Origin of the sequence: Enterococcus gilvus ATCC BAA-350, assembly GCF_000407545.1 — a bacterium.
Classification (GTDB): domain Bacteria; phylum Bacillota; class Bacilli; order Lactobacillales; family Enterococcaceae; genus Enterococcus_A; species Enterococcus_A gilvus.
The window spans coordinates 1,466,908-1,524,578 of sequence record NZ_ASWH01000001.1 but is presented as its reverse complement, the minus strand read 5'-3'; the positions used below and the strand labels follow the sequence as shown (position 1 = coordinate 1,524,578).

Here is a 57,671-nt window from a genome sequence, read left to right as displayed (position 1 = left end):
ATTTTCATCACTTGGTCCATATAAAGTGATCGCTGTTCCAGACATGCCGTTTCTTCCAGTCCGGCCAACACGATGGATGAAGAAATCTAAATCTTGTGGAATCTCCGCATTAATGACATGAGATACTCCTTCAATATCTATCCCGCGCGCAGCTAAATCTGTCGCTACAACATACTGATACTCAAGATTTTGTACTTGGCGCATGACACGTTTTCGTTCCCGAGGCGAAATATCTCCATGAATCTTAGCAACTTTCAACCCTTGTGCTTTTAAGTAATCGCTGATTTCGTCTACATGTTGCTTCGTATTCGCGAAAACAATTGCTAAGTATGGATGGCCAATCGTTAACAATTGATAAATCAATCGATTTCTATCTTGACCTTTCGTAGAAATCAGCCAATTTTCGATCGTGTCCGAAATTACTGCTTTGGATTTAATCTCTTCAATGACTGGATTCTCCATATATTTCAATAGGAAAGGACGCAATTTTTCTGGAATAGTCGCTGAAAAGACAAGCATTTGAAGATGTTTAGGCAAACGTCCAGCAATTTGATCAACCTCTGCCAGAAAGCCCATATCAAGAGTCATATCTGCTTCGTCGACGACAAAATATTCTGCAGTGTGAACCTTTAACGCCTGCTCGTTCATCATATCTAGAATTCGCCCTGGCGTACCGATAGCGACGTGTGGCTGATGCCCCGTCAATTTATCCAGTTGACGACGTTTGTCCGTTCCACCAACAAAGTTTGTTACACGAATTTCTTCTGGTGAGAATTGCGCGATTTGAATTGCTGCTTGATAAATTTGTGTTGCTAATTCGCGACTGGGCGCAGTAATAACGATCTGTACTTCGTCTTTTGCCGGATCGATCTTATCCATCAACGGCAGTAAAAATGTGTGTGTTTTACCTGATCCAGTCTGTGACTGACCAACGACATTTTTCCTCTTTTTAATTAAAGGAATGAGCTTTTCTTGAACAACAGTTGGTTCAGTAAAACCTTTATCCTTGATTGCTTCAAGAATAAATGGTTGAAAATTGAATGATTCAAAAGTTCGCATGTTATACCTCTTTCTTTAACGTACTAATCGTATAGGTGTGACTCGCTTTATCATGGAATAGGCGGGTTTTTCTTCTTATGAGAGCATACAATAAGTTGAATAGAAATAAAAGTAAAATTCCTAAACTCATGAATCCAAAGCTGACATAAGCTATAAATACTGTGTGGTTATTGGTTGGCAAATGTGTCATTGTAAAATTAAAAATCTGAAGTAATCCGTATGAAAGAAGATACAACGCACTATACCGTTTCACTAAAGCCAAAAAATGGATATGCTGTCGATCTTGCTCAACAACTTTGATCCGAACAACTTTTTTTCCAATTGTTTGCCCGTTCCATAAGTACATGAAAACCATAAAATAAATAAAAACTTCTAAAGTAAAGCTGACGATAGGATAGCTGATTAACGCATTGAGTTCTGTCGGAAGCAATGGTGAAAAAAGGCTCAATATGCTGCCGAATAAGCCTATCACAAACCAATCAATAATCATTGCCATTAATCGTCGCAGTAAGGAAACACGTTCGCCCTTTATAAAAGATTCTGAATCCAATTCGTTTCTTGTCGGCAAGAAAAATGTAAAAAGCGGCGCGCAAATAAATCCAAGAGTTCCGCCAATTGTGTTATGCAATAAATCGTTCACATCGAATAAGCGGTACGGACGTGGATAAATAAAATACAGTCCGCTCAATTGCGTCAATTCAAAGAACAAAGAGAGACAGAAACTGGCAAAAATTGTTTTCCAAAAAGAAAGTTTGAAATAGTATCTGCAATAGACACCAAATGGAAATAGTAAGATGATATTAAAGACTGGCTCTAAAAAAACACTTTGCTTCATGGCTGGTAAGTAAGTACTAGGCTGGTTGATTTGCAATACTGTTTGATTCATAAAATTATGCCAAGATTGAAACAAATGCAACTCATACCTCGGACCAGTCATTTGGGCAACTGTATCGATACTTGGTAAAGGCAATATTACTAAATAATATGCAGATAATAAGTAGAAAACAAACGAATATAAAATCACACTGCGTAATTTTCCTAATTGACCATACTTTCGATAATAATAAATCAAAAACGGTGCAGTGATCAGTAAAGCCAAAATCGGAAATGAGACGATCGCTGCTTTAATTGGAAAGATATAGCTGTTCATAAATGTCCCTCATTTAATAATTTTTTACCCTACTCGGTTACTTAACAAGAAGGCTTTTTCTAAGTTATGATAAAATGAAGACACGTCCAACACTTAATTAATTATTTCTAAAGGAGGTCCTCTTTCATGCTTCATCCACTTTTTGCTTTTGGTGTTCCAGCGGCTTTGATGGTCGCTTATATGGTTTTTTATTTTGCCAAAAAAATGAAAAATAGTGATTATCGACGTTTCGCTTTAACATTGATCGCTGTCTTTTTAACAACTTTTAGCTATCAAGTATACAATTACAGCCAAACTGTAGTGGCACTCACATCAGCAACAAGTTTCAAAAATAACTTTGGCTATGCTCAAACACGATTAATAGTCCCTTTTGTTCTTGGTGCTATCCTAACTGTAATCAATCTCTATTATCTTTTCCGTCAATTTAGAAAAAAAGAATAACAGGTAAGTCCTGTTATTCTTCCAAATCAAAGAATTTGATTTCAACTTGATCTAGTAATTTTAAGGTTTTTAAGTCTAATTTGACCCACTCTTTAGATGCGGGTTGGTAATTATTGTCCTCAAAACACAACTCTATTTCATTAAGTAATTGTTCTGGCGTACCAAAAAAGCTTTGATCATTTTCAAGTAATACACTAATAAGTGCCGGATTCTCTACTAAGAAATAATCCTCTTGATATTTATATAAAATTACCTGATATGTCTTATTCACAAGTTTACAACGAATTGCAAATAATCCTTCAGACAACTTAGGTATCTTTTCTAAAACTTCTTCGGGACTCAAAATTTCACGATGCAACATTTGGAGCTCCTCCTAACAAAGAAATATTATAGGAGAAAAGCAACTTCACTGGAAATAATATGTCTTATCTAAGAGTTTTTTTACTTTTTATTTATATATCTCTATGTGAGTTTATGATAGACCCCACTCTTCGTAAAAAGTTTTTAAAAAATCTTTCATGAAAACTACCCGACGATCTGCTTCTGCTTTTCCAGCCGCAGTATTCATTGTAGCTGGGAGTTTAAAAAGTTTTTCATAAAAATGATTAATGACTGTACTGTTTTTTCGATATTCTTTTTTGCTTTGAAAATTTTGGGGTTGAATATTGGGATCGTATAGCGGACTTTGTGTATGACCACCATAATAAGCGGTGCGCAAAATCCCGATTGCACCTAAAGCATCAATCCGATCCGCGTCTTGTACGATTTTTCCTGCAAAAGTTAGCTTTGCTTTTCCATGTTCTAATTCCTTTGAGAAGGAAATGTTTTCTATAATATCAACTATCTCATTGATTTCTAGTGAGGTTAAATCAAGATCTTTTAAAAACTTTTCAAGATCTTCTCTTTCTTTTTCAACATCCTCTGCGACTTTATCATCAATAACATCGTGTAGATAACTCGCAGCTTCAATAATCATTTTATCTGCTATTCCTTCTTGCTCCGCTAATTCTTGGGCAATCTTTGCTACACGTTCAACATGATAAAAATCATGACCACTACGATCTTTACCCAATTTTTCTTTTGCATACTGGCGAATTTTTTCTATTTTATTCTGCATCGGTGCGTGGCTTTCTAGGTGGACGTTCACCCCAATACTGAAAGAAATCTGTTCTTATCGCACCGTTATATAGTTTTCTTTTCTTGGTAGCTTTTGCCCCATAAAATTCTTCGAAGGCTAAATCACTTGTTAGAATATATTTACTCCATGTTTTTAATGGACGGAATACTTCTCCCATCTCACGATAGAGCTCACGAACTTGTTCTTCTTCACCTAATCTTTCGCCATAAGGCGGATTTGCAACAATTACACCATATTCTTTTTCCGTTTTGAAATCTTTGATAGCTCTTTGTTTGAATTGGATCGAATCGCCCAAACCGATTTCTTCAGCATTTGCGCGAGCAATTTCAATCATGCGCCCATTAATATCTGAACCAGTAATATCTAATTGGATGTCATAATCAGCAGCTTCATCGGCAGCAGTACGTACTTTGTCAAAAACTTCAGGATCAAACCATTCCCAAGCTTCACAAGCGAAATCGCGATTAAATCCAGGGGCCATATTATGACCAATTAGTGCTGCTTCAATACATAATGTTCCTGAACCACAAACGGGATCGTAAAACGGACGATCCTTTCGCCAATTGGTCAGCATAACTAAAGCAGCAGCCATGTTTTCCTTTAAAGGTGCGCCCCCTTTTTCTAAACGATAGCCACGTTTAAACAAACTTGGCCCCGTTGTGTCTAAAGTCAATACCACATGGTCTTTCAATAAAGCGACCTCTAATTGAAATAAAGCCCCTGTTTCAGGGAGAGGAACTCGTGAAGGACGATGATACACTTCACGTAAACGTTCTACGATTGCTTTTTTTGTAATCGACTGACAGTCGGGTACACTATACAATTTTGACTTAATCGAACGACCTGCAACTGGAAATTCTGCATCCATAGGTAAAAAGTCTTCCCAAGGGATTGCTTTCACTTTTTCAAATAATTCATCAAACGTGTACGCATCAAATTCGTCAACAACGATTTTTACTCGATCAGCAGTTCGCAACCATAAATTTGCTGTAGCGATTGTTTCAAGATTTCCTTTAAACCGAGCTCGTCCATTTTCAACCTGACAGTCAATTCCCAAATCTCTAAGTTCTTTGCCTACAAGCGCTTCAATACCTGCTGCGGCTGTAGCAATCAAATTATATTGTTTTTCCATAATAACTCCTTAATTGTTATATGATGTGATTTATTTCAATAAAAAGCTTATTTAATAGGTTATCTCACAAGAATTTTCAATATACGAATACTTGCGATTTTACTAGGTAAAAGAAAATACATAGTGAAGCTCGCAAAAAAACCTTCACAACGCAAAGTTGGAAGGCACACCCTGAATTGCTGCAATTTTCTGTAAGCCATGTTTTGTACGACGATCAACTCAGGGAAGTGTGACCATCGTGGTAATCATCTATCTCCGACATAAATGCCGTCTCTTTCATCGTTCATTTCCTTAGAAAAAGCGCCCCTACCATTGTTTGGGTTGCTCGCTCGAGGGGTTTACCGCGTTCCACCATTTTGATTTCTCAAAATGCTTCGTCACTGTGGCACTTTCAAGAATACTCGGACATAGATTGCTCCTTAGCCCTTTTTTCTGCCGTTACTTCATAAGAAGTACCTTAGCTTATGGTTTCGCTAAGCACGAACACTACAAACATCTCAGTCTGTGCGAGCATGGACTTTCCTCAGCCTGCGTAATGCAAACCGCGATCACCCAAAAATTGCATCATTCAAATTTAAAATTGACGAGTTTTTTCGATGTCACTCTCATCTTGTGTGTAGCTTTGACCAAATTCAGAAGAAGCTGTTTGATTCGTTGCCTGTTGGTCAAGTTTTTTACCAAATACTTCTCTTTCAAGATTTGATAAACGTTTCAAAATATCAAAATTTGTTACAGCTGAGCTCTTAGGTGCCGCTTCTTTTACACGTGAAGGTGCTGGCTGAGCTTTTGATAACTGTTCAACTTTTGCTTTCAAACGATCATTTTCTTCTCTTAGTGTTAATACTTCTTTGTTATAAGCTTCATAATCTTTGATCACATTGTCTAAAAATTCGTCGACTTCGATTGGATCGTAACCGCGCATCTTTGTTTTAAACTCTTGCTCCAAAATATCATTTGGAGTATAGATTACATTCGCCATTTTTCCACCTCATTAGCTCTAATCTTAATTTACTTTCTAATATATTCTAGCCGATAAATCCTAGGAAATCAAACACTATCCCCAAAGTCTGAGGAATTTTCTAAATCATCCATAGTGATTGTAAGCAATTCATAAGAATTCTGTTCTTGGAATTTTTCAATATCTCTCAGGAAAAATTTGCTCTTACCAGGATATTCAGTATCATATACTAGTAATGTAGCATCTGTATGATGCAATAGAAAACTTACGTGATTTTTAAATTGTCCAGGATTTTGATACGGATGATGACTTACAGAATCAACAAAATCTGCCGTCTGCACAAGCTCGCTTAAATATAATTGATTTTGTTCTTTCCAATTACTTCCAAAACCCTCAAAAGGAAAAACAATCGCTAATTTAAGTTCAGGATACTCATCCTTTAATTCGTTAACAAGTTGCCCTGACCAAATTTCGGTTCCCAAACTTCCACTGATCATGACCCATTCCAATCCATTCTCAATTAATGCTATCAATTCTCTCTTTAATACATTTTTAATTACTTGTACTCGAGGGTCATTGTCGCTGAAAATTCCTAGCTCAAAGCTTTGGTATCCAGTTACGTATAATCGCTGTATTGTGTCATTCATTGCAATTTCCTTACTTTCACTTAAAAATAAAATATCTTTCAAAAAAATTTGCTATAATATCAAACAGGAGTGTGATGAAAAATGACCTTTCACTACCCTAACGGTCAATCATTTTCACAAAAGAATCCACGGGAACGATCCTTAAAAAAAGAAACAACTTTTGCCAATCGCGGTATGCGCTTTGAGGAAGCAATTAATCAAAGCAACGAATACTACTTAACCCATGATAAGGCAGTTGTCCATAAAAAGCCAACGCCGCTTCAGATCGTTAAGGTTGATTATCCTAAACGTAGTGCAGCAGTAATTAAAGAGGCCTATTTTAGGCAACCTTCTACTACGGATTATAATGGCGTTTATCGTGGATACTATTTAGATTTTGAAGCGAAGGAAACGAAAAATAAAACTTCTTTTCCGCTCAAAAATTTTCATCAGCATCAAATTGCTCATATGGAACAGTGTTTGAAACAAAAAGCAGTGTGCTTTATCTTGCTTTGGTTTTCAAGTCTAAATCGTTGTTTTTTTCTTTCTTCTGAAGAACTGATAAACTATTGGAACAGACAAGAAACAGGGAAAAAATCACTTCCGCTTGAGTTGATTGAAGCAGTTGGCATCGAAATCAAACCGCAAATTGCACCAAGAATCCCATATTTGGAAGCAGTGGAACAATATCTCGCAAAAAGGAGTTTAACAAATGGCTAATCCCTCACGTTCGCAAAAAAGTAAGCGAACCCCTCAAGGAAAGAAACCTGCACAAAAAAGTAAACAGAATCGCCACATTGGGTTAAAAGTTGCAATCGCAGTCGTTGGCTTGCTCTGTGTAGCATTGCTCACAGGTATAGGCATCTTTTTCTTCTATGTTAAAGACGCGCCAACATTAACTGATAAAAAATTAGAGGCGACTGTTTCTTCGAAGCTTTTAGATAAAGATGGAAACATTTTTGAAGACCTCGGAGCAGAAAAAAGAGAAAAAGTTGAGGCTGATAAGATTCCACAGGAATTGGATGATGCAATCGTTTCGGTTGAAGATCGCCGTTTCTTTAAACATAACGGTGTAGACCCCGTACGTATTGCAGGTTCAGCATTGCACAATATTACAAATCGAGGAGGCCTTCAAGGAGGAAGCACCTTGACGCAGCAATTAATCAAACTCTCCTTCTTCTCAACAACTACTGAGGAAGCGGATAAGACCTTGCGTCGGAAAGCTCAAGAAGCTTGGTTGGCCATTCAATTAGAAAAGAAACATTCAAAACAAGAAATTTTAACTTATTACATTAATAAAGTTTATATGGCAAATGGTCTATATGGGATGGAAACAGCTGCTGAAACCTACTTTGGAAAAGAGTTACAGCATTTAAGCGTAGCGCAGACGGCTCTGCTTGCTGGTATGCCTCAAGCACCTAATTCATATGACCCTTATAAGCATCCTGATGCTGCAAAAGAACGTCGTGACACTGTCTTATATACAATGTTAAACAATAAAAAAATTTCTCAAGAAGAATACGATAAAGCGACCAAAGAACCCATTGATCAAGGATTGATACCTTTACCGGCGGATAATCAAGAGAGAAAAGTATCTGATAATTACGTTAAAGAAGTTATCGCACAAGTTGAAGCGAAAACCGGAAAAAATGTGTATACGGATGGTTTAGACATCTACACGAATTTAGACAAGGATGCACAAAATCGTCTATATTCTATTGTAAATGGTGACGAGTACGTTCAATATCCTGATGAAAAATTCCAAGTTGCTGCGACACTGATCGATTCCAAGACCGGAAATGTTACAGCACAAATCGGCGGACGAAATATTGCTGATGACGTTTATTTAGGTATGAATCGTGCGGTGAATACTACACGGGATTTTGGTTCAACTGTTAAGCCGATAACTGATTACGGCCCGGCTTTCGAGTACAAAAAATTCTCAACGGCTGAAACACGTTTCAAAGATGAGCCTTATCGTTACGAAGGAACTCAGACAGAAGTTAAAAACTGGGACAATTCATATCAAGGGACCATCACTTTACGTCAGGCACTTTATGACTCTCGAAATGTCCCTGCAGTCAAATTATTTAACGAAGTGGGACCCGAAAATGTTTCTAAATTTTTGAAAAAATTAGGTATTGAATACAAAGATATTCAACAAGCCAATGCCATATCAAGTAATACTGAAACACAGGATGGAACAAAGTATGGTATTTCTACTGAAAAAATGGCTGCTGCTTACGCTGCCTTCGCTAATGGCGGAACATATAATGAACCCCTTTATATCAATAAAATCAAATATCAGGACGGGTCAGAACAAACGTTCTCAAATAAAGGCGAGAAAGCAATGGAACCGTACACTGCATACATGATTACTGATATTTTAAAGGATGTTATCTCAAGAGGGACTGGAACATATGCTCAAATCCCGAATCTTTTCCAAGCTGGTAAAACAGGTACTTCAAATTATACAGATGACGAGTTAGCGAAGATACCTCATGCCGGTGCTATTGAGCCAGATGTTATGTTCACAGGATTTACACCAAATTATTCATTATCAATTTGGACTGGTTATGACGATCGCATGACTCCTATTACCTCAGAATCAGAGAATACTGCACAACTCATTTACAAAGAATTCATGAGCTATGTTTCTCAAAATGTTCCGAATGTTGATTGGACAATGCCTGATGATGTGCTTCGAAGTGGGAATGAACTTTATGTAAAAGGCGCCTCTTATACACCTGTTCAACCAAATCGGACTGGTCAAAGTTCATACTACAATTCTTATTCTAGTCAGACGACCATGCCATCAAGCAGCACAGCGCAGTCGAGTGTTTCTGAGTCATCTACGATCGCGCCGCCAGCAAGCAGCAGCGAGCCAGTGCCTCCTAGTAGCTCATCTTCTGCTCCTGCGCCCACACCGCCACCATCATCATCGGCGGCTCCTGAGCCACAGCCATCTCAACCGTCGTCAAGTGCTAGTCAGCCGGCACCGACACCGGGAAATAATGGCACACCGCCATCAAGTAATTAAAAAAAGCCGCTCGAACTAGTTTCGAGTGGCTTTTAATCTGTCTTTCCCATCTTGACACATATCCAACAGCGGACAAATTTCACATTTAGGACTTCTAGCCGTGCAATGATACCTTCCAAAAAAAATTAATGTGTGGTGGCTTTTTACCCATAATTCTTTTGGAATCTTGCGCATTAAGGTGGCCTCCACTTCAGTAACAGACGCGTTCAGCTTGCAAATGCGTAGTCGTTTAGTAACCCGTTCTACATGCGTATCAACAGCAATTGCTGGGACACCAAAAGCATCTCCAAGCACAACATTCGCTGTTTTGCGTCCGACGCCCGGTAGCTTTACCAATTCTTCACGAGATGCTGGTACAATACCACCGTAATTATCTAGTAGCATCTGTGCACAAGCCTTAATATTTTTGGCCTTGTTTCGGTAAAGACCGATCGTTCGAATTTTCGCAACAATGTCGTCCATAGGTGCCTGTGCTAACGCCTCTGGAGTGGGATAGGCTGCAAATAGTGCAGGTGTGGCTTTATTCACGGAAACATCCGTCGCTTGGGCGCTTAGAATAACAGCGATTAAGAGTTGAAAAGGAGAATCTGAATGCAGCTCCCCAATTGCTCTTGGAAACATTTCGTACATTCGTGAGAGAGCTTCCATTGTTTTTTCTTTATTAAGCATCAGAATCCTTCCTTTCAAGCCAATTATAGAGAGAAACCTTTGGTAGTTCTTCGGATTGATTTTGTTCTTCCTTCTGTAATAAAATCTGTTTACGTCGTCGCTGCTCCTCTTCGACTTGAACTTTTGATCGAATATTTTTCTTTTCCCAGCTTTGAAGAACCGTTTCAATATATTTAAAATTGTACGCTTGGTTTAATACCGCTTCCTGTAGTGCTAATTCAATCAACGATGGTGCGTAGTGATCCTCGTTTAACCAATACCCAATTTTTTGGTATTCAATCGGTGATAAAGGCCGACCGAATTCCTGTTCAAAAGATCTTAACATTTTCTTTTGAGCAGCAATATCGTTCTTCTCCTCAATTTCAAAGCGCTCTTGTTCTTTCAATATTGTCAGTTTCTCAAAAGCAGGCAACAAATTGTAACGATCACTCTGCTTGCCCTCATCGTCCAATGCGGTATCCAACGTAACGAATTCTTTATTGACAAGTGAATTTAATGACGCATATATCTTCTCAATAGTACATCCCATGTCTTGGGCAATTACAGTCAAATCAGGAAAATCTACTCCAGATTGATGTGAAGCGTAAAGCTGCAGCCACAACATAAATTCGTCAGTCGTCAGTCCCAGTTTAGTATAATTTTTTAATAACAGATTTGAGATTGTTGTCTCCCCACCCGCTAAATAATCATTTAATGAAATCATTTGAAATCCTCCGTTCGTTTCTCAGTTTACACTAAAAAAAAAGGAACTCCAAGTCTGATAAATTTCTCTTAGCAATAAAAAAAGAAGGCTTACGCCTCCCTTTTTTTATTCTGCTTCCGCTAAAGCCGCTTGAGCTAAAATGTTCAAGTAATTCCATGGGCGGTCAAAATGTGGCTGGAAGAAGAAATCTTGTAATGCTAAATCTTCTAACGTCATATTATTTTGAATAGCCACTGAGATTGTATTTGCAGATTGTGTAATATCATATTTTGAAAGGAACTGTGCACCTAAAATTTTATTCGTGCCTTTTTCTGAAACAATCTCCATTAAAACTTTTTCAGTAGTTGGCATGAACTCAGGCCGATAATTGTCTTCGATTACTGTTACATTCACGTCTAAATCATTTAATGCAGCACTCTCTTTTGTTAATCCAGTCGAACCAATCGTCCATCCAAATAAGTAAAGACCAGAAGTACCTTGTGTGCCTCGGTATTTCATTTTTTGTTCAACTAAGTTTTGACCGACTAACATTCCTTGTCTAACAGCGTTTGTTGCTAGAGGGATATATTGATCTTTTCCAGTTGGGTTATAATGAACAACTGTTGAATCACCCGCAGAGAAAATATCTGGGTTGCTTGATTGCATATATTCGTTCACTTTGATTGCTCCGCTTGGCAGCATATCTACTTTGCCTTCTAATAACGTTGTATTAGGTCGGAAACCGACACACAGGATAACCATATCCGCATCAAATTCATTGCTCGGTGTCACTACTTTAGTTACAGCACCACTTTCATCTGCAACGAATTCACTTACGTTCTCTCCCAATGCTAATGTCACACCATGGTCTTCTAATTCTTTTTCTAGTAGATCTGTGAAAGGCTTATCTAAATATTTGTTTAAGATTCTTGATAATCCATCAATTAGCGTTACTTCTTTACCTGACTCGGCAAAAGCTTCTACTAATTCAATACCAATATATCCTCCACCGACTACTACAACTTTTTTAGCGTCTTTTGCTTGTTCAATGATGACATTTGCCTGGTTATAGTTTTTGCATAATAAAACATTCTTAGATTCAATCCCTTTGATCGGCGGGATGATTGGCCAAGAACCTGTTGTTACAACCAATTTATCATATTCAACGATCTTTTCTTCCTCTGTTTTCAAATCTTTTGCTGTGATTTTTTTAGCATCTGTATCAATGTTTGTTACATCGTGTTCCATGTTCACTTTTGCACCTAAAGAAGTAAGTTCTTCAGGGTTAGAATAAAATAGCCCTGCTGGATCTTTCACGACTCCACCTACGTATAAAGCGATTCCACATGAAAGGAATGAGATATTGTCATTCCGCTCAAACACTGTCACCTCTGCATCCGGGTGGTTTGCTAAAATATTTTTAACGGCTGCGGTACCGGCATGTGTACATCCTACTACTACTACTTTCATTGTCGTCCCTCTTTCGTTTGAATCATTTTTTAATTGCAATATTTTGCACAAGGACAGTATAACAGAATTTAATTTCTGTCTAAATAAATTTGCTCACGAATAAACATTTTTATTGAACGTATCGAAAAATTGAAACCGCCATTAATTATTAGTGTTCGAGTAAAATATTATGTAAACTTTATTTTAGTAAAACTATTACTTTCCCTTCTGGAATGCTAAACTTACCGTTAAACAATTTACAGCTAGAGACCTGAAGAATCTGATCACAAAAAAGGTTGAGGAAAATTATTCTCCTCAACCTTTTCAAATTAAATTTTAAAGTTTGTTAAAAGTATTCACAACATTTTCCACAGTGAATCCAAATTGTTCTAAAACATAGTCTCCTGGTGCAGAAGCTCCAAAATGATCAATACCGATCATCTTACCTTCCGATCCGATATAACGTTCCCAACCGAATGGAGAAGCTGCTTCGATTGCTACGCGTTTTTTCACTGCCTTAGGTAAAACAGATTCTTTGTATGCTTCGTCTTGTGCTTCGAATAAATCAAAACTTGGAAGAGAAACAACGGAAACGTCTTTGCCCTGCTCTTTAAGATCTTTTTGAGCTTGAACAGCTAGGTTCACTTCAGAACCGGTAGCAATTAATAGACCATCTGGTGTATCTGATTCAGCTTTAGAAATCACATAACCACCTTTTGCTACGCCTTCCTTAGCCATGTCTTTACTATTAGGTAAGACTGGTAAATTTTGACGACTTAATACTAAGATAGTTGGTTTATTCTTTGTTTCTAACGCTTGAATCCATGCAGCGGAAGTTTCGTTGCCGTCAGCAGGACGAATTACTTGTACGTTAGGCATACAGCGAACGCTTGCTAATTGTTCGATTGGTTCATGTGTAGGCCCGTCTTCACCGACAGCCACAGAATCATGTGTTAACACATAGACAACCGGTAATCCTTGGATGGCTGACATTCTAACAGCCGGACGCAAGTAATCAGTAAATACGAAGAATGTTCCTCCATATATACGTGTTCCTCCATGCAAATGAATGCCATTCATCGCGCTCGCCATTGCAAATTCACGGACACCAAACCAAATGTTTCGGCCTTCATAAGAACCTGGTTGAAACTCTGGTTCATCAGCGATCGTTGTATTATTTGAACCTGATAAATCAGCAGATCCACCCCAAATATTCGGAACAGCTTTTGAAATAGCTTGAATCGCATCTTTGCTGGACACACGACTAGCTTGTGCAGTTCCTTCTTCATAAACTGGTAATGAAGCTTCCCAGTTTTCTGGAAGTTCTCCAGCAAAAGCCGCTTTAAATTGTTTCGCTAACTCAGGATGAGTTTTTTCATAGTTTGCAAACATCGCATTCCAATCAGCTTCTGCTTTCGCACCCTTATCGTTGATTTCTTCTTTAAATCGATTTGAAACTTCTTCGGGAACCGTAAAGTCAGGATATTCCCAACCGTATACAGCTTTTGCAACACTAATACCGTCTTCTCCAAGTGGCGCACCATGAACAGCAGATGTACCCTCTTTGGGAGAACCAAATCCAATCACTGTTTTAATTTCGACCAATGACGGTTTGTCCGTTTCAGCTTTCGCTTCATCAATCGCTTTGGAAATGGCTTCTAAATCATTTCCATCTTCTACTAAGATATGTTGCCAACCATAAGCTTCATAGCGAGCACCTACATTTTCAGTGAAGGCTTTTGAAGTAGGTCCATCTAAAGAGATATCGTTTGAATCGTATAACACGATCAATTTGCCTAATTTCATGTGTCCCGCCATAGAACTTGCTTCAGCAGATACGCCTTCCATTAGATCGCCATCTCCACACAAAGCGTAGGTATAGTGATCCATCACATCAAAACTGTCACGATTGTATGTTGCTGCTAAATGAGCTTCAGCCATTGCCATCCCAACAGAAGTTGAAATACCTTGACCTAAAGGACCTGAAGTTGCTTCGACACCATCCGTATGAAGGAATTCAGGATGCCCTGGTGTTTTGCTTTCCCATTGACGGAAACTTTTTAAATCATCAATCGTTACTTTGTATCCTGCAAGATGTAATAAGCTATACAACATCGCCGAACCATGACCTGCAGATAGAATAAACCGGTCGCGATTTGCCCAATTTAATGAAGTCGCTGGATTAACATTCAAATGCTTTGTCCATAGAGCATAAGCCATTGGGGCTGCACCCATGGGGAGTCCTGGATGACCTGAGTTTGCTTTTTGGATTGCTTCAATACTTAATGTTCTGATTGTGTTTACACCTAGTTGATCGATTTTGTCGAACAAATTACTTCCTCCTTTTTGGTCATAAATACTTTAATTACAAATTCATTGTAACCGATTTATTTTGACTTTTCAATCACTTACTGACAAAAGATTTACTTTCTATTGTGTAATCCTTTTTCTTTTTGAATCTTTTTTAATTTTTCTGGAGTGACATCGTTGCCTTCTGGATCAACAACCTTCATTCCTTCGATGTGATGGCGCATTCCACTACGGAATGAAGCGATGTATTCTTCCCGCAAAACCTTCTGTTCATGTGCCTCTGCATCTGTTAAACCGGACGTTTTCTTTTTCTTTGATAATTCATTGATTCTAGCAATTGTTTCATCATTGATCATTTTGCGCACCTCTTTTCCCTCTTTAATTATACATAAAAAAAAAGAAGTTGAAAGTGTAAACAAATACGAACGCTTGTTTGATTTGTTCGAATAACTATGCTACACTAAAAAAAACGAAAGAAGGTGCGGGCATTGGCAAAAAGAACGGAAACAAAACAATTAGAAGTGTTACGTTTCATTCATGAACGCGTTGAAGATAAAGGGTACCCACCCACTGTTAGAGAAATTGGAGAAGCTGTGAATCTTTCGTCTACCTCTACTGTTCATGGCCATTTATCTAGGTTAGAAAAAAAAGGCTGGATCCAGCGCGATCCCACTAAGCCAAGAGCAATTGAGTTAACTATTAATGGATTAGAAAAAATCGGGGCAGCACCGCAAGTTATTCCTATGTTAGGTGTTGTAACAGCTGGTGAACCCATTTTAGCAGTCGAAGAAGCGTCGGATTTCTTCCCTGTTCCACCAGACCTTTCTAGTGAAGAAGGCGGCTTGTTCATGCTGACTATCCGTGGTGAAAGTATGATCAATGCTGGAATTTATGATGGAGATCACGTGATTGTAAGACAACAATCTTCAGCTACAAATGGAGAGATCGTGATTGCGATGACGGATGAGAATGAAGCGACCTGCAAAAGATTCTATCGGGAAGCTGATCATATTCGGTTGCAACCTGAAAATGACGAGTTGGCTCCTCTGATTTTCGATAACGTATCTATTCTTGGAAAAGTTGTCGGTTTGTATCGAAACCATATTTATTAATCGGAATTTACTTCCGATTATTTTTTTCTTTACAAAACGAACAAACATTCGTATAATAGATATACAAACACACGTTCGCGTTTTTATAATAGGAGTGATTATTGATGAAAGCAGTAAGAAGATTTGGTTTAATTATCGCTGTATTGTTACTAGGTTTATTGATTGGTAAGTTAGGGTCTTTAGCTACGATCGTCATTTTTTCTGGTTTGTTCCTTGTATGGTTCATGTTATGGGACGAGCGAAAGTACGCTCAGCATTATGCGGAATACCATTCCGTTGAAGAGGAAAATGAGGAAGAAGAGTTTTACACTACAGAACCTGCCGAGGATTTTTATTATGTAACGTACGATCATCGTTATCACAAGTCAGCTTAATCGTTCACTCAAGCAGTTGGGTATTTCATCCAACTGCTTTTTTGATATTTAATAAAAAGAGGCTGCAGACAATGTTCTAAATTAGAGCATTGTCTGCAGCCTCTTTTCTATTTAACTCTTTTTAGTAGTCCATCAATGTTAAAATGTCGTATCCTTGGATTTTATCACGCCCGTGTAACCCTTCTAATTCAATTAAGAAGGCACACCCGACAACAATGCCGCCCAGCTTTTCTACTAATTCTATCGTCGCTTTAATTGTTCCTCCAGTTGCTAACAGATCATCAGTGATCAATACCCGTTGGCCAGGCTTAATTGCGTCGCTATGGATCGTTAAAGTATCCGTACCGTATTCTTTTTCGTATTCAACTTCGATTACTTCACGAGGTAATTTACCTGGTTTACGCACTGGCGCAAATCCTAATCCTAATTCAAATGCTACCGGACATCCTACGATAAATCCACGAGCTTCTGGACCGACGACCATATCGATTTGCTTTTCCTTTGCGTAATTGACGATTTGTTTTGTTGCTTCGCGATATGCTTCGCCATCAGCCATGAGTGGAGAAATATCACGGAATACAATCCCTTCCTTTGGATAGTCTGGGATACTAGCAATATAATCTTTCAAATTCATTTCGGTTGTTCCTCCTAGCCTTTCAGCCAATTTCTAATAGTTTGAATATCATTCATCAATAAAAATTCTTCGCTATCAATTCGAGCCATGCGTTTTTGATAAATTTTACTCTCTTCAAAAGCCCGAGTTTCTGGAGACTCGACCATTTGTAAAACACCGTCGTCTATTGTAACAAATTTCAACTCAGAAAACACGTGAATCATGAATACTAATAATTTTTCTGGGATTCTTAAGTAATTCGAAACATTTTTCAATTTAAATCGAATATCGACTTTAGGCTGTTTTCGGAAAAATTGATAAAGTTTTGCAAATTGTTCACGACTTGGCAATCCATTTAAATATGCTTCATCTGAGCTATAAAGATAAAGGTAAATTCGCTCAAAATGTCCGGCAATCGTGATTTCCTGTAAAAGTTCTTTATGATCAGGACAATCAAGTACGATTAATTGATCGTAGTCAGTCCAGTCAATAGTCGCATCGTATAATACAATTGAGTGCTGCAATTCTTTAGAAAAGAATTTCTGATTCTCCTTTTGAAAAGCCAGATACAAAGCTTTACCGCTATCAATTTTTTGATTCCAAGTATATTTCGCACGTCGATCAATTACTTGTGTACCTTCGGAAGCAAAATCAATTAAACGGAGTTGCACTTTTTTCTGCCCATTCCACTCATTGATTTCTAAATCCCCTACAAATTGAGTGTCCGGTTGCTGTATCTCTTCAGCTTCTTCTCCAAAGCCAAATCCAATAGCATCTAATTGATTATCCTCATTTTTCAATGAGAATTTAACATGTTGCTGCTCGCTACCTATGCGTTTGAAAAAGCTCACATTTCCATTCACTAAAAAATGAGGGGCAGGATTATCCGTGCCAAAAGGAGCCAATTTTTTTAGTTCTTCTACAAGACCTAAAGAAATTTTTGCTATAGGAAGAGAAGCATCTATTTTCAACTCAGATCCTTTACTCAAATCTATCTGCTCAGCCAAGATATAATCGTTCATCAATTTTTGCAGTGAGGGAATTCTATCAGCTGGCATAGTTAAACCCACCGCTGCTGCGTGTCCTCCAAAATGAGTAAACTCAGAACGCATTGTAGTTAACATCCCAAACAGATCCAACGCTTCGATGCTTCTTCCTGATCCTTTAGCTACACCATTTTCATCAATGGATAAAATAATCGTTGGCTGCCCGGTTTGCTTTAAAATGTTGCCTGCGACAATTCCTAAAACGCCTGGATTCCAACCTTTCGCAGCAATTAAATGGACTTTATCCTCCGGATTGATTAATGCTGTTGCTTCAGCCGTCGTTTTTTGCACGATTACTTTTCTCTCATCATTGATTTTATCTAATTTTTCAGCTAGAGTGTGAGCAATTTCCTCGTCAAAAGTAGTCATTAGTTCTACAGCAGGATTGGGGTCACCCAACCGGCCAATGGCGTTCAACCTTGGCCCTAAGCTGAAACCAATACTCATCTCATCAACCTTCTGTAGATCAACGCTGCTAACTTTTAATAACTCTAGCAACCCTAAACGCTGTGTCTGTTTGATGGCTTGCAGGCCTAATTTAACGAATAACCGATTTTCACCAGTCATTGAGACTAGATCTGCTACAGTACCAATGGTAACTAAATCAAGCATTTCTAGAGGAACTTCTTCCAACAATGCAGTCGCCAACTTGAAAGCGACCCCGGCTCCCGCAAGTTCTCCAAATGGATATTGTCCTTCTGGATAACGGGGATGAATGATACAATACGCATCTGGAAGGACAGGCGGCAACTCGTGATGATCGGTAACGATAACGTCAACACCTTTAGAATTGGCATAATCGATTGCTTCGTTCCCAGCTACGCCATTGTCAACGGTAATGATTAATTGAATCCCCTCATTGATTTTTTCTTCAAAAAGAGATTTATTTGGTCCATATCCGTGAATAAAACGATTTGGCAATACATAATGTACGTCTGCACCAATCATTTCAAGCGCTTCTACCATAATAGACGTACTTGTAATCCCGTCTGCATCATAATCACCATAAACTAAAATTGCTTGCTCTTCCATTACGGCTGCTTGAATACGCTCGACAGCTCTCTCCATGTCGTGCATTAAAAAAGGGTCATGCAAATCATCGATATTTACTTTCATCAATTGTGAGAATTCTTCTGCTGTACGTATATTTCGATTCCATAAAAGTTCAGCGAATGTTTCACTATATCCTTGATTCAACATCTCAGTTTGAAAAACTGAATCAATAGGTGTCGTATCTCTGAACTGCCAATTAAAGCTTGATTTTTTCACTCTATCACTTCCCAACCGTATTAGTATAGCAAAAAAGAATCCGACAAGAAAGAGAAGAAGACCTTAGTTTTCTCAAACTAAAGTCCTCTTCTATTAATCATAATAATCAATGGGCGAAGCATCTCGTTTTTCAGTGAGTGTGTTCTCTTTTTCTGCTAAGGCTTGGTCCTTTTCTTTTAAAAGGGTCTCATAATTTGCTTTCATTACAGCAATTTCATTTTCTTGCTCCCGTTTAAAAGACGCCTTATCTTCTTCTAACTTTTTCTCATTGTCTGTCTCATAAGAATGGATCGTTTCTTTCAACTGTTTTATTTCCTTGCGTTGTTGGAATAACGTGGCACCAGATGTCAATAAGACAACTAATGCACCTATTAGAGCAGAGCCAATAATAACTAACACAAGAGACAAGTAGATTTTATTCACTAAGAAATTCACTGGCACTTCTTGGCTATTGGAAAGTGCAAAAATCACGATCAGTAGTACAAGTATAAAGCCCAATAAAATTTTCCACTGTTTCCTCATGTACGTTCCTACTTCCTATTGAATAGGCCACCTGCTAATAAATCCCCTATATGCGGGAATAAATCATAGAAACGACTACCCCCAGCCATTACGAATGGTCGGTTTATTTCACGCGTCGGCTTACCCATTTTATTTACGATAGTTTTTGCTAATTTTTGAGGATCTAGAACAATATTCCCCAAATTTTCTAAATAGCTGCCGCTTGGATCTGCTTTGTCAAAAAAATCTGTTGCGATCGGACCTTGATTAATGGTCGTTACATACACATTTTCAGGCCGCAACTCCAAACGTAGTGCATTCGAAAAACCTAAAACTGCAAATTTTGTTGCAGAGTATACTGTAGATTTTGGTGTGGCCATTTTACCAGCCATGGAAGCAACATTAAAGATATGCCCCTTTTTATTATCAACCATAGAAATAGCTATTTTTTGAGTGAAGTACATCATGCCCAATACATTTACTTCAAACATTTTCCTTGCCACATCCAAATCAAATGAAACAAAATCATTAAATAGTCCGAAGCCCGCATTATTAACTAGCACGTCAACATCTCCGACTTCTTCAGAAATTTTTCCGATGACTGCTTCTACACTATCAGGATCAGCAATGTCCAATTGAAATGCAAAAGCTTCTTTTCCACTCAATTCAATGCATCGCTCTTTTACTTGCCCGATAAGATTGATTCTGCGAGCACAGGTAACAACAATTGCTCCTCTTTTTGCTGCTTCATAACAAATTTGCTCTCCTAAGCCAGCAGAACTGCCTGTCACAACAACTACTTTATCTGTTAAATCCAATGAAGTCCCTTCTTTCTGTAAGGAAAAATCCTTTTTATTTTTTTATGAAAATGGAACATCCACGATATCAAAATCTTTCGCAATCTGGGTGTTTGGGAAAATTTCTCTTGCTTCTTCTTCTAATTCCTTCGCTTCTTTCGCTAAATAGCGAGCTGATATATGCGTTAATAGTAATTTTTTTGCGTGTGCTTCTTTTGCAATGGTAGCTGCCTGCTGTGTGGTAGAGTGAAAATAAGCGCGCGCCAATTTGCTTTCGTTCTTATTGAATGTACTCTCGTGAACGATAACATCACTGTTTTTCGCAAATTCACTAGATCGGGTCATAAATCGGGTATCGCCAAAAATCGTTACGACTCGACCCTTCTTTTCCTCACCGACAAAGTCTCTTCCATCAATTGTTGTACCATCTGGCATAGTTACTTTTTCACCGCGTTTTATTTTTCCATAAATAGGTCCAGCAGGAACACCGAGCGCAACCAATTTATCCACTTGTAAAACACCTTCATGATCGGCTTCCTTAACTCGAAACCCATAGCTGTCAATGCCATGATCCAACAGCATGCTTTCAACTGTAAACTGCTTGTCTTGGAAAATTATCCCTTCTTTGATTTCGACAAAATGTAAAGGATATGATAAATGTGTTTTTGTCACTTGAAGCGAAGTCCGAACATAGTTTTCTAATCCAACAGGACCATATATTTCAACAGGTTCCTCTCCACCTTGAAAAGAACGACTGCTTAGCAAGCCTGGCAAACCAAATATGTGATCTCCATGTAGATGGGAAATAAATATTTTTTCAATTTTTCTTGGCTTAATAGTTGTTCTTAATATCTGCATTTGAGTGCCTTCACCACAATCAAATAGCCAGATTGAATTACGCTCATCCAATAATTTTAATGCTAAACTACTGACATTTCGATGTTTTGCCGGCACACCTGCGCCTGTACCTAAAAATTCTAATTCCATAATTTTCCTGACTTTCTATTAAATTACTTTTATTCTAGAAGAAAGTCGCCTCTAGCGCAATGTAAATAAAGGAAATATTAATCCTCACTTGATTTATCTTTTGAAATTTCATCATTCGTGGTTTTTTCTTTAGAATCCTTTGCCATCTCTTGGGCGTTTTTCACATCTGCTTCAACATCATCATATTCAAGACGAGTAATCTCGCCGCCTAAGTCCATCATGATTAATTGATTTAAAGGTCGATTGTCTTCTTCTTCAGCAATCAAAAGCAATGCGGTATCTCCTTCGCCAATCTTGTCTATCAGAAATTCAAAGACGCCTGTTGCTTCTCGAACTTCTTTTGCATCCTGTGTCGCACCAATCATACCACCTGTAAACCAACCTAATAAGATACCAATTGGTCCACCCAATATTCCTACCATCATCCCAATCAAGCCACCTGTAGAGCTTTTATTGCTTCCGGTAAAGTCTAAAAAATCTTCAATCTCAAATTTATGTTCTCCATCGTTTGAATGATGGACCACAGCCATTTGTTCACCTTTAAATGATTTGTTCATATGTAGGCGTTTGGCTTTTGAAAATGCCTCATATGCTTTAGATTCTACGTCGAAGTTCATGATTATCACTCTTTTTTCCATTCATCTCGCTCCTTTATTCGTTTAATTATAGTGTAGCAAGAAAAGGTTTTTTTGGAAAATAGAACGAGCTTTTACTAGTTCATAAAAAAAACTGGGAATCAATTCCCAGTTTTAATCTCATCCATGATACGATCATCCACAATATAGTGATCAAAGAATATTTTTGATAATTGATATCCTTCTCCCCAATTTGTGCGAATGACGTCGTATTCTACACCGTCAATTTTCAATTTATTTCGCAAGTGCTTAATAATCGTAGATAAACGAGTCATGTGACTAGCAGAGTCGCTATCGCCCCAAATCTTAACAGCTAGGTCGCTTCGACTGATTGGCGCATCTTTCGTAGAAATTAACGTACTCAACATTTCACGTTCTGAACGTGTCAGATTCCACAATGGAATTGGACGTTTTTCATACTCGCTTTCTTCTTTCTTCGCTTTCATGCCAAAACCGATTGAATAGACAGACTCTTCTACTGTATTCTCGGCGAGTTTCTCTCTTAACCCGCTAAGCGTCTCATCTTCAAGCAGCCATTCATCAACGCCTCTTGACTCCCAATCAGCTTTTTCATCTTTCTGAGGTATTCGATCTGTCTCTCTGATGACAACAAATTTTTCGCCGACTTCCTCAAGAATTACTGAAAGCTCCTGATCAGAGACAGTTTCACTGATGACTAAAACATCAAAGAAGCTCATAACATCTAATGGAACCTGCTTCGCTTGCAACATGTTTAGTAATTTTGCCGAACTTAAAACTTCGATATTCAAGCGTTGCAACTTCTCTACTAAAGGTCTCTCAACTAAAATATTGTGTGTTAAAATTAATACTTGCATCACATTATTCCCCTTTTTTATTATTAAAAATAAGTTTCCAAAACGTTGCCCCCGGAAAGTTTTATTAATTAACAATATAATTATTACTTGTTACAGTGTAAGTTTACACTGGGATTCCTTCGAGCGCTACAAAAAAGTTTATAATTCACTAATCACAATTAGAATTATTAATAAAATTTTTGGGTTAAAAAAACTTTTCTTAGATAAAATAATTGAATTATCATTTTTAAACAACACTTTTCTCGATCATTCAGAAAATTTTAAAACATATAACGCACGTATTTTTTTGTTTCTTTGTTAACGAAATAGATTCTTTTCCTAGTTTACAAAAAGATTAATTGTTGAATTAACAAGCTTTATTACTAATCGCTTACTTCTATCTCTTACACATCGTATCATTCAATTCTTACCTAATTGAAAAAGAAGATTTGCTATTATCTGTTTAATCCGCTTATAAAAATAGCAAACTTTAACAATAAAAAATAACGCCTCTATTTTTAAAACAAAGGAGATTTTGTTCTTTTTTAAACTCAAAATTCTTCAATCAAAAATTTCTCTTAAAAATAAATTAATAATCGATACTATCGTAAGTGCAATTTGTGTAAAACTACAACTTATTATTTATTAAAAACACATTCACTTGACTTTCAATACACTAAAAAAATACTGCAAGAATACTTACAGTATTTTTCAAAATTAATAATATTTTTTTCTAATCAACGAACTCGAATTCAAACTTATCAATACGAACAAGATCGCCGTCTTTCGCACCTCTCGCACGCAATGCTTCGTCAACACCCATAGATCTCAATTGACGAGCGAAGCGCATAACAGTTTCGTCATGATCAAAATTCGTCATCTTAAACAGTTTTTCTAATTTGTCTCCAGTAAGTACCCAAGTCGCATCTGGTTCACGTGTAATCGTAAATTCAGGCTCATCAGATTGGAAACCATAATTAACGGTTTCTTCTTCCACTTCTTCATCGTACAGAAGGAACTCTGGTGTTACTTCTAATAAGTCTGCCGCAGCATTCAATAAATTATCTAATCCTTGTTTTGTAATTGCAGAAATTGCAAATACAGGGATATCATCGGCAAACTCGTTTTTCTTGTCCTTCTTCAAAGCAGCCTTGAATTTTTTTAAATTTTCTTCTGCATTTGGCATATCCATTTTATTTGCAACGATGATTTGAGGGCGCTCCAGCAAACGTAAATTATGAGAAGCAAGCTCCTTGTTGATAGCTTGATAATCGTCGTAAGGGTCTCTACCTTCCATCCCACTCATGTCAATAACATGAAGAATGACACGTGTACGTTCAATATGACGTAAGAATTGCGTACCAAGTCCAATACCCTGCGAAGCACCTTCAATTAACCCAGGCAGGTCAGCGGCAGCAAAACTGCGACCGTCACTCGTCGTTACCATCCCTAAGTTTGGCACGAGTGTCGTAAAATGATAGGCTCCGATTTTAGGCCGAGCAGAAGAAATTACAGAGAGAATGGTTGATTTCCCGACAGAAGGGAAGCCTACCAAGCCTACATCAGCTAATACTTTTAATTCTAGCTCAATATTTCTTTCTTGACCTGGTTCACCATTTTCAGCTAGTTCAGGTGCTGGATTTCTTGGGGAAGCAAACCGCGTATTTCCTCGACCGCCTCGACCGCCATGAGCAACGACCAATTCCTGACCGTTTTCAATTAAATCGCCCAATAGAGCTCCTGTATCTCCATCGCGAACTGTTGTGCCCGGGGGGACACTAACATATGTATCTTCTGCTCCGCGTCCGTGCATTCCCTTACTCATTCCGTTTTCTCCTGGCGTTGCTCTGAAATGACGATTGTAGCGAAAGTCCATTAATGTACGCAAGCCCTCATCTACTACTAAAATGACATCACCGCCATGACCGCCGTCACCGCCGGCCGGTCCGCCGTCTGGTACATACTTTTCGCGACGGAAAGCCACCATCCCGTCGCCGCCTTTACCAGCTTTGACATCGATCGTTACTTGATCTAAAAACATGGACATTTGGGTGTCCTCCTTTTCGTTTTTTATTCTATTGACTACTGAATCTCCACACTAAACAAAGTCTTATATATTGTAGCTAGATTATACAAAAAAGTCCATTCTTATTGATAGAAGCTTAAAAAAATGTTAGTTTCGCTCTTTTTCTTATAGCTTTCACATTGACTGTTCTTCTCAGGTAATATCTTTTGACAAAAAAATTGATGCGTTGCAAAATGAAAAATGTAAGGCATCAGCTTTGCTTGACATAAAAAAGGAGGAACTTTTGGTTATGACAGTAAAAGTAGGTATTAACGGATTTGGACGTATTGGTCGTTTAGCATTCCGTCGGATTAAAGAAGTATCTGACGATATTGAAGTAGTAGCGATCAACGATTTAACAAGTCCTACAATGTTGGCACAATTATTACAATTTGATTCAACACATGGCACATACCCTGGCACAGTTACTGCGACAGAAGATTCAATCGTTGTTGATGGCGAAAAAACACGTGTATATGCTGAACCGGATGCAAGTAAGATCCCTTGGGCTAAAGAAAACGGTGTAGACATCGTTCTTGAATGTACCGGCTTCTACACTTCAGAAGAAAAAGCACAAGCTCATATTGACGCTGGTGTGAAGCGCGTCGTTATCTCAGCGCCTGCTGGACAAATGAAAACTATTGTTTACAACGTAAATGATGATACTTTAGATTCAAACGATAAAATTATCTCAGCTGGGTCTTGTACAACCAACTGCCTAGCACCTATGGCATACTTCTTAAATGAAGAATTTGGTATTGAAGTTGGTACTATGACTACGGTCCATGCATATACTTCAACTCAAATGTTGCTTGATGGACCCGTTAAAGGTGGCAACTTACGTGCTGCGCGCTCTGCTGCTGACAACACAATCCCACATTCAACTGGTGCCGCTAAAGCAATTGGCTTGGTCATTCCAGAATTGAACGGTAAATTACAAGGACATGCTCAACGTGTTCCCGTAGTTGATGGTTCATTGACTGAATTGGTTTCAATTCTTAATACGAAAGTAACTGCCGATCAAGTAAACGAAGCAATTAAAAAACATACCGTTGACAACCCATCATTCGGTTATGATGATCGTGAAATTGTTTCTGGTGATGTTATCGGAACTACTCAAGGTTCAATCTTTGACCCTACTCAAACAGAAGTTACCTCAGCTGGTGACTATCAATTAGTTAAAACAGTTGCTTGGTATGACAACGAATATGGCTTCACTTGCCAAATGATTCGTTTGTTAGAAAAATTTGCTAACTTATAAGAGCTACTCTTAGTTTAAGGAGATCAAAATGATCTCCTTTTTTTATTACCCATTTTAAAAAATTTTTTGAGATAAAAGTCACTGATTTTTCATAGGAACTCTTTGGAAAGTTTGTTATGATTATATTGATAATAACTTTAAAAGGAGAATGGTATGCAATTCAAAAAGATGATGATCGGTGCAAGCTTAGTTTTATCGATCGGTTTGTTCGCAGCTTGCGGCAACAACACAAATTCAACAGAAGGAACAAAAGAAAGTAAAACTAAGACGACAGAATCCAGTGTTGATTTGAATAAAGTCGCATTGCCTCAGCTTGATAACAAAGTGTCAGAGGATGAGTATTTAGTTGAATTAGTGACTACGGAGGGAAACATCAAAATCAAACTTTTCCCTAAACAAGCCCCTAAGGCTGTAGAAAATTTTGTGAAGCACGCGAAAGATGGCTATTATAAAGACACACCTTTCCATCGTGTAATCGAAGACTTTATGATCCAAGGCGGCGATCCTAAGGGCGATGGTACCGGTGGCGAAAGCATTTGGAAAGATGGATTCAAAACTGAGGTTTCTAATCAGCTTTACAACATCCGAGGCGCCCTTTCAATGGCACGAGGAGAATCACGCAGCAGTAATGGCAGTCAATTCTTTATCGTAACTAATAAAGAGGATCAAAGTGATGGGCTTGCGATCCAATATTATCCAGAAAAAATTATTGAGCAATACAAAAAAGGCGGCGCTCCTAAACTTGACGGCGAATATACTGTATTTGGTCAAGTAATAGAGGGTATGGACACCGTTGATAAAATAGCGAGTGGTGAAGTAAAAGATGGCGGTTCTGGCGAAAAATCGACGCCTGTAGAGCCAGCTAAAGTCACTGAAGTAAAAGTCTTACAAGAACCTAAAAAGTAAACAAAAACTGAAGTGAGACCCAATAGTTAGACCATATACCGACTGGAAAAACTGGTCGGTATATTTTTATGCTGTCATTCGCTCTCGGTACTGAACTGGACTACAACCAAGCCGGGTTTTAATTCGACGATGATTGTAGTAATCTATCCAGTCCTCAATTGCCTGTTTTAAGTGCTCAAAACTTGTATATTCGACACCATGATACATTTCTTGCTTTAATAAACCGAAGAAGTTTTCTATCAGTGAGTTGTCCAAACAGTTGCCCTTTCGGGACATGCTTTGAAAGATACTCTTATTCGATAATGGTTTTCTATATTGCTTCAACTGGTAAGCCCAACCTTGGTCAGAGTGGAATGTCCGACGATAGGGACAATCTGCAGTGTAGTCAATAGCTTCTTTTTGACCATCAAGAATGGCCTTTAACGTTGGTGCCTCTGAAATTCGGTAGGACAAAATTTCTCCATTAAACATATCAAGGAACGGGTTAAGGTACAGTTTTTTGATTACTACTCCCCCCGTATTGTCCCGTTCGAAATACTTGAATTCAGAGGTATCTGTAGTGATTTTTTGATGAGGAACCGATGTATAAAAACGGCGGTGAATCCGATTTTTCGCCACTTGTCCAACAGTTCCTTTGTAAGAACAGTACTTACGAGATTTTCGTGTGAACTTCGCGCCTTTCAGTCCAAGCTTACGCATCAATCGACGGATTTTCTTTTGGTTCACTTTTAGTCCGCGTTCATTCAAGGCAATTTGAATGCGACGATAGCCATAATTCCCATTATTTTCTTCGAAAAGTTCTGTAATAATTTTTTCTAATGCGGCGTCTGGATTTTCACGATTGAAGCGCTGTTGCCAATACATATACGTTGCTTTAGGAAATTTCGTCGCTTCAAGTAGAATTCCTAATCGGAACTCTTTTCGGAGTTCGTGGATGATTCGTGCGTCTCGTTCTTGAGTCGATCCGGGATAGTCATCCCTAAAGCTCGGAGCTTTTTTATGAATGCTAGTTCTGCACGAAGTAGTTCATTTTCTCGTTCCAGCTCCTGCTCGCGCGTCAACGGTTTCTTTGGTGTTTTCTTCTTTTTCTTCGTCATGGAAGGTCTTCCTTTCGGTTTGGGTGAAAGACCTTCCATGCCTTCGCGGAGAAATGCTTGATGCCAGTGCTGGAATAAATCTCCAGATGGCAATCCATAGTTCAACGCAACATCAAGGTAAGAGTCACCACTAGTCAAATAATAGTGTATGACATCTTGCTTGAATTGAGAAGAATAAGTTTGTTTGGCTTTTCTTCGATTTAGAGCGCTAAAGCCAAGTCTTTCAGCGGTTTTCACCCATTTTTCAACTAACGACATAGCTGGAATACCAAAGCGCCGAGCCAACGTTCGATAGCCACCTTCACCATTTTGATACGCTTCTACAACGATTCTTTTGAACTCATAATCATATTTGGCCATTAAAAAACCCCTTAAGTTAGATTTTCTGGTCTAACTTAAGGGGCGCACTTCAAACCAAAACCTTTTTATTAAAGGTTTTGGTTTTTTTCTAGCTGTTTTTTTGCTCTTTGTCCCCTACAATAAATGTAAATTCACATTCAGTAACTACTTTCTCTTCAACAGTCGCCCATGCTTTCGCGGTTCCAACAGGACCTTTAACTTTTTGAATATCAAAGTTTAAGAACAATGTGTCTCCAGGTCGAACAAATTCTAAAAAGTTTGCTTTATTAATTCCCCCGATGTACGCAGTTTTCCCCTCGAATGCTGCTGATTTCAATATTAACAACGATCCCGCTTGAGCAAGAGCCTCGACAATCAATGTCCCTGGCATGATAGGGTCCCCAGGAAAATACCCTTGGAAAAAGTCTTCATTCATCGTTAAATTCTTAACGGCAGTAATGTGCTTCTCATCTTCAAACTCTGTAACTGCATCTAAATAGTAAATGGGATAACGATTTGGGATCGCAGCCATAATTTCTTCGACATTCATAATTTTTTCCATTTTACACCTCTATGAATACTTTATTTGATAATCAAACTATCATAATCCTATAGTTTAATCAAGGTCTATTAAGATAATTAAAAAAATAGTTTGACAATCAAAGCTTTTTCCAACATAATGAGAGCATATTATTTTTTATATTATTTAGGAGTGTGTCATTTAATGTCTATTTTAACTGGAAAGAAAATAATCGTAACGGGTGTAGCTAATAAAAAAAGTATTGCTTGGGGATGTGCGAAAGCAATCGCAGATCAAGGCGCAGAAATTATTTACACGTATCAAAATGAACGTATGAAAAAGAATTTAGTAAAATTGGTCGGCGAAGAAGCAAGTATGTTTGAATTGGATGTCGCTAGCGATGAAAAAATTAAATTTGCTTTTGATTCTATCAAAGAAAAATTCGGATCTATCGATGGCATCGTACACTCGATTGCTTTTGCCAATAAGGAAGAATTATCGGGTAATGTGACAGAGATTACTAGAGATGGGTTTCAACTGGCACAAGATATCAGTGCTTACTCCCTATTGGCAGTCTCAAAATATGCTGCTCCTTTGATGACAAATGGCGGTAGCATTGTAACGATGACCTATATGGGATCTGAACGTTCGATACCTAATTACAATATGATGGGGATTGCTAAGGCTGCTTTAGAAGCTGAGGTACGCTACTTAGCGACCGAGTTAGCTCCGAAAAACATTCGCGTGAATGCCATTTCAGCAGGTGCGATCAAGACGTTGGCGGTAACTGGCGTCAAAGATTACCAATCATTGCTTAGCCTTTCTGAGGAACGTACGCCTGACAAAGTTTCTGTTACGATCGAGGAAGTAGGAAACTCTTGCGCGTTCTTACTTAGTCCTCTGGCTACAGGAATTATCGGGGATATTATCTACGTTGATAAAGGGGTTCATCTGAGCTAAAACTCAGATTCTTTAAAGCACGTCTTAGATAGACGTGCTTTTTATTATGCAAAAAAGCCACTCGCAATGAGTGGCTTCTTTTCTAAATGAATTTAAAGATTCTATCTGTGTGATAGGGATATCGCTTGCTATAGAATTTCATTGAACTTCTAACCGATTAACGATGGCTAAAGCCGCCTTCAAGAATCAAAGAACTAAGGTGAATACCACTAAAAAAATTAAGATGATACCCTTTACCTTCTTTTAAGCACTCTAAAAATCAGACTTCATAAATCCAGCCTTTCGGCGCTTGAACGTCTCCAAATTGGATTCCAACTAGCTCCTCGTACAATTTTTTTGTAACGGGACCCGTCTCTGTTTCACTATAAAATACATGGAAATCCTCTCCATTCTGGATTCCAGCAATTGGTGAGATGATCGCTGCTGTCCCACATGCCCCCGCTTCAGCAAATTTATCCAGTTCGTTTAAACAAACATCCCCTTCGATTGCTTCCAATCCAAAGCGTTCTTTTGCCAAATGTAACAATGAATATTTAGTAATACTTGGCAAGATTGATGGTGATTTTGGCGTGATGAATTGATTATCGTGCGTAATTCCAAAGAAATTTGCTGATCCAACTTCTTCGATTTTAGTGTGGGTCGCCGGATCTAAATAAATACAATCAGAAAAATTTCGATCATGAGCAAGTTGTCCTGGCAATAAGCTTGCAGCATAATTTCCTCCCACTTTGGCAGCGCCTGTACCAAAGGGTGCTGCGCGGTCATATTCAGAAACAATGAAGTTACTCGGTGCCAATCCGCCTTTAAAATATGGGCCCACCGGCATACAGAACACACTAAAAATATATTCAGGGGCAGGAACCACACCAATATTAGGACCTACACCTATTAGATAAGGGCGCAAATATAATGTCGCTCCAGTTCCATAAGGAGGAACATATTCTTCATTTGCTCGCACCACTTGCATCACAGCATCAATAAATTTATCTTCGGGAACATCTGGCATTTGTAAACGCGCAGCACTCTTATTCATCCGTTTTGAATTTTCATCTGGACGAAATAGGTTAATGTTTCCATCTTTGCGCCGATAAGCTTTCAATCCCTCAAAACATTCCTGTCCATAGTGGAGACAAGTAGATCCTTCGTTAATGGTGATCGTATTGTCTTCTGTAAGTTCCCCTGCATCCCATTGACCATTTTTCCAATGAGAAATATAACGGAACGGTGTTTTGATATACTCAAACCCTAATTCTTCCCATTTTATGTTCACCATTTTATCATCCCCTTCTTATTTAAATGTTAGTCTATCATTTTCTTCCATCATTGTCATGGATTTTTTGAATTATAAGAATATTATGATTGTTATCAACCAAGTCGACAGAAATAGTAAAGATTGTTACACTATTTCTATTAACGTATAGGAGTGGCTTATGTTTTTATTGACAACACAAACAGTTGATTCCAGCAGCGGCAACGTGGTGGAACAAGCAACAGAACAATTATCCGTCTGGCAAAAATATTGGCAGACGATCGATTGGGATCGTGTCTTTTCAATACTCATACAAAAAGGATTGACAATTTTAGCGGTCTTAGTCATCTTTTATTTAATTAGAAAGATTGGAAGTTTCTTGATTGATCAATCATTTGATCGACAAAAGAAAAAAATGACAGATAATGCTACTAGAATAGAAACAATTCATGCACTATCTAAAAATATTTTTTCTTACACGCTCTTTTTCTTCTTTCTATATTCCATTTTAGATACACTCGGAATTCCGGTCGGGTCGCTTTTAGCTGGTGCAGGAATTGCAGGTATCGCTATAGGTCTTGGTGCGCAAGGCTTTACAAATGATATCATTACAGGTTTCTTCATTATAATGGAGCAGCAAATAGACGTTGGTGACTATATTCGCTTGACTGACTTGCACATTGAAGGAACCGTGACTTCTGTCGGCATCCGCATGCTTCAGATGAAATCTGCCGATGGGACGGTACATTTTATTCCAAATCGCAATATTACAACAATTAGTAATCTTTCACGCGCGCATATGCAGGTCAAAGTAGACATCCGAATCCAGCCAGATGAAGGGTACGATAGAATAAGTCATCTAATCGACGAAACCAACCAAAAACTTTCAAAAGAGTTTAAAGATGAAATCTTTGATGGTCCGACCCTCTTCGGGATGGTTGACCTTGGAAACAGCAATTATGCGATTCGTACTTTTTTATATGTAACCAATGGGAAACAATACAAACTTCAAGAAGAATTTCTCACAGCATATGTAAAAGTTCTCAATCAAAATGGTTTTACCATTCCAAATGATCCAATTGTTATTGGAAACTAAAAAACGGCTCCCGACAAAGTTAAACTTTGTCGGGAGCCGTTTTTAACTATCTTATGAGTCATTTTTTTGCGTTAAAAAGTCACGATAACGTTTCTGATAACCATAATAGCCTAAACGATAGAAATCAACTGCTCTTTTAGCCTCAATAAAACTGTCGCCGACAAGGTGCAAGGCAAATTCAGTAAAATCCAATACAGCAGTTCCGTTTGCCGTAACAAGATTTCGATCGCAGACTGCTTGTTTCTCTAAAAAATTTTCAGGCATCTGATAGTTAGGAAAATCCCTCCAAAGAAACCGAGCATTGCCTGTGTGCATATACCCTTCAAGAAAGCCGTGTTGAGCTAAATAATCAACAGAACCGCATATCGCGGCCAACGGTAGCTGACGGTCCATTTGCTTCTCTATAATCTGATAAAGTGCCTGACTCTGTATACTCCATGAATGTCCACCGATTAATACCAACAAGTCAAAGTTGGATTCAATTTGACTAAAATTAAAATCCACGTTTGTCTGCAATCCGCCAATTGATTTTACTTGCGGTAAATTCGACGCCGTTCTCACTTGCCAATTTTCTCGTTGATTTAGCAAACTCATTAAATAAGCAGCCTCCCAATCAGCATAGTGATCAAACAAAACAAACAAGGCCGTTTTCATACTATCGCTCCCTTCCGATTTGCTATACATTACTAGTTTAACAAAATCATGAAGGTAAATCTCTTACTAATTTGTACCGCTTTTACCAACTTGCTTTTTTGATACCGGGAATTTGTCCTTTATGAGCGAGCTCACGAAATTTGATCCGTGACATCCCAAACTTGCGCATATATCCTCTTGGACGACCGTCAATTTGGTCTCGTAGCTTTAACCGATTCGGATTTGAGTCTCTCGGTAATTTTGCTAGTCCTTCATAATCACCCGCAGCTTTTAACGCTGCTCGTTTCTCTGCATAGTGATCAATCAACGCTTGCTGTTTATGCATTTTTACAATTTTTGATTTTTTTGCCATTTGTTTTCTCCTGTTCATGATTTATTTAATCGAGTTTAACCGTAACGGTTACTGTTTAAACACTTGATAAAAATAACACGCTAAAGAAGTAAAGTCAACTGATCCGTACTCTAAGTTCTTCGCTCAAAATAATTCAGCTTTTAAATGATAGTTAGTACAAAAAAAGAGACCTTAAATAGGTCTCTAGAGATTAGCTTGGTGTGTTCGCATGAAAAATTACTTTCGTTTCAGGGTTTTTACGTTCAAATTGATGAAACGTGTAATTCACTGCTTTTAAAATTTCTCTGCGAGTGACGATCCCACAAAATACTCCATCGCTGTCCAACACTGGTAAAAATGAGGCATTCACTAATAAGTGAAGCACATCTTCTAGTTCAGCATCTGGACGCATAACCGGTACTTCGGTGTTCATCACATCAGCAACTGTTAGTGTTTCCAAATTAGATGTATCAATGCCATCTATTCCTAACATTTTCTTTACGATGTCATTTAAGCTTAATAACCCTACAAAATGATCCTCTTTATCTAAAACTGGTATGGTCGAGTAACCAGCTTGCGATAAGAGCAGTAGCGCGTGTTCCAAAGGGTGTTCTTTTATCACGTTAGCAACATTCTCTGCTGGAATCATCATTGTTTCTTCGTGCTCCATCATTAATTCTTCGATTGCAGGACTAATCATATGGCGCCTCCGTTCTAATATCTTCACCTTATTTTACCTTATCGGCTAAAAGAAAGCGTTATTTATCCAAATGTTTAATAAAAATTAGGAACTATCGTTTAAAATCTGCAGCTAATTCTTCGATTAGTTGGTGTGCACGATTGTAGAAGGTTACGTGTATTTCTTCGTCTTGACTGTCAATAATGGCATAACTTGGTATTTGTACAGGTCCACGAGGTTGGGATATGCTTCCGGGATTTACAAACAAGATATTCTTGTCATATTCAGCTACAGCTTGATGAATATGTCCAAACAAAGCAATTGTTGCACCCACTTCTTGGGCTTGCAACGAAAGCATGGTTAATCCAAATCGAACATTTGATAAATGACCGTGTGTCATATAAATGATGTCATTTCCAATTGAAAGTACTTGTTCTTTTTTATAGCCCGGATCATAGTCACAATTTCCAGCAACAACAGTAAAATGTTCCCACAATTCATCACTCGCCTTTAGCTCCGAATCACCGCAATGAAACATATGATCCACCATGTTGACGTAGCGGTTGACAATTTCCACCAGAATATTACGGTCTCCATGATTATCGCTAACAACTAAATACTTCATTGATTTCCCTCCAACCAAGTTTTCCATACTTTTTCTAACTCTCTCACAGCCATTCCTCGATGACTTATTTCATTTTTCTCTTCACTCGTTAATTCAGCAGATGATTTTTCATAGCCCGGCACGATAAATAAAGGATCGTAGCCAAACCCGTTCTCTCCTTGAGGGATTCGCCCAATACGGCCGTTCCAATCGGCTGATACCACGAGACTCTCTTTTTTAGGGGCTGCAAAAACAAGTGTACAATGAAAATGCGCTGTCCTTTTCTCATCAGGAACATCCGTTAGTTCATGTAATAGCTTCGCGTTATTAGCCGCATCGCTTTTTCTTTCCCCCGCAAATCGTGCTGAGAAAACTCCTGGCATTCCGTTTAATGCATCCACGACTAACCCTGAATCATCCGCTAATACAGGTTGCTGTAAAATCTGTGCAATTGTTTCAGCTTTTAATCGAGCATTTTCTTCAAAAGTTGTACCCGTTTCCTCCACATCAGGGAGCTCAGGATAATCTAATAATGTTTTCGTTTTATACCCTCCTTTACCAAATAAAGAAGCAAATTCTTTCGCTTTACCAGGATTTCTCGTGGCTATCACAATCGTTTTTTCTTCTGTTTCAATTTCAGAGAAGAGTGATTCTTTTTGAAAGGCAATCAATTCTTGAATAGCTGCTTTGCCGTGTAAAATTAGTGCATTCAACTCATCGTCATCGAATGTTGCTTCTTCGCCAGTCCCTTGAATTTCCACGAAACGTCCAGATTCAGTCATGACTAAGTTCATATCAACCGCTGCTGACGAATCTTCCGAATAATCCAAATCAGTGACTATCGTTCCATCCGGTAAAATACCAACACTAATTGCTGCTAAATGCTCCTTAATTGGGTCTTCTAGTAGCTCACCAGTTGCTAATAACTTGTTGATTGCTAGTCGTAATGCAACAAACCCGCCCGTGATGCTGGCAGTTCTGGTGCCCCCATCCGCTTGAATCACATCACAGTCGATGATGATACTCTTCTCACCTAACTTCTCTAGGTCAACCACTGCACGTAATGAACGCCCTATCAAACGTTGAATTTCCATTGTTCTTCCAGTTACTTTCCCTTTGGCACTCTCACGGCGATTCCGTGTGTTTGTCGCTCTTGGCAACATACTGTATTCGGCCGTTACCCAACCCGTTTCGCTGCCCCGTAAAAACGGCGGTACAGAATCCTCTAATGTTGCTGAGCAAATGACCTTTGTATCACCAAAGGATATAACAACAGATCCTTCTGGATGCTTGAATACATTCGTTTCAATCTTGATCGGTCGTAATTGTTGAATCGTTCTTCCATCATGACGCAAATTATTCTCCTCCTAAATCTATGTGAGCTACGTTTAAATTTTTAATGTCTAGCCATTCACCAGCAATGTCTTTGAACATTTTAGGTGAACCAGTCGTATAAAAAACTCGGGTTTTCTGCCCATTTTGTTCGTAATTATTCAAATTGAAGTAATCTAATAACGTACTGACATCGTTCACTGTCTCCGCACCTGAATCAATCAATGTCACCTGTTGCCCCATTACATTTTGGATGATTGGGCGTAACAATGGATAGTGAGTACAGCCTAAAATCAAAGTATCTAATTTTTCTTTTTTTAGTGGCACCAATGTTTGCGATACAATTTTCTTTGCTACAGAGCTTTCAAATTGATTACTTTCGACGATTGGTACAAATTTGGGACAAGCCAGGCTGGATACATATATTTCGGGGGCTTTTTCCTGCAGCTCATGCTTATAAGAGCCACTCTTCACAGTTCCCAATGTTCCTATAATTCCAACTCTGCCTGTCTTACTTGCCTTAACCGCCGCACGTGAACCAGGTTGGATAACACCAATGACTGGTATATCTACACTATTTTTTATCTCCTCTAATGCTACTGCCGTGGCTGTATTACAAGCAATTACAAGCATTTTAATATTTTTGCTCAATAAAAAACGAGTCATTTGCCAAGTAAACTTAATGACTTGTTCGGCTGGTCGAGGACCATACGGGCACCTTGCCGTATCCCCAAGATATAAGATTTCTTCATTTGGTAGCTGACGCATTGCTTCTTTGACCACTGTCAAACCGCCTACGCCAGAGTCAATAAATCCAATTGGTCTTTCATTTGACAAAATGCTCATTCCTATCTGATTCCAAGTATCACCTTATTTTCCACTTTTTAAAGAAATATTTCAAGCCCCAGAGTCTTAGTATAATAAAAGCGTTTCCTTTTGAAAGGATAACAATCAGTGCTAAACTATTTGTGAGAGAGGTGGTCAAAAATGGACAAAGAAAAACTAACCGAAACTATTGGAAAAGTTTCCGCTGGTGACCGAAATCAAGATCCTGCCAAAAAAGCAACTGAAGAGGAAACAGAGAAACACAACAGTGAAAAGCAAGAAAGTCCTGAACCAAGCCTTTTAGAGAAGCTTGGGAAAACTCAAGCCGGAGCCGTTTATGAAGATCCTGCAATGAAAAAAACTGAACGTGAAACTGAAAAAGAAAAAGAATAAGTTAACTTTTCTCAATCAGCATCAAGCACAATTGACCAATACGAACAAAGTGAAGCTCTCTTCTGGAATGAAGAGAGCTTCACTTTTTTAATAATTATATTTACTTGTTTCCAAGAAGCTAGAAACAAGTGATAGTACATAACATACAACAAAGTACATCGCAGTCATCGCAATAAACATCGGTATAACATAATTTGTATTTTGTCCATAAATGATTCTAGCATTGTGTGTCAGCTCCGGCAATGAAATAATTACCGCCAAAGAGGTATCTTTAATCAATGAAATTAGCTGACTCAAAATTGCCGGCAGCATTGATTTAAACGCTTGGGGAAAGACAATCACCATAAGCGTCTGAACGTAAGTCAATCCAGAAGACATGCCCGCTTCGGTTTGCCCTTTCGGAACCGCGTTGAGTCCAGCGCGAAAAATTTCAGATAACATTGCCGATTCAAAAATCGTTAATGCTGCCACCGCGGCCCAAAATATATTCAGTTTAATCCCTATTTGCGGAAGAGCAAAATAGGTGAAGAAGATGATTAGTAACAACGGTAAATTTCGAATGATATCAACAATTATCCCTACAATTTTTGACAGGAACGGAACATTACTAAATCGAACAGTTCCCGCAATGCCACCTAAAACCATACTAAATACAATTGAGACCACTGATACTTGAATCGTTACCCACAAACCGTCTAAAAGGAATCGTAAATTAATCCATGAAAAAGCACCATTCATATTTTTTACCCCTCCTTTCTATGCTTTCGCCCAATTCTTATCTAAGTAATTCATTAGATAAGACAAGGGTAAAGTCAAAACTAAATAGAATAAACCGACAATAATGTAAGTATCGAATGTATTAAAAGTTGTGCTCGCAATCAAATCACCTTGATACATTAAATCCAATCCTGCCACCATCGCCAAAATAGAAGAATTTTTAATCAAGTTAATGAATTGGTTTCCTAAAGGTGGTACCACAATTTTAAATGCTTGCGGCAGCACAATATAACGCAGTGTTTCTGAGTAAGAGAATCCTGAAGACAGACCAGCTTCCATTTGTCCGTTTGGAACAGTTTGGATTCCAGAGCGAACGGTCTCGGCAATGAATGCAGACGTATATATCGTCAGACCGATTGTTCCTGCTTGAAAACCATCAAAACTATAAAAATACATTGGTGCAACTACATAGAAGAACATGACAATGATTAACAATGGAATATTTCGGAAGAACGCGACATACGCCTTTGCTAAACTACGAATGATTCGGTTATGAGACAATTGCAGGATTGCCATAAGTGTTCCAATAAGTAAACTAAAAACCAATGCTAATAAACTAGCATAGATCGTGAATTTAAAGCCGCTGGCAAATTCACCAGAAAATGTTTGAAATAATTGTACCATTAGAACTGCGCCCCCTTTTTCGCTCGACCTTCCGCATCTGCAGGGAACCATTTTTCAAAGATTTCATTATAGGTACCATTGTCATGCATTTTACGTAACGCGCCATTTACTTCTTTTAAAAATACCTCTTGTCCCTTATTGATAGCAATTCCGTATGGCTCGTTCGTAAACGCACCACCTGTCAATTCATAATTATCATTTTCAGAAGCCATTCCTAATAAAATCGCATTATCCGTAGTCATAGCTTGCCCCTGCCCAGATTGTAATGCAGTGAACGCTTCGGCGTAATTTTCAAGTTCTAGAATATTGGCATCTGGTGCATGTTTCCGGATATTAATTGTAGAGGTAGAGCCTTTGACAGCTAAAACAGTATCATCAGAAGTCAAATCTTTTATATCTTTTATATGACTACCTTTTTTAACTAATAATGACTGCCCTGCATCAAAATAGATATCAGAAAAATCAACTTCTTTTTTTCGGTCTTCAGTTATCGTCATAGTAGCGATAATTGCATCAATGTTCCCGTTTTTAAGTAATGGGATACGGGTTTTTGAGGTTACCTCAACAAATTCAGCTTTGCCATTTTCACCGAGAATCTCTTTTGTAATGGCTTTGGCGATATCGATGTCAAAGCCTTCCACTTTTCGGGTCTCGATATCCATCATACCGAATAAGCGAGTGTCATACTTTACTCCCCAAATAATTGTTGGCTCTTCTTTAATTCGTGTAGCAATATCTTCATTCGCTACGCTTTCTCCTTTACATCCTGACAGCATTAGCATAACCAGCAGCGGAAGAAGGAAGGAGATCATTTTTTTTATCTTCGACATAAGCCGCCTCCTAATGATTAATTACTTTGCTGACAAACAGCTGAGCACGCTCCTCTTTTGGCTTTTCAAAGAATCCTTTGATATCTCGCGTGTCTTCTAATACTTCACCATCAGCCATGAATATAATCCGATCCGCTACTTCTTTAGCAAAACCCATTTCATGAGTCACGACGATCATTGACATACCATCTCGTGCTATTTTTTTCATGACATTCAATACGTCACCAATCATTTCTGGATCGAGTGCGGATGTCGGCTCATCAAAAAGCAGCAAATCGGGATTCATCGCTAAACCGCGAGCGATGGCGATCCGTTGCTGCTGTCCTCCAGATAACATCGAAGGGTAAGAATCCTTCTTATCTAACATATCTACTTTATCCAATAATTTTTCTGCACTCTTCGTTGCTTCATCAGAGGATTGCTTCAAAACCTTGATAGGTGCTAAAGTAATATTTTCTATCGCCGTCTTATTAGGATAAAGATTAAAATGTTGAAAGACCATTCCTATATTTTTTCGAATGTCTTTTAATTTAACTTCTTTACTATGTAAATTTTTGTCATTCACTAGTAACTCGCCGGAAGAGATATCTTCTAAACCATTAATGCATCGAAGCATGGTACTCTTTCCTGAACCAGAAGGTCCGATAACTACTACGACCTCACCTTTTTCAAAAGACAGGTTAATATTTTTTAAGGCATGAAACTTTCCATAGTATTTCTCTACATGCTTAAATTCGACCATTGGCATGTCAAGCCACCTCTTTTTCCTTATCGTATTCTAATTTTTCCAATGTAGGTTTAATTATAAGCTAAATTTTTTTACTTTGTAAAGAAAAAAACTCAAGTACAAGAAAAAAAGTTCTATTAACTCCTGTTTTCATGTAATGTTTTTTAACATGGATATTGGTCTCGTTTTCGATAAAAAATTAGTTAAGAGTTGTCATGTTCCTCAAAAAAAGGTAGTATTTGAAGAAGCTATTGAAAGAATTTTACGAAAAGGTGAGTTAATGAAAAATATCATTTTGACTGGAGATCGTCCAACCGGACAATTACATTTGGGCCATTATGTCGGTTCTCTAAAAAATCGTGTACGTATGCAAGAAGATCCTGAAAACAAACTATTTATCATGGTTGCTGACATGCAGGCGCTGACTGATAATGCCAAAAATCCGGATAAAGTTTCTTCAAATATTTTGCAAGTTGCGTTGGATTATTTAGCAGTAGGTCTTGATCCGAAACGGTCGACTCTATTTATTCAATCTCAAATTCCTGAATTAGCGGAATTAACAATGTACTATCTAAACTTAGTAAGTGTTGGACGCGTACGCCGCAACCCAACAGTAAAATCTGAAATTGAACAAAAGAAATTTGGCGAGAGCGTACCCACAGGATTTTTTATTTATCCTGTTTCTCAAGCATCCGATATTACTGCGTTTAAAGCCAACTTAGTTCCTGTTGGTGAAGACCAAAAGCCTATGCTAGAACAAACGCAAGAAATTGTTCAAAGTTTCAATCATACTTATGGCGATGTTCTTATCGAGCCAAAAGGTGTTTTTCCTGAAAAAGGACAAGGACGTCTTCCTGGGATTGATGGAAATGGAAAAATGAGTAAATCTCTAGGAAATGGTATTTATCTAGCGGACTCTGCAGATGTTTTAGCAAAAAAAGTCATGAGTATGTATACAGATCCAAATCATATCCATGTGGAAGATCCAGGCCAAGTAGAAGGAAATATGGTCTTTACGTATTTGGATGTCTTTGGTAAAGACAAAGAAAAAATCAGCGAGTTGAAAGAACATTATCGCCGTGGTGGTCTTGGAGATGTGAAAATCAAGCGTTACTTGATTGATGTTTTGGAGGCTGAATTTGGTCCAATTCGTTCACGTCGCGAAGAATATGCGAAAGATCCTGATGCAATCATGGAAATGTTGAAAGAAGGCAGTGAGAAAGCGCAAGCTGTTGCTGCTGAAACTCTAAAAGAAGTTAAACAAGCAATGGGAATCAATTATTTTGGTTAAACAAAAAACACTCGAAATTTTCGAGTGTTTTTTTACTTGCCTTAATTATCGACTTAATGGTAAAAATCAAAACGTCCTTTAGCCATAACCTCTTTGACGCCACCTGTTTCATACAATGAGCGGTCCATGATCGCCTTTTTAATGAATGACGCTGGATAGGCAGTAACTTCTGTTTTTCCAACAACGCCAAATGCATGCGTATTTCCTATTGAAGCTACAGATCCTAATGACTTAAACGAGAATGGTTTGCTAGGCTGTCCTTTTAATTGATTCAAGATATCTTTTCCAGCGTATGATCCCATCGCCAAAGCGATTTGCGCTGTGGTTGGATAAGGACGATTACTAGCAGGGTCCATAACTGCTGAAACATCACCTAGCAAATAAACGTCATCATGTTTTGGATCAGTCAAGTTTGGATTCACCATTACTCGACCACGACGCTCTTCAAATCCAGACTCGCCAATGACTTGACTGCCGCTGACACCCGTTGTCCAAATAATTGTTTTCGCATTTAGAGCTACTAAATCATTTTCATTATCTTTTGAATTTTGGTAAATTACAGCACCGGGTTCAACTTTCTTGATTGGTTTTCCTGTAAGCAGCTTAACATCCCACTTATTCAAATGATCAATACAATACTTGCCAAGTTTCTCGCTAAACATTGGTAAAATTTTGTCCACTGCTTCGACACAATAAATTTGAATTTCTTCAGGTTTTACTCCAGCAATATCAGCAAAAGCCTTGCTGCCTTCCACCAAAGCCCCTACCAACTCGATACCGGTAAAACCAGCACCACAAACAACGATACGGAGATATTCTTCGTTTTTAGTTTCCTTGTACTTCTTCATTTGATCTACAATGTGTTTATGCACTTGATCGGCAGTTCTAACATCCACCATTTCTAAGGAGTTTTCCTTCACACCTGGAATACCGAAGGACTCAGATTGGAACCCTAATGCGACAATTAGGTAATCATATTGGAGGGTTTTATTTTCCAAATATACCTGTTTCTGTTCGGTATCGATTTTCTCTACTGTGTCCTGGATAAACGTTGTCTTATTGGAATTTACAACGTCTTTGATTTTATAGCAGATTTTTTCGTCCGGTTGTGTACCGGCTGCAACTTCATGCAAACTTGTCGACTCGTAGTGATAATCGTTTCGATCCACCAACGTGATATGCACATCCGCTCCGGACTTTTGTAATACATGCAGCGCGCGTAATCCTGCGTAACCTGCGCCTAAAATAATTATTTCTTTCATTTCTGTCTCCCCCTCTTAAAATAGAAACGTCAATGCAAAGCTGATGACTTGTGCGGCAGCCCCTACCGCTAAAATTCTTACTGCACAAATGAACGTCTCCCGTTTCACTTGTTTAGCAAGAAATAATTGTATCTGGTGATAAATAAATGGTGCAACTAAAAATGTCCCCAGCATTGACCACGGGGCGATTCCTAAAATCACCGATAGCAAGATGGCTAAAAAAGCAGCCAAGTTCATTATCTCGAATAAACGGATTGCACGTCTTTTTCCTAAATAATGGACCAAAGTAAAGCGATTGTTCATTTCGTCTTCTTCTAAATCACAGATATTGTTCGCTAGCATCAAATTTGCGATCCACAACGTATTAGGTAAGGAAATCAAAAAAATAGCAGTGATATTAGTAAAATTCCATTGAAATACCTCGTACGTATTTAAATAAACACACAAACAAGTGATCATAAATCCCATAGTGAATCCCGAAAAAACTTCACCTAGTGGAAGGCTCGATAAAGGTTTGGGACCGGAAGAATAAAAGATTCCGACCCCATAACAAAATAACCCCATCAATAAAAAAGGCCATCCAACTACTAACGTCAAACCGACTCCAATAAGTGCTGAAATAATGATCATCCCGATCATCATCCGAAAAACTAGTTTAATATCTAAACTTTCTCTTCCAATAATATTGGTTTTTTCTCTATAGTCGTGAATTTCCGTCGCGTGGTGATAGTCGTTATAATTATCCAATATGTCAACTGCCATATTAAAAATGAACATGGCGACAAAGTATAACAGAACTAACCCTAAATGAAGTTTGTGAAAATTATACAGGCTAAAACAAATCCCAATAAAAAAAGGCAGGACGCTCGCGGTTTTCGCTTTAAATTCCACGAGTTCCAGGAAAACGGTTAAAGTCATTTCACCCTACTTTCGTTATTTTCTTTTTCCTATTCATTATGCTATTTTTATACTTTTTCTTCAAAAGATTTGCTTACGTTTTATGTGTTTCGTCTCACGAAAGATTAATCAAGCATTCTAGTAGTCTTTCTACCAGCCATGCGATAAAATAAACTTGAAAACGTTGTTAGAAGGAGCCACTATGTCAGACTATTGGAATGAATACCCTGAAATACAAGAAAATTTAATGCAAGTTAAAAATTTAATATCACAAAGACTTGTTATTAATAATAAATCGATTGAAGAGGCCGTCACAAAATTTTCTTCTACAGGAGGAAAAATGATTCGACCGGCACTCTTCTTTCTTTTCGCTGATTTTGGAGAGAACAAGGATCAAGAACAGTTAGTTAAAGTTGCCGCTTCATTAGAATTATTGCATTCTGCTACACTTGTCCACGATGATATTATTGATGACTCTCCCACGCGCCGAGCGATGCCTTCCATTCAATCACGATTTGGAAAAGATATTGCTGTTTACACCGGAGATTTTATGTATACTAGTTATTTTGAACTGCTTGCTGAATCTATGAGCCATACCCCCTTTCTTTTGAAGAACGCCCGTACAATGAAAAAAGTCTTGCAAGGTGAGCTAACTCAAATGACTTGTACCTTTAATCCTGATCAAACGATTAGGGATTATCTGCGAAATATAAACGGAAAAACAGCCGAACTAATACGGCTTAGTTGTCAAGAAGGGGCTTATTTCGGTGGTGCAGACGCGAAATTGCAAGCACGCGCAAAACGAATTGGATCAGCGATTGGCTTAGCTTTTCAAGTATATGACGATATACTGAACTTCTCACTTGATTTAGAAAATAGTCAAAAACCAGTATTGACTGATGTGCAACAAGGTATTTATACGCTTCCCCTTCTCATTGCTCGTGACAACCAGCCAGAGATTATTCGTCCATATTTGAAAAATCCCGAAGCATTAACGCATAAAGAACTGATTCAGTTAGCAAAAGATGTTTCCATATCCGGCGGGATGACGGGCGCGCTTGATTTTGCCGAAATGCTGACAAAAAAAGCTTTACGGGAAATTCAGGAGCTGCCCGATGGCGGTAATAAAAAACTAATCGAAAATGTTACCAAGCAATTGGTAGAACGATCCTATTAACCCGAGAAATAGAATAGAAAACGAGATGCCTCTTACTACTCAGCTTTGAAAGGTTGAGTAGTTTTTTTCATTCGTTCAGAGCTCAGCCCTATAAAGATCTCTTTTTCTTCTTTTTATGTCATGTTAAAATAAAGGTGAAAATAAATAAGGGGTTATTGTAGATGAACATTCACGAGTTGTATCAAAAATTGGAAGCCTCACCAGTGATAGCTGCAACAAAAAATCAAATAGACTTTGATGCTGCATTAAACTCAGAAGCGGAAGTCATTTTTATTCTTCAATCTCATTTATTAGAACTAGCCGATCTATCAAAGAAAATTAAAGAGCGGGGAAAAACAGCTATTCTACATGCTGACTTGGTGAAAGGATTGTCTTCTGATGAAACGGCCATCGATTATATTAAACAAGTCACCTCTTTTGATGGAATCATTTCCACAAAACCTTCTATTATAAGACACGCGAAGAGACATCATCTGCTAACGATCCAACGTTTCTTTTTGTTAGATTCATCTGCATTGGAAAACGTTGAGCGTCAATTAGGATACACAGAAGCGGATGTAGTAGAAATTCTTCCAAGCGTTTCTCCAAAAATTATCAAAGAACTCGTCCATCATTCAAAAAAACCATTGATTGTTGGTGGCTTAATTCGAGATAAGGAAGACATTATGGGTGGTTTAGGCGCTGGATCCCTTGCGATTTCCACGACCGCAAGTGCTCTTTGGTCGATTTGATTTTAGGATTGTTGAACACCTTTAAAGGTGTTATAATACAGGTAACTTAATACCGCTAGAGATAAAAAGAGTATAGCAACAAACACCAACAAACATTGGTGCTTGTTCACTATACTCTTTTTTGTCGTACGTCAATTCGAATTAATAGACGATTTAGGAGGAAAATCTATGTATGATGTAATTGTAATCGGTTGCGGAATCGTTGGTGCCGCGACTGCCTATGAACTGAGTAAGTATTCCCTGAAGACATTAGTATTAGAGGCTGAAAATGATGTCAGCTTAGGCGCTACCAGAGCCAACAGCGCTATAATGCACGCGGGTTTTGACCCTGAACCAGGCTCTCTTATGGCAAAATTAAATGTTGAAGGCGCTGAACGCGCAAAAGAACTCTGTAAAAAGCTTTCTGTTCACTATGATCAAATCGGCTCACTTGTCGTTGCTTTTTCAGATGAAGAATTGTCTCTCGTCGAATTGCTTTATGAACGGGGCGTACAGAATGGCGTGCCCGGTTTAGAAGTATTGGATCAAAAAGCATTGTTAGAGAAGGAGCCAAATCTTTCCGAAAATGCATTAGGAGCATTGTTTGCTCCAACTGCCGCAATTGTTAATCCGTGGGAATTTTGTTTGGCATTAGCAGAAACTGCAGTAACTAACGGTGTAGAAATTGCACGAAATAACCGTGTGATGGCCATCGAAAAAAATCAAGCGGGTTACAAAATAACAACAAATCAAGGACAGTATCAAACAAAATATGTATTCAATGCCGCCGGTATCCATTCAGATGATATTCATACTATGATTGCTGCTCCTAATTTTGAAATTACTCCAAATCGCGGAGAGTATTATTTACTAGATAAATCAGAAGGATCGCTAGTCAACCATGTGATTTTCCAGTGCCCTTCTAGTGTTGGTAAAGGTGTTTTAATCAGCCCTACTGTTCATGGGAATTTAGTCGTCGGGCCGAATTCTGAAAAAATCTTTAAAGACGAACTGGATACTGGAAGAGATACCGGCAACACGGTCCAAGGTTTAAATTTTGTTGCGAATTTAGCAAAAAAATCGATTCCTGCTTTGAATTTGCGCCAATCTATTCGGAATTTTTCAGGCGTTCGAGCAAATAATTCTACAGATGATTTTGTTTTACAAGAAGCAGATTTTGGTTTTATTGATTTAGCTGGCATTAAGTCTCCTGGACTCACCTCTGCACCCGCAATTGCTGTTTATGGTATCTCGTTACTTGAAAAATCTGTTCAAAAAAAGTTTGATAAAAAACAATCATTTATAGATTCTCGTAAAAAAATTGTTTTCCAAGAACTCAGTCTCGATGAAAAAAATAGTCTTATTTCTGACAATAAAGACTATGGTCGAGTGATTTGCCGCTGCGAAACAATCACTGAGGGTGAAATCAGAGCTGCTGCTCACTCCCCTATTCCTCCCGTTTCAGTGGATGGAATCAAGCGCAGATGCAACGCTGGCATGGGACGCTGTCAGGGTGGCTTTTGTGGGCCAAGAGTGGTTGAAATCTTAGCAGATGAATTAAAAGAGTCTCTATTAGAAATCTTACAAGATCGTGAAGGCAGCTACCTCCTAGTAGAGGAAACGAAAGGTGGATACAAACATGCATGATTTGATTGTGATCGGCGGCGGTCCTGCTGGATTGGCTGCAGCCATGGCAGCTTATGAAAATGGGATCAATGATATTTTAATTATTGAGCGGGATCAACAATTAGGCGGTATCTTGAATCAATGTATTCATAACGGATTTGGTTTGCATTACTTCAAGGAAGAATTGACTGGACCTGAATATGCAGACCGTTTTATTAAAAAAATTCATCAAACAACTATTGAAGTCCTGTTGGATACGATGGTTCTAGAGGTTACTAAAGAGAAAGAAGTTCATATTGTCAATAAAGAAGCGGGTTATCAGATTTTGAAGTCAAAAGCAATCGTTTTCGCTATGGGTTGCCGTGAACGGACTCGCGGTGCAATAGGAATCGCTGGTAGCCGCCCTGCAGGCATTTTCACTGCGGGGGCCGCTCAGCGATATGTCAATATGGAGGGCTACCTCGTTGGGAAAAAAGTCATTATTTTAGGGTCAGGAGACATTGGACTGATCATGGCTCGAAGAATGACTTTAGAAGGTGCCGAGGTTTTAGCCTGTATTGAAGTGATGCCTTATTCCGGGGGATTAACTAGAAACATTGTCCAGTGCTTAGATGACTATGATATCCCCCTCTATCTCTCCCACACAATTACGGACATTCGTGGAAAAAGTCGTGTAGAACAAGTCGTTGTCGCCGAAGTAGATGAAAAACGACAGCCTATACCTGGTACGGAAAGAATTTTTGATTGCGATACAATTCTATTGTCTGTTGGATTGATTCCAGAGAACGAACTTAGCCGTGACGCCCAATTAGCGCTAGATTCAAAAACAAATGGTCCGTTTGTATATGAGAATATGGAAACCTCTGTTCCAGGAATTTTCGCATGTGGCAATGTCGTACATGTTCATGATCTCGTTGATTTTGTTACTGCTGAAAGCATAAGAGCAGGAAATTCAGCAGCTTCATTTATTTTGAATCACAAACAAAAAACAGAGACAATGCTTGCCGTGAAAAATGGTGCTCACGTAACCTATGTGGTACCACAACATATTCGTCAAGAAAATATTGATCGAAGAATTGAACTATTCTTCCGCGTCAATCAAGTATTTGACGACAGTCAAATTTTGGTAAAATCACAAGGTGAAATTATAGCAAAGCAGAAAAAAAGTTATATCGTTCCCGGTGAAATGGAAAAAATAAAATTATCGAGAAAAGTGTTAGACAAAGTTAAGAATGGAGAAATGGAAGTGTGCGTGGAGGAGGTGTCAAAAACATGAAGAATTTTATTTGCATTATGTGTCCAAAAGGTTGCCATTTAACGGTGGATGAATCCAACGATTATCAAGTTAGCGGCCATAGTTGCAATAAAGGCGTAAAGTATGGAAAAGCTGAAGCCACTCATCCTGTACGTGTGGTAACTTCCACTGTTGCTGTATATGACGGACACACTCGTCTCTGTTCTGTAAAAACGGCGGATGGGATACCAAAAAATGCTGTATTAACGGCGATGAAAGAAATAAACAACGTTCAATTAAAAGCCCCCGTTCAAATTGGTGACATTGCAATTGAGAACCTTTTAGGCACCGGTGTTGATGTCATTGTAACGAGTGAAGTACAAGCAAGCTAAACTGCTTTTTAAATACTGGTAAAAAAACAGCCCTCAAAGAAAACTTGAGGGCTGTTTATGTTTTAGCGAATAACGGCTTGTAATTTTTCTTCTAGCTTCTTCGTTACTTTATTCATGATACGGTTGATTTCTTCGTCAGTTAACGTTGCTTGAGGATCTACAAATGTTAAATTGTAGGCCATAGATTTTTTACCCGCCTCGATATTTGCGCCTTGATACACGTCGAATACTTGTAATTTTGTTAAGAATTTTCCTGCAGCAGCTTTAATTACTTCAGCAATCTCTGCATTTGTATTTGTTTCTTCTACTAGCATTGCGATATCTCGACTCACAGCCGGGTATTTAGATACTGCTTCCAAGACTAAAGGAGCTTTCTCAGTTTCTATCAAAGCTTCCAGATTTAGTTCAGCTACATATGCCGATTTTAATTCATAATTTGAGGCCATTTTAGGATGCACTTGACCGACAAACCCAATCAACGTTTCCCCTAAAAAGATACCCGCCGTTTGACCGGGATGCATTTCAGTCATTTGAATAGACTTATATGAAATTTCTTTTGTAAGTCCTAATCCTTCAATTAATTCTTCTACTTGCCCCTTCACCGCATAATAATCATACGACTCTGCGTTTCCTGACCAATTTTTATTAGTTACATTCCCTGTTACAGCAATTGCAACATGGTTTTCTTCAATCGGTAGATCTTTTTTAGGATCATTATTTTGATAGAAAACATGCCCAATCTCATAAAAAGCTACATCATTATTCTTACGAGCTACATTGTAAGCTAAATCTTCCAGCATTCCACTGATTAAATTTAGCCGCATAGTAGAACGTTCTTCACTCATTGGCCACGCTACACGCGTTACTTTGCTTTCCTTCAACAAGAATTGTTGGGCTTTCTCTTCCGTAGTCAGTGCATAACTAATAGCTTCAGTTAATCCAGCACCTTCTAAGAGACTTCTTACTTTTCTCGTAGCTTTTTGAGCGCCAGTTAAAAAGCCAGCAACAGTTTGCCCTTCTGGTAATGTCGAAGGCAAATTATTATACCCGTAGATACGTGCGATTTCTTCCATTAAATCTGCTTCAATCGTAATGTCCCAACGACGCGGAGGAACACTGACCGTTGTAACGCCGTTTTGTACGTTTGAATCGAAACCAAGTAAATGGAAAATAGTCGTGACTTGATCTTGAGTCAACTCTGTCCCTAAGAAGCGATTGACTTTCTCAAGTGTCGTGCTTACCTCAACGTTTTCAGGATGAACTTCACTGCCTTTGACTGCACCTTGAAGTACTTTTCCTCCTGCTAATTCCGCGATCATTGCTGCCGCTACTTCGCCAGCTAAACTGATTTCTCCTTGATTGATCCCTTTTTCAAAACGCATCGAAGCTTCACTTCGAAGATTATAGCTTTGTGAGGTGCGACGAACTAATGTATGATCAAACATTGCCATTTCCAACGCAACAGTAGTGGTTTCATCAGAAATTTCTGAATCCAACCCTCCCATGACACCAGCTAATGCGACAGGAATATCTCCGTTCGTGATGACAATGTTTTCTGAATTCAACGTCCGTTCTACGCCGTCTAACGTAGTTAATGGTTCATTTTCTTTTGCGCGACGAACCTTAATTTCTTTGCTGCCTAATTTGTCATAATCAAACGCATGCAATGGTTGACCAAACAACAGTAAGATATAATTCGTTACATCCACCACATTACTAATCGGGCGAATGCCTTCGTTCATCAAACGATTTTGCAGCCATTGTGGACTTGGACCAATTTTTACATCCTCAATAATGCGGATTTCATAGTGCGGCGCGTCTTTTGTGTCAGTCACTGAAACTTTGATTCGATCACTTGCTTTTTCAGATGCTTCTTTTAATTCTACAGCGGGAAAGTTCACTTTTTTATCGCAAATAGCCGCTACTTCATGTGCAACGCCGCGAATGCTCAAAGCATCTGCGCGATTAGGTGTGATTGACAAGTCGATAATTGTATCATCCATCTCCAAGTATGAAAAAACAGGTTCCCCTGCGATTGCATCAGATGGTAAATAATAAATACCTTCCGCATATTCTTTAGGAATCATGGAATCGCTATATCCTACTTCTTGTAAAGAACAAATCATCCCATTAGAAACTTGGCCGCGCATTTTTCCTTTTTTGATTTTCACATTTCCAGCGATACGAGATCCTGGCAATGCAACAATCACTTTAACACCCGCTTTAATATTTGGTGCGCCACAGACGATTTGAGACAACTCGTCTTCACCGATATCCACTTGGCAGACAGAAAGATGATCCGAATCAGGATGTGGAATGCATTCTTTGACATCACCGACAACAATCTTTTTCAGACCTTCTTCAGGTGATTCTAAACCTTCTACTTCAATTCCTGTCAATGAAAGACGATCAGCTAACTCTTTCGGTGCGACATCTTTCACATCGACATATTCATTTAACCATTTATATGACACTAACATTGTTACTTACTCCCCCTTGAATTGTTCCAAGAAACGAACATCGTTTAAATAGAAATTTCGAATATCATTGACTCCATAACGCAACATGGCAATTCGATCTGGACCTAACCCGAATGCAAAGCCAGAATATTCTTTTGAATCTATCCCTGACATTTCTAATACATCGGGATGAACCATGCCGGCACCTAGAATTTCAATCCAGCCAGTATATTTGCAGACGTTACATCCTTTTCCTCCGCATTTAAAGCAGCTGACGTCCACTTCAACAGAAGGCTCAGTAAATGGAAAGTAACTTGGCCGTAAACGAATTTTTCGATCTGCACCAAATAATTCTTTTAACAATACTTCCAAGGTTCCTTTCAGGTCACCCATCGTAATCCCTTTATCAACCACTAATCCTTCGATTTGATGGAACTGGTGGCTATGGGTCGCGTCGTCTGTATCGCGACGGAAAACTTTTCCTGGCGAGATCATGCGAAGCGCACCTTTAGAGAAATCGTGTTTTTCCATCGTGCGAGCTTGAACAGGCGAAGTATGGGTGCGTAGCAACACATCATCAGAAATATAAAAGGTATCTTGCATATCACGAGCAGGGTGATCTTTAGGCAAATTCATACGTTCAAAGTTATAATGATCAGATTCTATTTCTGTTCCTTCAACTACCTGGTACCCCATGCCGACAAATGTATCTTCGATTTCTTCCATAATTTGAGTTAATACGTGGCGCGTTCCATAAGAAACTTTTTTACCTGGTAAGGTTACGTCTAAAGATTCTGCTGCTAATTGCTTCTCTAGTGCACGCTCCGTCAAAATCGCTTTTCTTTCCTCAACGGCTTTCGTCAAAAGGTCTCGTATTTCATTAGCGAAGGCACCGACTTTCGGCCGCTCTTCGGCTGAAAGATCACGCATCCCTCTTAATACTTCCGTAATCGGTCCTTTTTTTCCTAACGTTTCAACACGAATCGTTTCCACATTGGAAAGTTCTTCAGCGGCATTGATTTTTTCTAACGTTTGGCTTTTTAGTTTTTCTAATTGCTCTTGTAAACTCATTGTTTTCTTCCTTTCCCTATTGCTTTAAAAGATAGACCTCAACGAATGATCTATCAAATTATAAATAAATTAAATGGACTCCTATCCCTGTCACGACTTAGTCTAATACCACATAGTGAAGAGCCGACAGTTTCTTTTCGCTTACGAGATATGAAGAGAAACTCGCAAAAAAAAGACCCCGTTCCACAAAGGAACGAGGTCTCGCGATACCATCCTAATTCGTCAACAAAACATAAGCTGACGCTCTCACTTTTTAACGGCTATGCCGGTCTTACGACAAGCTCCAGAAGTGAACTTCATCTTTTCTCTTCTTAGCCTGCTCACAGTCAACGACAGACATTCCCTTAAAGATCAAAAAGACTACTCTTTTCCATCAACGCTTTTTAAACTATTCAATTGACTATCCCAATACTACAAGAAATCAAAAAATTTATCAACTACATTCTGAGTCTGTAATCCATGTATCGCCCCACTGATGAATTTCCTTCATCACTGTTTTTAAAGCTTCGCCTTTTTTCGTCAGACAATAATCCATTCGTTTTTGACTTCCACAGGAGATCACTCGACCTACGATACCTTCTGCTTCTAACTCTTTTAACCGCTCAGTCAATACACGATCACTGACGTCTGGAATCATCGCAGCAATATCGACAAATCTTTGAGGTCCACCTTCTAACAATACATCAATAATCAAACCGTTCCATTTTTTGCCTAAAATTTGAAAACCTTTCTCAAATTTTGGACAGAGTGAAAAGTCCATTACTTCTACTTGTTCCATAATTCTCACCTCGATAGAGAGAGTATAGCACATCACTTACCTTTTATAAGTATAACTTGCCTAGCACTAAGGAGTTTTTAACAAATCAATTGCTTTGTCTCCTTGTAAGAAAATAAGGTATGCTGCTTTGACAGGTTTTTTCTTTGCTTTTTCAAGGGCTTCTTTGTATAAATTTAGCTGTCCGCGATAGCGAGTGAGCAATTGTCCTTCTCTTTCTGGCGTATAGTAGTCTGTTTTTAAATCATATAGAATCAATTTATCCTCAAACTCTAAATACCCATCAATAATCCCGTGGATCAAAATCTCGTCTTGATTTTGATAGTCTTGAAACAATTGATCTGCAGGCAGCAGCATCGCAAAGGGTTCCTCACGATGTAGCCGACTGGCATGCTGAATCACAAATTGCCCGATCTCTGATTCAAAGAAATTTTGGATACTTTCAACTGAAATTCTTTCGGCAATTTCATGTGTCAGCGTCTGACGAGAAACTAATTCATCAATCAACTCACGAATTGTATCACTTTCGGGAGCTTTATGAACAGGTAATAGCTGCATAATTAAATGCGTCGCTGTTCCAATTTCAGCAGCAGAGACTTCTCTTTTAGTTCCTAAAAATTTTGGTTCGCCTAGCTCTGTTTCAGTAAATCGGTACTGTGTAGGCGCAGTTTTCGTGGTCAAATCCAAAGGCTCTCGATTATCAGGGTCATCATATAAACGTTTCAGTTCAGAAACAGATTGATAACTTGTCGTTCGAGTTGCCTCGGGGTAAGGATATTCATAAATAAGCTTTGTCTTTATAGGCTGAACATTAATGGCGCCTTGCGGGATATCCAGTGTTTTAATTTCAGGAAGATAACTTTGAACCTCTTCGGCGATTTTTTGCGGATCTATAAAATCTATTTTAAAGACCGCTGGATGTTGTTTCAGAGCAACTGGATGCGTTACTGCATACTCTTTTTGATACTGCTCCATGATAGGATGCCTGAATAATGTGAGTCCTACCCATTCCAAGAAATTGCTTTTTTGACCGCTTCTAAGTCCGGCATCTAAAACGAGCGTGTCGTTCAATGCGCCTTTGCGCCATTCCTTAAACGCTGCTTCTTCATCGTCATAAGAACCTACTAAAAATAATTTTTGTTCCGCACGCGTAAGAGCAACATAAAGCTTTCTCATTTCTTCTGACAATAATTTATTCAAGTTCTTTTGCTTAACTGTTTGGAAAAGCAATGTATCCTTCCTAATTCTCACATCTGGCGTTAGTAATTTTACACCCAAACCCAATCGTTCATCGAAAACATAATTTTTACGAGTATCTTGCACATTGAAGCTTTTACTCATATCCATTAGGAATACAATCGGGAACTCCAACCCTTTACTTCCGTGGATCGTCATCACCCTTACCGCGTCTTGAAGCTCTTCAGTCGGCGGTTCACCGAGGTCTTTATCTTTCTCCTGCATCTTCTCAATAAATCGGATAAATTGATACAATCCGCGGAAGCTGCTTCGTTCATAATCTTTTGCTCGCTCAATCAGTGCTAATAAATTGGCGTGTCGTTGCTGACCAGCGGGCATTCCTAAAACATAATCCAAATAGGCTGTTTCATTGTAAATTTTTACTAGCAAATCCGCTAATGCTTCACGTCGAGCATATTCCCGCCAATCATTTAATTGCGAAATAAATAGTTCAAGTTTCTCAGCTACAGAATCCTCATTGTCTTCTATATATTTCTTTACTGCTTGATAGTACTCTTTTTGCGGAAGAACTAGTCGAATCTGTGCTAACTCCTCCTCTTGAAGTCCAACAATCGGCGATCGTAATACGGCGGCTAAAGGTATATCCTGATAGGGATTGTCAATAATTTGTAGTAAAGAAATCATCACTCTTAATTCCGTCGATTGAAAATAATTTTGAGTGTCGTTGATTGCTAACGGAATCCCTAACTGCTTAAATACTTCTAAGATTGTTAAATTATTACTTCTCGTTGGTGTTAACATGACGATGTCCTCATAACGGACAGGCCGCATCGCCTTTAATTTCTTATCGTAAATTTCAAATTTTCCGTCGATTAGTTGTCGAATCTTAGATGCTGTCATAAAAATCTCACCCATGGATTTATCTTCTATCCATTCTGGCACATCCCCATTTTTTTGATAGATCAATACTTCTGGTGAAAAAGTATCCGTTTCTGGAAATGCAGAAAATCCATTAATCAATTCCGCCTGTTTATCGTATTCTATTTGACCGACTTTTTGGTCCATCAGCTGCGTGAAGATTAAGTTCGTAAAATCAAGGACTTCTTTTCGGGAACGAAAATTTTCTGCTAATATAATTCTGCGTCCACCGTTTTCCTCAGCAAAATCATGATACTTTTCGATGAATAATGTCGGATCAGCTAAACGAAACCCATAGATGGATTGCTTCACATCGCCCACCATGAAAAGATTTCCTGGGAAATCCGAACTTAAGCAACGCAAGATTGTTTCTTGTAATTGATTAATATCTTGATATTCATCAACCAGGACTTCAGCAAACCGTTTCTGATAATATAGCTCTGCTGGTTTGTTTCCATCGACTTCTGCCTGCAAGATTTGTAAGGTAAAATGTTCAAGATCGTTGAAATCCAACATTCCTTTTTCACGTTTTTTAGCTGAATACTCATCAATAAAAAGTTTTTCCACTCGAACCAATTCTTCAACAATCGGCAGGGCTTCTAAAAGACGTGCTACCTGTTCTTCAGGTGAAACGGAAAAATACATCTCTTTGATTTTTGTCAAACCTTGCTTTGCTTGGTCACGATAGTTTTTACATTCGGCTATGACATCTCCATAAAGCTCCTTCACCTCTTTTTTTCTTGGAGAAGGGTATGCAGTAAATTTCATCATCTCAAATGTAGTGAATGCCTCATCCAGATGGCCTTCTGTCACTAGCTGCGCAATGCGTTTAGTTATCGCCCATTCTTTTTCTGCAAGTTCATGGATTTTTAATAGGTCTTCGGTTCCCTGACTAGCAGTGATCATCCATTGATACGTTTGTTCTATCTCTTTTAGAGTCTCTAAGACTTGCGGACAAATAACATTCTTAAATAAATCGGAATCAACGAGACTTTCCACTCGGTAATTATCTACTAACCCTTCCAACCATTCAAAAGGATTGGGATTTGCCCGGGCAAATTCGTACATGGAAAGAATCAAATCCTCTAATCCGCTATCACTTCGATCATTTGAAAAATTTTCAGTTAAACGATAAAAGATTTCCTGATTTTCTTCGTAAAACGTTTCCCGCAGCTCATCCCACACATCCTCTTTTAGTAAGATCGTTTCTGTATCGTCTGTCAGCATTCGGTAACTCGGATCTAGATCAATTAGATAGAAGAAACGCTGAATTACTTTAGAACAAAATGAATGCAGCGTTGAAATATTCGCCATCGGCAGTAACGTTAATTGCCGGGTAAAATGATTCTTTAAAGCTTGATCCGTTTCCTCGTTGATTGCTTCTTGCAGCGCAGTTTGGATACGCTCCTTCATTTCACTGGCCGCTGCTTCAGTAAATGTCACAACTAAAAGCTGGTCTAATGATAATTGTTGTCGTTTGATTTTCTCGATCACGCGACGGACCAGCACAGCAGTTTTTCCAGATCCAGCAGAGGCGGATACTAACAAGTTGGTTCCTTGGTCGTAAATCGCCTGCCACTGAGAATCGGTGTACATTTCGTTTGGCGCCTTTGGAGGGATAGGAAAATTAGTTGTCATGTAGTTCGTCCTCCATTCGTTTCAAAACTTCCTCTTTTGAGAGCTTCTCTAAGCGGTGGTAATTATTTTCTTTCAGCATGGCATCAAATTTACAAACACTGCGAAATGGACAATATTGACAAGCGATTCGTTGATTATCCTTGTAACTCGGATTTAATTTAATTTCTCCGGAAACAATCTGATTACCAGCCTTTTGGATTTTTTCTCGATTGTATTGTCGTAAAAGCTCCATTTCATCTAAGTCGTAAAACTTATCCTTAGATTGTGACACGATTACAGTTTGTCCATTTTTATCTTTTTTTATTGGGAACAATAAAGAATTTTCTTTTTCCAGCAAGCTCTGATCTAACTGATCATATAGCTCCGGCTCTTTTGCAAACAAGCCATCATATTGATAGGCTTTTAGCATATCTTTTTCGACATTTTTAGGATCCTTTAGAACAGGATTATGAACATGGAGGTAATAGGCCCCTGCTGGTTTTATTTGCTTGTCATTTGCCTGACTAAAATCGGTTACCGCTACATCCAAGTACGTAATCAATTGCAAGGCGATACCATAATAGGCATCTGCTACATTAAAACTATGCGGACTCGACTTATAGTCAATAACACTTAGCCAGTCACTTTCTTCACTGCTTAGTTGATCCAATCGGTCGATTTTCCCTCGGATCGAGACTTCACCACCATTTGAAAGAGGCAATTTAATTCCCGGAATTCCTTTTTCGCCACCGATAGAGCCAAAAACAACCTCGGTTTGTTGGGGTTCAAAACTTGTACGCATTCCTTGCTGAACCAATCCCCAACTGACTTTTTGTATCGTGCGTGACAATTGGTATCGAATGTAGTTCATTCGTGCTGAACTAGACAAAATTGCAAATTTTAACTCACCGAAAACGTCTTTCAATACTTGATCGGCTAATCGGTTACGCTCTGCTTCATTTAACTCTGCCAA

General features: G+C 38.5%; 57 protein-coding genes, 1 other RNA gene and 1 other annotated feature (2 of these 59 only partly in view). Of the genes, 16 read left to right on the top strand and 42 right to left on the bottom strand.

The annotated features are described in order from the left end of the window. Positions 1-1,059: the 5' portion of a DEAD/DEAH box helicase gene (locus I592_RS07570; protein WP_010780796.1), read on the bottom strand. The gene continues 291 nt to the left of window position 1, outside the view; 1,059 of the gene's 1,350 nt are visible here — the first part of the coding sequence; its start codon is at positions 1,057-1,059; its stop codon lies beyond the left edge, outside the window. 1 nt (position 1,060) lies between these two features. Then, positions 1,061-2,209 (bottom strand): VanZ family protein, encoded by a 1,149-nt coding sequence (locus I592_RS07565; protein ID WP_010780797.1) that lies wholly within the window; start codon positions 2,207-2,209, stop codon positions 1,061-1,063. A 126-nt stretch (positions 2,210-2,335) separates the two neighbouring features. Here I592_RS07565 and I592_RS07560 point away from each other — a divergent pair, with 126 nt between their 5' ends. Continuing rightward, a complete protein-coding gene (locus I592_RS07560) occupies positions 2,336-2,650 on the top strand; it encodes a hypothetical protein (RefSeq protein WP_010780798.1) in 315 nt (104 codons plus the stop codon). A gap of 13 nt (positions 2,651-2,663) precedes the next feature. On the opposite strand, the gene I592_RS07555 is transcribed toward I592_RS07560, so the two are convergent. From I592_RS07555 to I592_RS07535, 6 genes are all read right to left on the bottom strand, one after another. After that, the gene (locus I592_RS07555) at positions 2,664-3,011 is read right to left on the bottom strand and encodes a hypothetical protein (RefSeq protein WP_010780799.1); all 348 of its coding nucleotides are present in this window, start codon (positions 3,009-3,011) and stop codon (positions 2,664-2,666) included. Between the two features lie 111 nt (positions 3,012-3,122). Then, positions 3,123-3,767, bottom strand: a complete 645-nt coding sequence (locus I592_RS07550) for an HD domain-containing protein (protein ID WP_010780800.1) — start codon at positions 3,765-3,767, stop codon at positions 3,123-3,125. After that, a complete protein-coding gene (locus tag I592_RS07545) occupies positions 3,757-4,920 on the bottom strand; it encodes a THUMP domain-containing class I SAM-dependent RNA methyltransferase (RefSeq protein WP_010780801.1) in 1,164 nt (387 codons plus the stop codon). The genes I592_RS07550 and I592_RS07545 overlap by 11 nt, the downstream gene beginning before the upstream one ends. Before the next feature lie 187 nt (positions 4,921-5,107). Beyond that, an RNA gene (rnpB, locus tag I592_RS20945) (RNase P RNA component class B) lies at positions 5,108-5,480 on the bottom strand. Between the two features lie 14 nt (positions 5,481-5,494). Continuing rightward, positions 5,495-5,899 carry a cell division regulator GpsB gene (gene gpsB / locus I592_RS07540; RefSeq protein WP_010780802.1) on the bottom strand — a complete coding sequence of 135 codons (405 nt, stop codon included), beginning with the start codon at positions 5,897-5,899 and terminating at the stop codon, positions 5,495-5,497. 68 nt (positions 5,900-5,967) lie between these two features. Continuing rightward, positions 5,968-6,525, bottom strand: coding sequence for an SLOG family protein (locus I592_RS07535; RefSeq protein WP_010780803.1), 558 nt, complete (start codon positions 6,523-6,525; stop codon positions 5,968-5,970). An 81-nt stretch (positions 6,526-6,606) separates the two neighbouring features. On the opposite strand from I592_RS07535, the gene recU reads away from it, so the two are divergent. Further along, entirely contained in the window at positions 6,607-7,224 is a 618-nt protein-coding gene (recU, locus tag I592_RS07530; protein ID WP_010780804.1) for a Holliday junction resolvase RecU, read from the top strand. After that, positions 7,217-9,544 carry a PBP1A family penicillin-binding protein gene (locus I592_RS07525; RefSeq protein WP_010780805.1) on the top strand — a complete coding sequence of 776 codons (2,328 nt, stop codon included), beginning with the start codon at positions 7,217-7,219 and terminating at the stop codon, positions 9,542-9,544. The genes recU and I592_RS07525 overlap by 8 nt, the downstream gene beginning before the upstream one ends. A 15-nt stretch (positions 9,545-9,559) precedes the next feature. Here I592_RS07525 and nth read toward each other — a convergent pair whose 3' ends face one another. The 5 genes from nth to I592_RS07500 form a co-directional block, all read right to left on the bottom strand. Then, the gene (gene nth / locus I592_RS07520) at positions 9,560-10,213 is read right to left on the bottom strand and encodes an endonuclease III (protein ID WP_010780806.1); all 654 of its coding nucleotides are present in this window, start codon (positions 10,211-10,213) and stop codon (positions 9,560-9,562) included. Then, positions 10,206-10,916 carry a DnaD domain protein gene (locus I592_RS07515; protein ID WP_010780807.1) on the bottom strand — a complete coding sequence of 237 codons (711 nt, stop codon included), beginning with the start codon at positions 10,914-10,916 and terminating at the stop codon, positions 10,206-10,208. Before I592_RS07515 ends, nth begins: the two co-directional genes overlap by 8 nt. 105 nt (positions 10,917-11,021) lie before the next feature. Continuing rightward, the gene (locus I592_RS07510; protein ID WP_010780808.1) at positions 11,022-12,365 is read right to left on the bottom strand and encodes an FAD-dependent oxidoreductase; all 1,344 of its coding nucleotides are present in this window, start codon (positions 12,363-12,365) and stop codon (positions 11,022-11,024) included. 315 nt (positions 12,366-12,680) lie between these two features. After that, entirely contained in the window at positions 12,681-14,675 is a 1,995-nt protein-coding gene (tkt, locus tag I592_RS07505) for a transketolase (protein WP_010780809.1), read from the bottom strand. A 92-nt stretch (positions 14,676-14,767) separates the two neighbouring features. Further along, complete coding sequence (locus I592_RS07500; RefSeq protein ID WP_010780810.1) at positions 14,768-15,010, bottom strand: DUF896 family protein; 243 nt, start codon at positions 15,008-15,010, stop codon at positions 14,768-14,770. Positions 15,011-15,142: 132 nt separating this feature from the next. Between I592_RS07500 and lexA the strand changes: the two genes are divergently transcribed. Together lexA and I592_RS07490 are read left to right on the top strand one after the other, a co-directional pair. After that, positions 15,143-15,766, top strand: a complete 624-nt coding sequence (gene lexA, locus I592_RS07495) for a transcriptional repressor LexA (RefSeq protein ID WP_010780811.1) — start codon at positions 15,143-15,145, stop codon at positions 15,764-15,766. A 104-nt stretch (positions 15,767-15,870) separates the two neighbouring features. Further along, positions 15,871-16,140, top strand: coding sequence for a hypothetical protein (locus I592_RS07490; RefSeq protein ID WP_010780812.1), 270 nt, complete (start codon positions 15,871-15,873; stop codon positions 16,138-16,140). Between the two features lie 121 nt (positions 16,141-16,261). Here I592_RS07490 and I592_RS07485 read toward each other — a convergent pair whose 3' ends face one another. The 8 genes from I592_RS07485 to obgE all read right to left on the bottom strand — a co-directional run bounded on the left by I592_RS07485 (position 16,262) and on the right by obgE (position 24,850). After that, the gene (locus tag I592_RS07485; protein ID WP_010780813.1) at positions 16,262-16,774 is read right to left on the bottom strand and encodes an adenine phosphoribosyltransferase; all 513 of its coding nucleotides are present in this window, start codon (positions 16,772-16,774) and stop codon (positions 16,262-16,264) included. Positions 16,775-16,788: 14 nt separating this feature from the next. Further along, complete coding sequence (gene recJ, locus I592_RS07480; protein WP_010780814.1) at positions 16,789-19,068, bottom strand: single-stranded-DNA-specific exonuclease RecJ; 2,280 nt, start codon at positions 19,066-19,068, stop codon at positions 16,789-16,791. Positions 19,069-19,161: 93 nt separating this feature from the next. After that, the gene (locus I592_RS07475; protein ID WP_010780815.1) at positions 19,162-19,590 is read right to left on the bottom strand and encodes a LapA family protein; all 429 of its coding nucleotides are present in this window, start codon (positions 19,588-19,590) and stop codon (positions 19,162-19,164) included. A gap of 8 nt (positions 19,591-19,598) precedes the next feature. Next, positions 19,599-20,387, bottom strand: a complete 789-nt coding sequence (locus I592_RS07470; protein ID WP_010780816.1) for an SDR family NAD(P)-dependent oxidoreductase — start codon at positions 20,385-20,387, stop codon at positions 19,599-19,601. A gap of 42 nt (positions 20,388-20,429) precedes the next feature. Continuing rightward, a complete protein-coding gene (gene rnz / locus I592_RS07465) occupies positions 20,430-21,353 on the bottom strand; it encodes a ribonuclease Z (protein ID WP_010780817.1) in 924 nt (307 codons plus the stop codon). Positions 21,354-21,430: 77 nt separating this feature from the next. After that, positions 21,431-21,991 (bottom strand): DUF456 domain-containing protein, encoded by a 561-nt coding sequence (locus I592_RS07460; protein ID WP_010780818.1) that lies wholly within the window; start codon positions 21,989-21,991, stop codon positions 21,431-21,433. A gap of 98 nt (positions 21,992-22,089) precedes the next feature. Next, positions 22,090-22,824: a winged helix-turn-helix domain-containing protein gene (locus tag I592_RS07455; RefSeq protein WP_010780819.1), complete on the bottom strand. Its 735-nt coding sequence runs from the start codon at positions 22,822-22,824 to the stop codon at positions 22,090-22,092. A 712-nt stretch (positions 22,825-23,536) separates the two neighbouring features. Then, positions 23,537-24,850, bottom strand: a complete 1,314-nt coding sequence (gene obgE, locus I592_RS07450; protein ID WP_010780820.1) for a GTPase ObgE — start codon at positions 24,848-24,850, stop codon at positions 23,537-23,539. Positions 24,851-25,118: 268 nt separating this feature from the next. Between obgE and gap the strand changes: the two genes are divergently transcribed. After that, positions 25,119-26,129 (top strand): type I glyceraldehyde-3-phosphate dehydrogenase, encoded by a 1,011-nt coding sequence (gene gap / locus I592_RS07445; protein WP_010780821.1) that lies wholly within the window; start codon positions 25,119-25,121, stop codon positions 26,127-26,129. 153 nt (positions 26,130-26,282) lie between these two features. Further along, the gene (locus I592_RS07440) at positions 26,283-27,035 is read left to right on the top strand and encodes a peptidylprolyl isomerase (protein ID WP_010780822.1); all 753 of its coding nucleotides are present in this window, start codon (positions 26,283-26,285) and stop codon (positions 27,033-27,035) included. A gap of 66 nt (positions 27,036-27,101) precedes the next feature. Here I592_RS07440 and I592_RS20940 read toward each other — a convergent pair whose 3' ends face one another. From I592_RS20940 to fabZ, 3 genes are all read right to left on the bottom strand, one after another. Continuing rightward, positions 27,102-28,040 (bottom strand): IS3 family transposase, encoded by a 939-nt coding sequence (locus tag I592_RS20940; RefSeq protein WP_244265186.1) that lies wholly within the window; start codon positions 28,038-28,040, stop codon positions 27,102-27,104. Then, entirely contained in the window at positions 27,941-28,492 is a 552-nt protein-coding gene (locus I592_RS21945; RefSeq protein ID WP_016250190.1) for a helix-turn-helix domain-containing protein, read from the bottom strand. The genes I592_RS20940 and I592_RS21945 overlap by 100 nt, the downstream gene beginning before the upstream one ends. Positions 28,493-28,580: 88 nt before the next feature. Next, on the bottom strand, positions 28,581-29,033 hold the full coding sequence (fabZ, locus tag I592_RS07425; protein ID WP_010780823.1) for a 3-hydroxyacyl-ACP dehydratase FabZ: 453 nt from the start codon (positions 29,031-29,033) through the stop codon (positions 28,581-28,583). A gap of 162 nt (positions 29,034-29,195) precedes the next feature. On the opposite strand from fabZ, the gene fabI reads away from it, so the two are divergent. Further along, entirely contained in the window at positions 29,196-29,951 is a 756-nt protein-coding gene (gene fabI, locus I592_RS07420; protein WP_010780824.1) for an enoyl-ACP reductase FabI, read from the top strand. 259 nt (positions 29,952-30,210) lie between these two features. On the opposite strand, the gene I592_RS07415 is transcribed toward fabI, so the two are convergent. Beyond that, a complete protein-coding gene (locus I592_RS07415; RefSeq protein ID WP_010780825.1) occupies positions 30,211-31,224 on the bottom strand; it encodes a branched-chain amino acid aminotransferase in 1,014 nt (337 codons plus the stop codon). A gap of 157 nt (positions 31,225-31,381) precedes the next feature. Here I592_RS07415 and I592_RS07410 point away from each other — a divergent pair, with 157 nt between their 5' ends. Next, the gene (locus tag I592_RS07410; RefSeq protein WP_010780826.1) at positions 31,382-32,296 is read left to right on the top strand and encodes a mechanosensitive ion channel family protein; all 915 of its coding nucleotides are present in this window, start codon (positions 31,382-31,384) and stop codon (positions 32,294-32,296) included. A 51-nt stretch (positions 32,297-32,347) separates the two neighbouring features. Here I592_RS07410 and I592_RS07405 read toward each other — a convergent pair whose 3' ends face one another. The 6 genes from I592_RS07405 to racE form a co-directional block, all read right to left on the bottom strand. After that, positions 32,348-32,950 (bottom strand): DJ-1/PfpI family protein, encoded by a 603-nt coding sequence (locus I592_RS07405; protein ID WP_010780827.1) that lies wholly within the window; start codon positions 32,948-32,950, stop codon positions 32,348-32,350. A gap of 82 nt (positions 32,951-33,032) precedes the next feature. Beyond that, positions 33,033-33,302 carry a 30S ribosomal protein S14 gene (rpsN, locus tag I592_RS07400; protein WP_010780828.1) on the bottom strand — a complete coding sequence of 90 codons (270 nt, stop codon included), beginning with the start codon at positions 33,300-33,302 and terminating at the stop codon, positions 33,033-33,035. Between the two features lie 190 nt (positions 33,303-33,492). Further along, positions 33,493-33,981 carry a cyclic-di-AMP-binding protein CbpB gene (cbpB, locus tag I592_RS07395; RefSeq protein WP_010780829.1) on the bottom strand — a complete coding sequence of 163 codons (489 nt, stop codon included), beginning with the start codon at positions 33,979-33,981 and terminating at the stop codon, positions 33,493-33,495. Between the two features lie 91 nt (positions 33,982-34,072). Further along, positions 34,073-34,585, bottom strand: a complete 513-nt coding sequence (locus I592_RS07390) for a metallophosphoesterase (protein WP_010780830.1) — start codon at positions 34,583-34,585, stop codon at positions 34,073-34,075. Further along, on the bottom strand, positions 34,582-35,919 hold the full coding sequence (gene rph, locus I592_RS07385) for a ribonuclease PH (RefSeq protein ID WP_010780831.1): 1,338 nt from the start codon (positions 35,917-35,919) through the stop codon (positions 34,582-34,584). Before rph ends, I592_RS07390 begins: the two co-directional genes overlap by 4 nt. Before the next feature lies 1 nt (position 35,920). Then, on the bottom strand, positions 35,921-36,733 hold the full coding sequence (racE, locus tag I592_RS07380) for a glutamate racemase (RefSeq protein ID WP_044926142.1): 813 nt from the start codon (positions 36,731-36,733) through the stop codon (positions 35,921-35,923). 150 nt (positions 36,734-36,883) lie between these two features. Here racE and I592_RS07375 point away from each other — a divergent pair, with 150 nt between their 5' ends. Further along, entirely contained in the window at positions 36,884-37,114 is a 231-nt protein-coding gene (locus tag I592_RS07375) for a hypothetical protein (RefSeq protein ID WP_010780833.1), read from the top strand. 87 nt (positions 37,115-37,201) lie between these two features. Here the strand turns inward: I592_RS07375 and I592_RS07370 are convergent, their stop codons facing one another. Genes I592_RS07370 through I592_RS07355 form a run of 4 tightly spaced genes read right to left on the bottom strand, consistent with a single transcriptional unit; the run spans position 37,202 to position 40,093 of the window. After that, positions 37,202-37,852 carry an amino acid ABC transporter permease gene (locus I592_RS07370; protein ID WP_010780834.1) on the bottom strand — a complete coding sequence of 217 codons (651 nt, stop codon included), beginning with the start codon at positions 37,850-37,852 and terminating at the stop codon, positions 37,202-37,204. Between the two features lie 18 nt (positions 37,853-37,870). After that, positions 37,871-38,515, bottom strand: a complete 645-nt coding sequence (locus I592_RS07365) for an amino acid ABC transporter permease (RefSeq protein WP_010780835.1) — start codon at positions 38,513-38,515, stop codon at positions 37,871-37,873. Next, entirely contained in the window at positions 38,515-39,345 is an 831-nt protein-coding gene (locus I592_RS07360) for a transporter substrate-binding domain-containing protein (protein ID WP_010780836.1), read from the bottom strand. The genes I592_RS07365 and I592_RS07360 overlap by 1 nt, the downstream gene beginning before the upstream one ends. A 10-nt stretch (positions 39,346-39,355) precedes the next feature. After that, positions 39,356-40,093: an amino acid ABC transporter ATP-binding protein gene (locus I592_RS07355; RefSeq protein WP_010780837.1), complete on the bottom strand. Its 738-nt coding sequence runs from the start codon at positions 40,091-40,093 to the stop codon at positions 39,356-39,358. A 259-nt stretch (positions 40,094-40,352) separates the two neighbouring features. Between I592_RS07355 and trpS the strand changes: the two genes are divergently transcribed. Next, a complete protein-coding gene (gene trpS / locus I592_RS07350) occupies positions 40,353-41,363 on the top strand; it encodes a tryptophan--tRNA ligase (protein WP_044926502.1) in 1,011 nt (336 codons plus the stop codon). Positions 41,364-41,416: 53 nt separating this feature from the next. On the opposite strand, the gene I592_RS07345 is transcribed toward trpS, so the two are convergent. Beyond that, positions 41,417-42,625, bottom strand: a complete 1,209-nt coding sequence (locus I592_RS07345) for an NAD(P)/FAD-dependent oxidoreductase (RefSeq protein ID WP_010780839.1) — start codon at positions 42,623-42,625, stop codon at positions 41,417-41,419. A 15-nt stretch (positions 42,626-42,640) separates the two neighbouring features. Next, complete coding sequence (locus I592_RS07340; RefSeq protein ID WP_010780840.1) at positions 42,641-43,543, bottom strand: prenyltransferase; 903 nt, start codon at positions 43,541-43,543, stop codon at positions 42,641-42,643. A 181-nt stretch (positions 43,544-43,724) separates the two neighbouring features. Between I592_RS07340 and I592_RS07335 the strand changes: the two genes are divergently transcribed. From I592_RS07335 to I592_RS07315, 5 genes are all read left to right on the top strand, one after another. Beyond that, positions 43,725-44,699 (top strand): polyprenyl synthetase family protein, encoded by a 975-nt coding sequence (locus I592_RS07335; RefSeq protein ID WP_010780841.1) that lies wholly within the window; start codon positions 43,725-43,727, stop codon positions 44,697-44,699. Between the two features lie 161 nt (positions 44,700-44,860). Then, positions 44,861-45,430: a glycerol-3-phosphate responsive antiterminator gene (locus I592_RS07330; protein WP_010780842.1), complete on the top strand. Its 570-nt coding sequence runs from the start codon at positions 44,861-44,863 to the stop codon at positions 45,428-45,430. Between the two features lie 168 nt (positions 45,431-45,598). After that, positions 45,599-47,056 (top strand): NAD(P)/FAD-dependent oxidoreductase, encoded by a 1,458-nt coding sequence (locus I592_RS07325; protein WP_010780843.1) that lies wholly within the window; start codon positions 45,599-45,601, stop codon positions 47,054-47,056. Further along, entirely contained in the window at positions 47,049-48,311 is a 1,263-nt protein-coding gene (locus tag I592_RS07320) for an NAD(P)/FAD-dependent oxidoreductase (RefSeq protein ID WP_010780844.1), read from the top strand. Before I592_RS07325 ends, I592_RS07320 begins: the two co-directional genes overlap by 8 nt. After that, positions 48,308-48,661, top strand: a complete 354-nt coding sequence (locus I592_RS07315; RefSeq protein ID WP_010780845.1) for a DUF1667 domain-containing protein — start codon at positions 48,308-48,310, stop codon at positions 48,659-48,661. The genes I592_RS07320 and I592_RS07315 overlap by 4 nt, the downstream gene beginning before the upstream one ends. 62 nt (positions 48,662-48,723) lie before the next feature. On the opposite strand, the gene pheT is transcribed toward I592_RS07315, so the two are convergent. The 5 genes from pheT to I592_RS07290 all read right to left on the bottom strand — a co-directional run. After that, complete coding sequence (pheT, locus tag I592_RS07310; RefSeq protein ID WP_010780846.1) at positions 48,724-51,141, bottom strand: phenylalanine--tRNA ligase subunit beta; 2,418 nt, start codon at positions 51,139-51,141, stop codon at positions 48,724-48,726. Positions 51,142-51,147: 6 nt separating this feature from the next. Continuing rightward, positions 51,148-52,191 (bottom strand): phenylalanine--tRNA ligase subunit alpha, encoded by a 1,044-nt coding sequence (pheS, locus tag I592_RS07305; protein ID WP_010780847.1) that lies wholly within the window; start codon positions 52,189-52,191, stop codon positions 51,148-51,150. Positions 52,192-52,377: 186 nt separating this feature from the next. Next, positions 52,378-52,577, bottom strand: a binding site (T-box leader). Between the two features lie 47 nt (positions 52,578-52,624). After that, on the bottom strand, positions 52,625-52,969 hold the full coding sequence (locus I592_RS07300) for a winged helix-turn-helix transcriptional regulator (RefSeq protein WP_010780848.1): 345 nt from the start codon (positions 52,967-52,969) through the stop codon (positions 52,625-52,627). Between the two features lie 66 nt (positions 52,970-53,035). Then, positions 53,036-56,719 carry a helicase-exonuclease AddAB subunit AddA gene (gene addA / locus I592_RS07295; RefSeq protein ID WP_010780849.1) on the bottom strand — a complete coding sequence of 1,228 codons (3,684 nt, stop codon included), beginning with the start codon at positions 56,717-56,719 and terminating at the stop codon, positions 53,036-53,038. Further along, positions 56,709-57,671, bottom strand: the 3' end of a protein-coding gene (locus tag I592_RS07290; protein ID WP_010780850.1) for a PD-(D/E)XK nuclease family protein. Its footprint extends 2,520 nt past the window's final position; 963 of the gene's 3,483 nt are visible here — the last part of the coding sequence; its start codon lies off the right edge, out of view; it ends in the stop codon at positions 56,709-56,711. The genes addA and I592_RS07290 overlap by 11 nt, the downstream gene beginning before the upstream one ends.

Excerpts from the sequence above, each read along its gene's own strand:
- I592_RS07440 (WP_010780822.1), top strand. The coding sequence starts at position 26,283 with ATGCAATTCAAAAAGATGATGATCGGTGCAAGCTTAGTTTTATCGATC.
- nth (WP_010780806.1), bottom strand. The coding sequence starts at position 10,213 with ATGCTTAATAAAGAAAAAACAATGGAAGCTCTCTCACGAATGTACGAA.
- gpsB (WP_010780802.1), bottom strand. The coding sequence starts at position 5,899 with ATGGCGAATGTAATCTATACTCCAAATGATATTTTGGAGCAAGAGTTT.
- I592_RS07405 (WP_010780827.1), bottom strand. The coding sequence starts at position 32,950 with ATGAAAACGGCCTTGTTTGTTTTGTTTGATCACTATGCTGATTGGGAG.
- I592_RS07325 (WP_010780843.1), top strand. The coding sequence starts at position 45,599 with ATGTATGATGTAATTGTAATCGGTTGCGGAATCGTTGGTGCCGCGACT.
- I592_RS07365 (WP_010780835.1), bottom strand. The coding sequence starts at position 38,515 with ATGGTACAATTATTTCAAACATTTTCTGGTGAATTTGCCAGCGGCTTT.
- I592_RS07535 (WP_010780803.1), bottom strand. The coding sequence starts at position 6,525 with ATGAATGACACAATACAGCGATTATACGTAACTGGATACCAAAGCTTT.
- I592_RS07355 (WP_010780837.1), bottom strand. The coding sequence starts at position 40,093 with ATGCCAATGGTCGAATTTAAGCATGTAGAGAAATACTATGGAAAGTTT.
- I592_RS07475 (WP_010780815.1), bottom strand. The coding sequence starts at position 19,590 with ATGAGGAAACAGTGGAAAATTTTATTGGGCTTTATACTTGTACTACTG.
- I592_RS07335 (WP_010780841.1), top strand. The coding sequence starts at position 43,725 with ATGTCAGACTATTGGAATGAATACCCTGAAATACAAGAAAATTTAATG.
- I592_RS07555 (WP_010780799.1), bottom strand. The coding sequence starts at position 3,011 with ATGTTGCATCGTGAAATTTTGAGTCCCGAAGAAGTTTTAGAAAAGATA.
- I592_RS07320 (WP_010780844.1), top strand. The coding sequence starts at position 47,049 with ATGCATGATTTGATTGTGATCGGCGGCGGTCCTGCTGGATTGGCTGCA.
- pheT (WP_010780846.1), bottom strand. The coding sequence starts at position 51,141 with ATGTTAGTGTCATATAAATGGTTAAATGAATATGTCGATGTGAAAGAT.
- I592_RS07315 (WP_010780845.1), top strand. The coding sequence starts at position 48,308 with ATGAAGAATTTTATTTGCATTATGTGTCCAAAAGGTTGCCATTTAACG.
- I592_RS21945 (WP_016250190.1), bottom strand. The coding sequence starts at position 28,492 with ATGGCCAAATATGATTATGAGTTCAAAAGAATCGTTGTAGAAGCGTAT.
- I592_RS07455 (WP_010780819.1), bottom strand. The coding sequence starts at position 22,824 with ATGCAAGTATTAATTTTAACACACAATATTTTAGTTGAGAGACCTTTA.
- recU (WP_010780804.1), top strand. The coding sequence starts at position 6,607 with ATGACCTTTCACTACCCTAACGGTCAATCATTTTCACAAAAGAATCCA.
- I592_RS07525 (WP_010780805.1), top strand. The coding sequence starts at position 7,217 with ATGGCTAATCCCTCACGTTCGCAAAAAAGTAAGCGAACCCCTCAAGGA.
- I592_RS07460 (WP_010780818.1), bottom strand. The coding sequence starts at position 21,991 with ATGGAAAAAAGAGTGATAATCATGAACTTCGACGTAGAATCTAAAGCA.
- trpS (WP_044926502.1), top strand. The coding sequence starts at position 40,353 with ATGAAAAATATCATTTTGACTGGAGATCGTCCAACCGGACAATTACAT.
- I592_RS07345 (WP_010780839.1), bottom strand. The coding sequence starts at position 42,625 with ATGAAAGAAATAATTATTTTAGGCGCAGGTTACGCAGGATTACGCGCG.
- fabI (WP_010780824.1), top strand. The coding sequence starts at position 29,196 with ATGTCTATTTTAACTGGAAAGAAAATAATCGTAACGGGTGTAGCTAAT.
- I592_RS07410 (WP_010780826.1), top strand. The coding sequence starts at position 31,382 with ATGTTTTTATTGACAACACAAACAGTTGATTCCAGCAGCGGCAACGTG.
- I592_RS07545 (WP_010780801.1), bottom strand. The coding sequence starts at position 4,920 with ATGGAAAAACAATATAATTTGATTGCTACAGCCGCAGCAGGTATTGAA.
- I592_RS07550 (WP_010780800.1), bottom strand. The coding sequence starts at position 3,767 with ATGCAGAATAAAATAGAAAAAATTCGCCAGTATGCAAAAGAAAAATTG.
- I592_RS07510 (WP_010780808.1), bottom strand. The coding sequence starts at position 12,365 with ATGAAAGTAGTAGTAGTAGGATGTACACATGCCGGTACCGCAGCCGTT.
- I592_RS07500 (WP_010780810.1), bottom strand. The coding sequence starts at position 15,010 with ATGATCAATGATGAAACAATTGCTAGAATCAATGAATTATCAAAGAAA.
- fabZ (WP_010780823.1), bottom strand. The coding sequence starts at position 29,033 with ATGGAAAAAATTATGAATGTCGAAGAAATTATGGCTGCGATCCCAAAT.
- rnz (WP_010780817.1), bottom strand. The coding sequence starts at position 21,353 with ATGGAATTAGAATTTTTAGGTACAGGCGCAGGTGTGCCGGCAAAACAT.
- I592_RS07375 (WP_010780833.1), top strand. The coding sequence starts at position 36,884 with ATGGACAAAGAAAAACTAACCGAAACTATTGGAAAAGTTTCCGCTGGT.
- cbpB (WP_010780829.1), bottom strand. The coding sequence starts at position 33,981 with ATGATTAGTCCTGCAATCGAAGAATTAATGATGGAGCACGAAGAAACA.
- I592_RS07360 (WP_010780836.1), bottom strand. The coding sequence starts at position 39,345 with ATGTCGAAGATAAAAAAAATGATCTCCTTCCTTCTTCCGCTGCTGGTT.
- I592_RS07490 (WP_010780812.1), top strand. The coding sequence starts at position 15,871 with ATGAAAGCAGTAAGAAGATTTGGTTTAATTATCGCTGTATTGTTACTA.
- obgE (WP_010780820.1), bottom strand. The coding sequence starts at position 24,850 with ATGTCCATGTTTTTAGATCAAGTAACGATCGATGTCAAAGCTGGTAAA.
- I592_RS07390 (WP_010780830.1), bottom strand. The coding sequence starts at position 34,585 with ATGAAGTATTTAGTTGTTAGCGATAATCATGGAGACCGTAATATTCTG.
- I592_RS07330 (WP_010780842.1), top strand. The coding sequence starts at position 44,861 with ATGAACATTCACGAGTTGTATCAAAAATTGGAAGCCTCACCAGTGATA.
- I592_RS07370 (WP_010780834.1), bottom strand. The coding sequence starts at position 37,852 with ATGAATGGTGCTTTTTCATGGATTAATTTACGATTCCTTTTAGACGGT.
- I592_RS07565 (WP_010780797.1), bottom strand. The coding sequence starts at position 2,209 with ATGAACAGCTATATCTTTCCAATTAAAGCAGCGATCGTCTCATTTCCG.
- I592_RS07515 (WP_010780807.1), bottom strand. The coding sequence starts at position 10,916 with ATGATTTCATTAAATGATTATTTAGCGGGTGGGGAGACAACAATCTCA.
- I592_RS07340 (WP_010780840.1), bottom strand. The coding sequence starts at position 43,543 with ATGACTTTAACCGTTTTCCTGGAACTCGTGGAATTTAAAGCGAAAACC.
- I592_RS07560 (WP_010780798.1), top strand. The coding sequence starts at position 2,336 with ATGCTTCATCCACTTTTTGCTTTTGGTGTTCCAGCGGCTTTGATGGTC.
- I592_RS07415 (WP_010780825.1), bottom strand. The coding sequence starts at position 31,224 with ATGGTGAACATAAAATGGGAAGAATTAGGGTTTGAGTATATCAAAACA.
- I592_RS07485 (WP_010780813.1), bottom strand. The coding sequence starts at position 16,774 with ATGAATTTGAAAGATTATATTGCTAGTATCCCAGACTATCCAAAGGAA.
- rpsN (WP_010780828.1), bottom strand. The coding sequence starts at position 33,302 with ATGGCAAAAAAATCAAAAATTGTAAAAATGCATAAACAGCAAGCGTTG.
- pheS (WP_010780847.1), bottom strand. The coding sequence starts at position 52,191 with ATGAGTTTACAAGAGCAATTAGAAAAACTAAAAAGCCAAACGTTAGAA.
- addA (WP_010780849.1), bottom strand. The coding sequence starts at position 56,719 with ATGACAACTAATTTTCCTATCCCTCCAAAGGCGCCAAACGAAATGTAC.
- I592_RS07300 (WP_010780848.1), bottom strand. The coding sequence starts at position 52,969 with ATGGAACAAGTAGAAGTAATGGACTTTTCACTCTGTCCAAAATTTGAG.
- gap (WP_010780821.1), top strand. The coding sequence starts at position 25,119 with ATGACAGTAAAAGTAGGTATTAACGGATTTGGACGTATTGGTCGTTTA.